This window comes from Bacillus sp. 5w2, from assembly GCF_054353775.1.
The window spans coordinates 57,672-105,703 of the sequence record NZ_JBTIWT010000018.1; the positions used below are offsets into that span (position 1 = coordinate 57,672).

The 48,032-nt window shown below is 35.6% G+C and carries 57 protein-coding genes, 6 tRNA genes and 4 riboswitches (1 of these 67 only partly in view); of the genes, 14 read left to right on the forward strand and 49 right to left on the reverse strand.

Annotation, left to right across the window (positions count from 1 at the left end; all coding sequences use genetic code 11):
* The 10 genes from ACXY7N_RS23780 to ACXY7N_RS23825 all read right to left on the reverse strand — a co-directional run.
* On the reverse strand, window positions 1-301 hold the 5' portion of the coding sequence (locus ACXY7N_RS23780; protein ID WP_016089223.1) for a DsrE/DsrF/DrsH-like family protein. The gene continues 179 nt to the left of window position 1, outside the view; the window shows 301 of its 480 coding nt (coding positions 1-301); its start codon is at window positions 299-301; its stop codon lies beyond the left edge, outside the window.
* A 72-nt stretch (window positions 302-373) separates the two neighbouring features.
* A complete protein-coding gene (locus tag ACXY7N_RS23785) occupies window positions 374-670 on the reverse strand; it encodes a rhodanese-like domain-containing protein (RefSeq protein ID WP_016089224.1) in 297 nt (98 codons plus the stop codon).
* 14 nt (window positions 671-684) lie between these two features.
* On the reverse strand, window positions 685-1,044 hold the full coding sequence (locus ACXY7N_RS23790; protein ID WP_016089225.1) for a rhodanese-like domain-containing protein: 360 nt from the start codon (window positions 1,042-1,044) through the stop codon (window positions 685-687).
* A 30-nt stretch (window positions 1,045-1,074) separates the two neighbouring features.
* Window positions 1,075-1,305 (reverse strand): sulfurtransferase TusA family protein, encoded by a 231-nt coding sequence (locus ACXY7N_RS23795; RefSeq protein ID WP_098560700.1) that lies wholly within the window; start codon window positions 1,303-1,305, stop codon window positions 1,075-1,077.
* A 28-nt stretch (window positions 1,306-1,333) separates the two neighbouring features.
* On the reverse strand, window positions 1,334-2,464 hold the full coding sequence (locus tag ACXY7N_RS23800; protein WP_098486473.1) for an MBL fold metallo-hydrolase: 1,131 nt from the start codon (window positions 2,462-2,464) through the stop codon (window positions 1,334-1,336).
* 38 nt (window positions 2,465-2,502) lie between these two features.
* Window positions 2,503-3,078 (reverse strand): sulfurtransferase TusA family protein, encoded by a 576-nt coding sequence (locus tag ACXY7N_RS23805; RefSeq protein WP_176539373.1) that lies wholly within the window; start codon window positions 3,076-3,078, stop codon window positions 2,503-2,505.
* Window positions 3,079-3,151: 73 nt separating this feature from the next.
* Complete coding sequence (locus ACXY7N_RS23810) at window positions 3,152-3,415, reverse strand: metal-sensitive transcriptional regulator (RefSeq protein ID WP_016089229.1); 264 nt, start codon at window positions 3,413-3,415, stop codon at window positions 3,152-3,154.
* Between the two features lie 185 nt (window positions 3,416-3,600).
* Entirely contained in the window at window positions 3,601-5,265 is a 1,665-nt protein-coding gene (gene cdr, locus ACXY7N_RS23815) for a CoA-disulfide reductase (protein ID WP_016133668.1), read from the reverse strand.
* A 200-nt stretch (window positions 5,266-5,465) separates the two neighbouring features.
* A complete protein-coding gene (locus ACXY7N_RS23820; RefSeq protein WP_016133667.1) occupies window positions 5,466-6,050 on the reverse strand; it encodes a DUF3238 domain-containing protein in 585 nt (194 codons plus the stop codon).
* A gap of 135 nt (window positions 6,051-6,185) precedes the next feature.
* A complete protein-coding gene (locus ACXY7N_RS23825) occupies window positions 6,186-6,770 on the reverse strand; it encodes a DUF3238 domain-containing protein (protein ID WP_016089231.1) in 585 nt (194 codons plus the stop codon).
* 145 nt (window positions 6,771-6,915) lie between these two features.
* Here ACXY7N_RS23825 and ACXY7N_RS23830 point away from each other — a divergent pair, with 145 nt between their 5' ends.
* Window positions 6,916-7,389, forward strand: coding sequence for a MarR family winged helix-turn-helix transcriptional regulator (locus tag ACXY7N_RS23830; protein ID WP_001016465.1), 474 nt, complete (start codon window positions 6,916-6,918; stop codon window positions 7,387-7,389).
* A 130-nt stretch (window positions 7,390-7,519) separates the two neighbouring features.
* Here ACXY7N_RS23830 and ACXY7N_RS23835 read toward each other — a convergent pair whose 3' ends face one another.
* The 3 genes from ACXY7N_RS23835 to ACXY7N_RS23845 all read right to left on the reverse strand — a co-directional run bounded on the left by ACXY7N_RS23835 (window position 7,520) and on the right by ACXY7N_RS23845 (window position 10,981).
* The gene (locus ACXY7N_RS23835; RefSeq protein WP_016133666.1) at window positions 7,520-8,782 is read right to left on the reverse strand and encodes a neutral/alkaline non-lysosomal ceramidase N-terminal domain-containing protein; all 1,263 of its coding nucleotides are present in this window, start codon (window positions 8,780-8,782) and stop codon (window positions 7,520-7,522) included.
* Between the two features lie 108 nt (window positions 8,783-8,890).
* Window positions 8,891-10,306, reverse strand: a complete 1,416-nt coding sequence (gene spoVR / locus ACXY7N_RS23840) for a stage V sporulation protein SpoVR (protein ID WP_016089234.1) — start codon at window positions 10,304-10,306, stop codon at window positions 8,891-8,893.
* 114 nt (window positions 10,307-10,420) lie between these two features.
* The gene (locus ACXY7N_RS23845) at window positions 10,421-10,981 is read right to left on the reverse strand and encodes a nitroreductase family protein (RefSeq protein WP_016089235.1); all 561 of its coding nucleotides are present in this window, start codon (window positions 10,979-10,981) and stop codon (window positions 10,421-10,423) included.
* Window positions 10,982-11,214: 233 nt separating this feature from the next.
* Between ACXY7N_RS23845 and ACXY7N_RS23850 the strand changes: the two genes are divergently transcribed.
* The 9 genes from ACXY7N_RS23850 to ACXY7N_RS23890 all read left to right on the forward strand — a co-directional run bounded on the left by ACXY7N_RS23850 (window position 11,215) and on the right by ACXY7N_RS23890 (window position 17,866).
* Complete coding sequence (locus tag ACXY7N_RS23850) at window positions 11,215-11,811, forward strand: hypothetical protein (protein WP_116349131.1); 597 nt, start codon at window positions 11,215-11,217, stop codon at window positions 11,809-11,811.
* Window positions 11,812-11,931: 120 nt separating this feature from the next.
* Window positions 11,932-13,437: a spore germination protein gene (locus ACXY7N_RS23855; protein ID WP_000489317.1), complete on the forward strand. Its 1,506-nt coding sequence runs from the start codon at window positions 11,932-11,934 to the stop codon at window positions 13,435-13,437.
* Window positions 13,434-14,516 (forward strand): spore germination protein GerYC, encoded by a 1,083-nt coding sequence (gene gerYC / locus ACXY7N_RS23860; RefSeq protein ID WP_488592640.1) that lies wholly within the window; start codon window positions 13,434-13,436, stop codon window positions 14,514-14,516. The genes ACXY7N_RS23855 and gerYC overlap by 4 nt, the downstream gene beginning before the upstream one ends.
* Window positions 14,517-14,528: 12 nt before the next feature.
* Window positions 14,529-15,638 (forward strand): GerAB/ArcD/ProY family transporter, encoded by a 1,110-nt coding sequence (locus ACXY7N_RS23865; RefSeq protein WP_098985940.1) that lies wholly within the window; start codon window positions 14,529-14,531, stop codon window positions 15,636-15,638.
* Window positions 15,639-15,683: 45 nt separating this feature from the next.
* Window positions 15,684-16,193 carry a PCYCGC domain-containing protein gene (locus tag ACXY7N_RS23870; RefSeq protein ID WP_098800166.1) on the forward strand — a complete coding sequence of 170 codons (510 nt, stop codon included), beginning with the start codon at window positions 15,684-15,686 and terminating at the stop codon, window positions 16,191-16,193.
* A 119-nt stretch (window positions 16,194-16,312) separates the two neighbouring features.
* The gene (locus tag ACXY7N_RS23875) at window positions 16,313-16,561 is read left to right on the forward strand and encodes a YhdB family protein (RefSeq protein ID WP_001195458.1); all 249 of its coding nucleotides are present in this window, start codon (window positions 16,313-16,315) and stop codon (window positions 16,559-16,561) included.
* A 165-nt stretch (window positions 16,562-16,726) separates the two neighbouring features.
* Window positions 16,727-17,146 (forward strand): disulfide formation protein C, encoded by a 420-nt coding sequence (locus tag ACXY7N_RS23880; RefSeq protein WP_000532269.1) that lies wholly within the window; start codon window positions 16,727-16,729, stop codon window positions 17,144-17,146.
* Window positions 17,147-17,158: 12 nt separating this feature from the next.
* Complete coding sequence (locus ACXY7N_RS23885; RefSeq protein ID WP_016089240.1) at window positions 17,159-17,578, forward strand: thioredoxin family protein; 420 nt, start codon at window positions 17,159-17,161, stop codon at window positions 17,576-17,578.
* Between the two features lie 72 nt (window positions 17,579-17,650).
* Window positions 17,651-17,866 carry a DUF1540 domain-containing protein gene (locus tag ACXY7N_RS23890; RefSeq protein WP_016133662.1) on the forward strand — a complete coding sequence of 72 codons (216 nt, stop codon included), beginning with the start codon at window positions 17,651-17,653 and terminating at the stop codon, window positions 17,864-17,866.
* A 35-nt stretch (window positions 17,867-17,901) separates the two neighbouring features.
* On the opposite strand, the gene ACXY7N_RS23895 is transcribed toward ACXY7N_RS23890, so the two are convergent.
* From ACXY7N_RS23895 to ACXY7N_RS23905, 3 genes are all read right to left on the reverse strand, one after another.
* A complete protein-coding gene (locus ACXY7N_RS23895; RefSeq protein ID WP_000834195.1) occupies window positions 17,902-18,153 on the reverse strand; it encodes a hypothetical protein in 252 nt (83 codons plus the stop codon).
* 103 nt (window positions 18,154-18,256) lie between these two features.
* Complete coding sequence (locus tag ACXY7N_RS23900) at window positions 18,257-19,018, reverse strand: L,D-transpeptidase (protein ID WP_016089242.1); 762 nt, start codon at window positions 19,016-19,018, stop codon at window positions 18,257-18,259.
* Window positions 19,019-19,084: 66 nt separating this feature from the next.
* Entirely contained in the window at window positions 19,085-19,951 is an 867-nt protein-coding gene (locus ACXY7N_RS23905) for an SDR family oxidoreductase (protein ID WP_016089243.1), read from the reverse strand.
* Window positions 19,952-20,152: 201 nt separating this feature from the next.
* Between ACXY7N_RS23905 and ACXY7N_RS23910 the strand changes: the two genes are divergently transcribed.
* Window positions 20,153-21,454 (forward strand): NCS2 family permease, encoded by a 1,302-nt coding sequence (locus ACXY7N_RS23910; RefSeq protein WP_016133661.1) that lies wholly within the window; start codon window positions 20,153-20,155, stop codon window positions 21,452-21,454.
* A gap of 95 nt (window positions 21,455-21,549) precedes the next feature.
* Here the strand turns inward: ACXY7N_RS23910 and ACXY7N_RS23915 are convergent, their stop codons facing one another.
* The 7 genes from ACXY7N_RS23915 to ACXY7N_RS23945 form a co-directional block, all read right to left on the reverse strand.
* Complete coding sequence (locus ACXY7N_RS23915; RefSeq protein WP_033659629.1) at window positions 21,550-21,753, reverse strand: hypothetical protein; 204 nt, start codon at window positions 21,751-21,753, stop codon at window positions 21,550-21,552.
* 36 nt (window positions 21,754-21,789) lie between these two features.
* Window positions 21,790-22,443 (reverse strand): ABC transporter ATP-binding protein, encoded by a 654-nt coding sequence (locus ACXY7N_RS23920; RefSeq protein WP_016133660.1) that lies wholly within the window; start codon window positions 22,441-22,443, stop codon window positions 21,790-21,792.
* Window positions 22,444-23,676, reverse strand: a complete 1,233-nt coding sequence (locus tag ACXY7N_RS23925) for an ABC transporter permease (protein WP_141533957.1) — start codon at window positions 23,674-23,676, stop codon at window positions 22,444-22,446.
* A 9-nt stretch (window positions 23,677-23,685) separates the two neighbouring features.
* Entirely contained in the window at window positions 23,686-24,759 is a 1,074-nt protein-coding gene (locus ACXY7N_RS23930; RefSeq protein WP_033659628.1) for an ABC transporter permease, read from the reverse strand.
* A gap of 89 nt (window positions 24,760-24,848) precedes the next feature.
* A complete protein-coding gene (locus tag ACXY7N_RS23935) occupies window positions 24,849-25,226 on the reverse strand; it encodes a hypothetical protein (protein ID WP_016133657.1) in 378 nt (125 codons plus the stop codon).
* 197 nt (window positions 25,227-25,423) lie between these two features.
* Window positions 25,424-26,278 (reverse strand): patatin-like phospholipase family protein, encoded by an 855-nt coding sequence (locus tag ACXY7N_RS23940; RefSeq protein ID WP_098413096.1) that lies wholly within the window; start codon window positions 26,276-26,278, stop codon window positions 25,424-25,426.
* A 128-nt stretch (window positions 26,279-26,406) separates the two neighbouring features.
* Window positions 26,407-26,868 (reverse strand): MarR family transcriptional regulator, encoded by a 462-nt coding sequence (locus ACXY7N_RS23945; RefSeq protein ID WP_016133655.1) that lies wholly within the window; start codon window positions 26,866-26,868, stop codon window positions 26,407-26,409.
* Window positions 26,869-27,008: 140 nt separating this feature from the next.
* Here ACXY7N_RS23945 and ACXY7N_RS23950 point away from each other — a divergent pair, with 140 nt between their 5' ends.
* Window positions 27,009-28,190, forward strand: a complete 1,182-nt coding sequence (locus tag ACXY7N_RS23950) for an MFS transporter (RefSeq protein ID WP_016133654.1) — start codon at window positions 27,009-27,011, stop codon at window positions 28,188-28,190.
* A gap of 22 nt (window positions 28,191-28,212) precedes the next feature.
* On the opposite strand, the gene kdpDN is transcribed toward ACXY7N_RS23950, so the two are convergent.
* From kdpDN to tenA, 18 genes are all read right to left on the reverse strand, one after another.
* A complete protein-coding gene (kdpDN, locus tag ACXY7N_RS23955) occupies window positions 28,213-29,367 on the reverse strand; it encodes a KdpD-like non-kinase potassium sensor (RefSeq protein WP_080118087.1) in 1,155 nt (384 codons plus the stop codon).
* A gap of 56 nt (window positions 29,368-29,423) precedes the next feature.
* A complete protein-coding gene (kdpC, locus tag ACXY7N_RS23960; RefSeq protein WP_016089250.1) occupies window positions 29,424-30,005 on the reverse strand; it encodes a K(+)-transporting ATPase subunit C in 582 nt (193 codons plus the stop codon).
* Between the two features lie 16 nt (window positions 30,006-30,021).
* Window positions 30,022-32,112 carry a potassium-transporting ATPase subunit KdpB gene (kdpB, locus tag ACXY7N_RS23965; RefSeq protein WP_454497426.1) on the reverse strand — a complete coding sequence of 697 codons (2,091 nt, stop codon included), beginning with the start codon at window positions 32,110-32,112 and terminating at the stop codon, window positions 30,022-30,024.
* 13 nt (window positions 32,113-32,125) lie between these two features.
* On the reverse strand, window positions 32,126-33,793 hold the full coding sequence (gene kdpA, locus ACXY7N_RS23970) for a potassium-transporting ATPase subunit KdpA (protein ID WP_454497425.1): 1,668 nt from the start codon (window positions 33,791-33,793) through the stop codon (window positions 32,126-32,128).
* A 19-nt stretch (window positions 33,794-33,812) separates the two neighbouring features.
* Window positions 33,813-33,893, reverse strand: a complete 81-nt coding sequence (kdpF, locus tag ACXY7N_RS23975; RefSeq protein WP_000972378.1) for a K(+)-transporting ATPase subunit F — start codon at window positions 33,891-33,893, stop codon at window positions 33,813-33,815.
* Window positions 33,890-33,994, reverse strand: a complete 105-nt coding sequence (locus ACXY7N_RS23980) for a SipW-dependent-type signal peptide-containing protein (RefSeq protein ID WP_000887889.1) — start codon at window positions 33,992-33,994, stop codon at window positions 33,890-33,892. The genes kdpF and ACXY7N_RS23980 overlap by 4 nt, the downstream gene beginning before the upstream one ends.
* Before the next feature lie 94 nt (window positions 33,995-34,088).
* A riboswitch (cyclic di-AMP (ydaO/yuaA leader) is annotated at window positions 34,089-34,234 on the reverse strand.
* Window positions 34,235-34,494: 260 nt separating this feature from the next.
* Entirely contained in the window at window positions 34,495-34,725 is a 231-nt protein-coding gene (locus tag ACXY7N_RS23985) for a hypothetical protein (RefSeq protein ID WP_000866307.1), read from the reverse strand.
* Window positions 34,726-34,741: 16 nt separating this feature from the next.
* On the reverse strand, window positions 34,742-35,128 hold the full coding sequence (locus ACXY7N_RS23990) for a hypothetical protein (RefSeq protein WP_016133651.1): 387 nt from the start codon (window positions 35,126-35,128) through the stop codon (window positions 34,742-34,744).
* A gap of 93 nt (window positions 35,129-35,221) precedes the next feature.
* A riboswitch (cyclic di-AMP (ydaO/yuaA leader) is annotated at window positions 35,222-35,369 on the reverse strand.
* Window positions 35,370-35,454: 85 nt separating this feature from the next.
* On the reverse strand, window positions 35,455-36,276 hold the full coding sequence (gene thiD, locus ACXY7N_RS23995) for a bifunctional hydroxymethylpyrimidine kinase/phosphomethylpyrimidine kinase (RefSeq protein ID WP_142291957.1): 822 nt from the start codon (window positions 36,274-36,276) through the stop codon (window positions 35,455-35,457).
* 6 nt (window positions 36,277-36,282) lie between these two features.
* Window positions 36,283-37,302 carry a thiazole biosynthesis adenylyltransferase ThiF gene (gene thiF / locus ACXY7N_RS24000; protein ID WP_488592641.1) on the reverse strand — a complete coding sequence of 340 codons (1,020 nt, stop codon included), beginning with the start codon at window positions 37,300-37,302 and terminating at the stop codon, window positions 36,283-36,285.
* Window positions 37,295-38,065, reverse strand: a complete 771-nt coding sequence (thiG, locus tag ACXY7N_RS24005) for a thiazole synthase (RefSeq protein ID WP_016089255.1) — start codon at window positions 38,063-38,065, stop codon at window positions 37,295-37,297. Before thiG ends, thiF begins: the two co-directional genes overlap by 8 nt.
* A gap of 2 nt (window positions 38,066-38,067) precedes the next feature.
* Window positions 38,068-38,271 carry a sulfur carrier protein ThiS gene (thiS, locus tag ACXY7N_RS24010; RefSeq protein WP_001049505.1) on the reverse strand — a complete coding sequence of 68 codons (204 nt, stop codon included), beginning with the start codon at window positions 38,269-38,271 and terminating at the stop codon, window positions 38,068-38,070.
* A gap of 15 nt (window positions 38,272-38,286) precedes the next feature.
* Window positions 38,287-39,396, reverse strand: coding sequence for a glycine oxidase ThiO (gene thiO / locus ACXY7N_RS24015; protein WP_016133648.1), 1,110 nt, complete (start codon window positions 39,394-39,396; stop codon window positions 38,287-38,289).
* A complete protein-coding gene (gene tenI, locus ACXY7N_RS24020; protein ID WP_016133647.1) occupies window positions 39,389-40,009 on the reverse strand; it encodes a thiazole tautomerase TenI in 621 nt (206 codons plus the stop codon). The genes thiO and tenI overlap by 8 nt, the downstream gene beginning before the upstream one ends.
* 10 nt (window positions 40,010-40,019) lie before the next feature.
* The gene (locus ACXY7N_RS24025; protein WP_016089259.1) at window positions 40,020-41,021 is read right to left on the reverse strand and encodes an ABC transporter substrate-binding protein; all 1,002 of its coding nucleotides are present in this window, start codon (window positions 41,019-41,021) and stop codon (window positions 40,020-40,022) included.
* Window positions 41,018-41,770 carry an ABC transporter permease gene (locus ACXY7N_RS24030; RefSeq protein ID WP_016133646.1) on the reverse strand — a complete coding sequence of 251 codons (753 nt, stop codon included), beginning with the start codon at window positions 41,768-41,770 and terminating at the stop codon, window positions 41,018-41,020. Before ACXY7N_RS24030 ends, ACXY7N_RS24025 begins: the two co-directional genes overlap by 4 nt.
* A complete protein-coding gene (locus tag ACXY7N_RS24035; protein WP_016133645.1) occupies window positions 41,770-42,519 on the reverse strand; it encodes an ABC transporter ATP-binding protein in 750 nt (249 codons plus the stop codon). The genes ACXY7N_RS24030 and ACXY7N_RS24035 overlap by 1 nt, the downstream gene beginning before the upstream one ends.
* Window positions 42,488-43,183 carry a thiaminase II gene (gene tenA / locus ACXY7N_RS24040; protein ID WP_000666832.1) on the reverse strand — a complete coding sequence of 232 codons (696 nt, stop codon included), beginning with the start codon at window positions 43,181-43,183 and terminating at the stop codon, window positions 42,488-42,490. The genes ACXY7N_RS24035 and tenA overlap by 32 nt, the downstream gene beginning before the upstream one ends.
* A gap of 82 nt (window positions 43,184-43,265) precedes the next feature.
* Window positions 43,266-43,368, reverse strand: a riboswitch (TPP riboswitch).
* A gap of 60 nt (window positions 43,369-43,428) precedes the next feature.
* A riboswitch (TPP riboswitch) is annotated at window positions 43,429-43,540 on the reverse strand.
* Between the two features lie 269 nt (window positions 43,541-43,809).
* Here tenA and ACXY7N_RS24045 point away from each other — a divergent pair.
* Window positions 43,810-44,976 (forward strand): SH3 domain-containing protein, encoded by a 1,167-nt coding sequence (locus tag ACXY7N_RS24045; RefSeq protein ID WP_016133644.1) that lies wholly within the window; start codon window positions 43,810-43,812, stop codon window positions 44,974-44,976.
* Between the two features lie 5 nt (window positions 44,977-44,981).
* The gene (locus ACXY7N_RS24050) at window positions 44,982-45,320 is read left to right on the forward strand and encodes a hypothetical protein (protein WP_016133643.1); all 339 of its coding nucleotides are present in this window, start codon (window positions 44,982-44,984) and stop codon (window positions 45,318-45,320) included.
* A gap of 229 nt (window positions 45,321-45,549) precedes the next feature.
* Here ACXY7N_RS24050 and ACXY7N_RS24055 read toward each other — a convergent pair whose 3' ends face one another.
* The 8 genes from ACXY7N_RS24055 to ACXY7N_RS24090 all read right to left on the reverse strand — a co-directional run bounded on the left by ACXY7N_RS24055 (window position 45,550) and on the right by ACXY7N_RS24090 (window position 48,027).
* Complete coding sequence (locus tag ACXY7N_RS24055; RefSeq protein ID WP_016133642.1) at window positions 45,550-46,701, reverse strand: DUF3965 domain-containing protein; 1,152 nt, start codon at window positions 46,699-46,701, stop codon at window positions 45,550-45,552.
* Between the two features lie 294 nt (window positions 46,702-46,995).
* Window positions 46,996-47,415: a CBS domain-containing protein gene (locus ACXY7N_RS24060; RefSeq protein ID WP_016089265.1), complete on the reverse strand. Its 420-nt coding sequence runs from the start codon at window positions 47,413-47,415 to the stop codon at window positions 46,996-46,998.
* 131 nt (window positions 47,416-47,546) lie between these two features.
* Window positions 47,547-47,618, reverse strand: a tRNA-Glu gene (locus ACXY7N_RS24065).
* A gap of 1 nt (window position 47,619) precedes the next feature.
* Window positions 47,620-47,694: transfer RNA gene (locus ACXY7N_RS24070), tRNA-Asn, on the reverse strand.
* Between the two features lie 10 nt (window positions 47,695-47,704).
* Window positions 47,705-47,781: transfer RNA gene (locus ACXY7N_RS24075), tRNA-Ile, on the reverse strand.
* 10 nt (window positions 47,782-47,791) lie between these two features.
* Window positions 47,792-47,862: transfer RNA gene (locus tag ACXY7N_RS24080), tRNA-Trp, on the reverse strand.
* A gap of 6 nt (window positions 47,863-47,868) precedes the next feature.
* Window positions 47,869-47,941 (reverse strand) — tRNA-Thr (locus ACXY7N_RS24085).
* Between the two features lie 10 nt (window positions 47,942-47,951).
* A tRNA-Phe gene (locus tag ACXY7N_RS24090) sits at window positions 47,952-48,027 on the reverse strand.
* Between the last annotated feature and the right edge of the window lie 5 nt (window positions 48,028-48,032).

A 48,032-nucleotide genomic window follows, 5' to 3' on the forward strand; every position in this document is an offset into this window, starting at 1 on the left:
TCGCATTATGTTTTTTCATAATACCTTTAATCATCTTTGGTCCTATACCTGCAAAATTCATTTTTGATAATCCCATCTTATCAGCTCCGCGCGGCATCATTTTTCCAAATACTTTTTCTATAAAAGTTTTCTTTACCTTCACATGTTCATCTTTCCTTAAAGCATTTAATCCCCAGAAAGTATGAAAAATAGTAACCTCTTGATCATACGCCGCTGCACCATTTGCAATAATATAAGCAGCCATCGCTTTATCATAATCTCCGCTAAATAAAACGATTGTTGTTTTCTTCTGTTGTTCCATGTTGTTCTCCCTCCAATTACCTATAGGGGTATTTGATTGTTTATAAAAAGGCTCAAATCATTTACCTCTGTACTATACGACTTTACCTTCCCAAGCTAACATACCACCTACCATATTGATTGCTTGAAAACCGTGGCTCTCTAAAAACTGAACTGCTCTTGCACTTCTTCCTCCTGAACGACAAACGATAATATATTCCTGTTTTTTATTTAGCTCATGCATACGAAATTCTAATAGTCCTAGTGGAATATTACATGCTTCTAGAATTTTCCCTTCAGCTACTTCTTCTACTTCACGTACATCTATAATATTTACTGCCTCTTTACGTAACAATTTTCCTTCTAATTCTTTTGCTGTCATTTCTTTCATTTTAAATTTCCTCCTCACAAACCATTCATCCCGCCTGAAACATTGATAACGTGCTGAAATCCTAATTTTTTTAATACTTTTGCAGCCTGCTTACTTCTCATCCCGCTCTGACAAATAACGATTACTTCCTTATTTTTATCTAACTGACTTGCTCTACTAGCTAACTCATTTAACGGGATGTTCCGAAATCCTTTCATATGATTTCCTCTATATTCACCTACTGTACGAACATCGATAAGTTGTTTCCCTTTTTTCCCCACTATATTCTGTAATTCTTTTCCATTTATATTTTGGACACCTTTCACTGGTAAAAAACGTGAAATAACAAACACTGCAGTAAATACAATGAAAAGCGTACTCAATATTATATTCATATAACCAACCCCTCCACATTTATAAAACTACTACGCCTTCTTAATCCAAAATTTCAGTACATCAGCTTCTTCTACATGCTTTACGATTTCATGACCACCTTTATTCGCCCACGCTGGAATATCCTTAACTGACCCTTTATCCGTTACATGTACTTCTAACACTTCTCCAGTTTGTAACATATCCATCGCTTTCTTCGTTCTTACAATCGGCATTGGACATGCTAAACCTGTCGCATCTAATACTTGTTTTACATTCATCATCTATTCCTCCAGTTTTTTATTTCTTTCATTATCCGTGCACTGCACAACGATTTGGACCAATCTCCATTTCACGCTCTTCATCCGCACTCGGATGAATCTTCCCCATATTCGTTTGACGAATTTCTTCGTAAGCATTCGGCTGAGGTGGTAAATTTTCTGTTACAACTTTACGAAACTCTCCCTCATCCTCAATATTTAGTCCTGCATTATACGCGAATAAATCTTTTAACTTTGCGCTCACAACACCATTCTCATCCATTTCACTTATTTTTGAATAATGAGCTGGTAACACGATTAATTGTTGAGATAATACTTTATATCGGTCATATAAAGTTTCTCGCAAATCACTCACCCAATCCTCAGCCTTTCCAGCAAGATCTGGACGCCCAATTGAATCTACAAATAAAATATCGCCTGATAATAAATAGAAATCATCTACAATAAATGATGTACTCCCAATCGTATGCCCCGGTGAGTATAATGCGTCAATTTCAATTTTGGTACCCCCCACTGTAATAACAGATCCTTCAACAAGCGGTTCATATGAGAAAACAACTTCCTCCGCATCTTTTGGCGGTAACCAATACGTACCACCTACTCTTTCAGCTAACTTACGTCCTCCAGAAATATGGTCTGCATGTAAATGTGTATCCATTACATTCGTAATCGTAACGCCCTGCTCTTTCGCAAACTCTTCATATGCTTCAACTGTTCTTACTGCATCAATAACTGCTGCCTCACCGTTTGAAACGACCATATAAGATAAACAGCCTTTCCCAAGGCGGTTAAATTGATATATGCTTCCTCCGTCCTGTACATCTCCTACTTTTAACGGCTTCACATATTCACTCCAAGCTTTCATACCTCCAGCTAAATAAAAAACATTATGGAAGCCAGCCCCCAACAATTGCTCTGCAACAAACTGCGAAGAACCTTCTTTTGCACATACGACTAAAATTTCTTTCTCCCTCGGCAATTCACTTGCAATATGATCTACACCATCTAACAAATCAAAATACGGTTTATTTATAGAAAAAATTTGTTTTCCTTCAATTTTCCAATCTTCATAATCCGTCTCATTACGAACATCTAAAATAAACAACTCTCCGAATAAAATTTTCTCTGCAACATCTTTTGCATATAACGGTTTAACGCTCATATAATTACCCCCATAGGTATATTTTTATTTAAAAAAATTTACTTCTCTATATTCCCTTGCCACTCTACCATACCTGGAATGACATTTTTCACATTTGAATTCCCTTTCTCTTTCAACATTTGACAAGCTACATCACTACGGTTACCTGTTCTGCAAACAACATAAATTTGCTTCTCCTTATCTAAGACAGCACTGTCTAACTCACCTAATGGCACCGAAATGGCGGATGGAATATGACCAAAAGCAAATTCTGCCGCTTCGCGAACATCTAATACGATGCACTCTTCACCACTTAATAATATATCTTGCAATTCCGCATTCATAATTGTATGAGGATATTTCACTACTTCATTCATTTCATGCTCGTGTGCTTTTCTAACGTAATGCATCAATAAATCACCTTCGTATTTCGTACCGATATATTGATGACCTACTTTATTCGCCCAACTTTGTATATCTATAGTAGACCCTTTATCCGTTGCCTGAACTTCAATCACTTGCCCTGATATCAAACCTTCCATCGCCTTCTTCGTCTTCACAATCGGCATCGGACAAGCCAAACCTTTACAATCTAAACTCACATCCACTTTTATACTCATAGTCGATTCCTCCACAATTCACATACATATACCTGTAGGGGTATATTAAAATGTTTTTGAAAATCTGTCAACACTTATGTTTGACAGATTATCGGCTTTTTACAAGTAATTGAACAGCTTCTTTAATTAAATCTTCATTTGAACCATTACCCTTTTCAAACTGCTCACGTAAACATTGCTCTAAATTTGTTCCCACAACGAGTCCAATTGTACGATCTAGCGCCGAACGGGATGCAGTTAACTGTGTAATAACATCTCGGCAATCTTTTCCCTCTTCCATCATGCGAAGCACACCACGAACTTGCCCTTCAATACGTTTCAATCTGTTTTTCATATCTTGATTATATTCCATTGTATAATCACCTCATTACCATTATGTCACCATTTATAACTTATGACAATATATTATACCCCTGCGGGTATTTTGTAAACCCCTATTTTAAATTTCCACTTTATATATCCGTAAAACATAAAGTGAAACCTTAATCTATAGGCTTTCATCTTCCACCAAATTTTGAAGTGGAAGATGAAAAAACATCAATATATAATACGGTCTGGTAATACTGTACCGTACAATTTAAAGCCACCATCTACATTCTTTACCTTATATCCTTTTTCCATTAACATGCGTGCTGCGACATACCCTCTCATACCAAGTTGACAAGTAATATATATTTCTTTATCCACTGGCACTTCTTCCAAACGATCACGTAATTCATCTAATGGAATATTAATAGAGCCTTTAATCATTCCTTGTTTTAGTTCATTAGGCTCTCGAACATCAATAAGATATCCACCGTTTTCAACAATACGATCTATCTCATGCCATTGTACTGTGTACACAAAACCATCTACTATATTACTTGCTGCATACCCTACCATGTTTACCGGGTCTTTTGCAGAAGAATATGGCGGGGCATATGATAATTCTAAATCTGGCAAATCAATTACAGTTAAATTTGTTTTTATTGCCGTTGCGATAACATCGATACGCTTATCTACACCGTCACGTCCTAACGCCTGCGCTCCATAAATTTTTCCACTATCTTTATTAAAAATCAATTTTATTAGCACTGGCGTAGCATTCGGATAGTATCCCGCATGCGAATTTGCCTGTACATGTACTACCTCATAGGGTATATTTAATCGTTTTAATATTTTCTCATTTACTCCCGTCGAAGCAACTGTTAAATCAAAAACTTTAGCTACAGAAGTTCCCATCGTACCTTTATATAAAGAATCCGTATAACCATGAATAATATCTGCTAACATACGACCTTGACGATTAGCCGGCCACGCTAAAGGAATCATCGTTTCTGTTTCAGTAACAAAATCTTTCACTTCAATCGCATCACCAATTGCATATATATGTGGATACGATGTTTGAAATTTTTCATTTACTTTTATCGTTCCTCTAACTCCTAACGCTAATCCAGCATCTTTCGCTAAACTACTCTCTGGTTGTACACCAATTGCTAAAATAATCATATCTGTCTCTATAATTGAACCACTTTTTAAACGTACAACAGTCCCGTCCTCTTCTAATGCATCTACACCATCTTCAAAAACAAGCTCAACATTGTGATTTTTCATATGCTCATGTACATATGCTGCCATTTCATAATCGATTGGCGGCATTACTTGATTTGCCATCTCTACAAGAGTAACATCAATTCCACGTTCTCTTAAATTTTCAACCATTTCCACTCCAATAAACCCGCCACCAATAACCGTCGCATGACGCGGTTTCTTCTCATCAATATACGCTTTAATACGATCTGTATCCGGGACATTTCGTAACGTAAACAACGCCTTTGCTTCTTCAAGACCTGGAATAGGTGGAACAATTGGTTTCGCCCCTGGTGAAAGAATTAAAATATCATATTTCTCGTTATATGTTTCATTTGTCGTTACATTCTTTATAGTAATTGTTTTCTCTTCTTTATTAATCTTTACTACTTCACTCAATACACGTATATCTAAATTAAAACGCTTCGACATTCTTTCAACAGTTTGTACTAATAATTTTTGTCTTTCTGTAATGACACCGCCAATATAGTATGGTAATCCACAATTTGCAAATGAAATATATTCACCACGCTCAACCATAATAATTTCATCTTCTTCACTTAAACGACGAAGCCTTGCAGCTACTGATGCGCCGCCGGCAACTCCGCCTACTACAACTATTTTTCTAGACATATTTCAAACCTCCATATTGTTTAATTTTCTCATGCATCACACACAAAAACCTATACCTGTATGGGTATATGATAGAGTATAAAAAATTTAATTTCAATCAATGTGTCTTTCTTTCACAAATTCGAAACAAATAAAAAAGAACTTAGACATTTCCAAGTTCTTTACGGATGAATCAATCCATCGTTCCATTGTCATACTTCCTATAATTTCTTTGTAAAACTATAATCCATTTCTCCACCTAGTGCTGCAGCTGTATCACCAGTTTCTCTAAAATCATGTGTATATATTTTTTCAAATGAACCGAAATCTACTTGCTTATAAAATTCAAAACAAGGGAATCCATCATGCTCTCCTTGAATATCAATACTACCATCCCTTTTCACACATACATGTAATACATAATCTACAGGAGGTGCATATATATTTAATGGATTACTTGCACTCGCACTCATTTTAAATTGCACACCATCAGGATTCCATACGATATTAGTACACACAATATTTTCAGCACTCGCTTTTCCTGTTCTTTTATTCACAGAACCGTCTGGATTCGTAACCTTCTCAGTCGTAATACCCGTGTTCGCATATGAAAACACTTCTTCTTTATAAAAATCCACTACTACCTCTTGCTCAACTCTAGAGCGCATAGTATTTACCGCATGTGGTGTAAATTCACGTGAATCACCTTCGAATTGAATTGTTTTTCCTGTCTCCATATCCTTCCTTGGTTCTGTCCAAGACATTGGAATAAATACGTTAGCTCTAATTTTTACGATATTAGTCATAAGAAACACCTCTATAATATTATTTTAAATACTGCATAATATTGAGCAAAACAAACCACAATTTCGCTCCCATAATCAATAGCTTTCTCTTTTACGCTTGCTACTTCCTTCTGAAAAATAGCGCTATATTTATATCTAGATTGTCGTTTTAAAGCTATATTCCATTTCTCCAGCTAGTGCTGCTGGGGTATCATCCGTTTCTCTGAAATCATGTGTATATATTTTTTCAAATGAACGAAAGTCTATTTGTTTATAAAATTCATAGCAAGGGAAACCATCATGTACACCTTCAACATGCACAGTACCACTTTCATTAACTCGTATAGTCAAAAAATAATCAGCTGCGGGTGCTGCCGCGTTTAACGGATTACTTGCACTTGCTCTCATTTCAAATGAAACTTCATCCTCGCCCCATACGATATTAGTACATACAATATTTTCTGTACTTGTTTCTCCTTTTTGATACTCAATTGAGCCATCTGAATTTGTAATTTTCACAGTAACGATGCAAGCATCTACATATGTGAAAATTTCTCTTTTATAAAAATCAACAATCACTTCTTGTTCTAATCTTGAACGCTTTGTATTTACAGCGAATGGTGTAAATTCACGTGCATCTCCAGCGTATTCAAAAACTCTTCCTGTTGCAGCATCCTTAATAGGCTTCAGCAACGCATACGGTGCAAATACACTCCCTCTAATTTTTACAATATTAACCATGTGAAACCTCCGTTGATTCTATTTATATAAATTATTATTTGTTCTACCAACATAATATAGTCAATTTGATTGACTATATTATGTATAGTACAATAGACCTTACCAATAGTCAACTTAATTGACTACAAGTGCGGAGGTTATATACATGAATCATCAAACATTTAACGAATTAGATCTCACTTCACTTTTATCATTATCTTTCAGCACATTAATTACTGAACTACATGACAGATTAAGTGAATTAGGATTTGAAGATATTAGGCCAGCACACGGTTTTATGTTCAAACGAATCCTTCCTAATGGAGCAACAGGTATAGAACTAGCTGAGTATTTAGGAGTTTCTAAACAAGCTGTAAGCAAAATGATCGATTCTCTTGAAAACAGTGGTTATGTCACGCGTAAAAAGCATCCTACTGATAAAAGAGGTAAAATCATTATTTTAACCGAACGTGGTTTAGCTGTAATGAAAGCGAAAGAAGAAATAGTAGCTGAAATAGAGCAACGATGGATTGAAAACATAGGTACTGAACGAATGCAAATGCTCAAGGAAGATTTAACAACATTCGTTACTAAAGAAAATACTGAGAAATTATCATCAAATATACGACCTGTTTGGTAAGCAAAAACTCCACATAAAAACGAATCCATTTTGATCAGTCCCTTTCAAAATGGATTCGTTTTCTACAGTTTTATTAATAATTATTGCTTCTTTTAAATTTCATATCAAATATGCAGCAAGAGTCTATATTTTACGCATTATATAATTCCATAGCTCTCTGCACGACTAATTCTGCCGTATTCTCCTCTGGCGGCATCAACAAGTTTGTAACTGGACCATACACAACAGGATTTAATTCCACTTCATATCCACCATATGCATACTCCTCTTTTGTCGGTAAATAACCAATATATCCATTCGTATATCCACCTAAAAAAGCTATTTCATTTTGAAGACGCTCTTTCACTTCTAAAGCTGTTTCTGAAAAAGGTTCCATCGGTATACCAAAGAACATACCATCATTCATTTGAAACAGTTGAACTTCTAAATCAATACTTAACTGCCGAATACCTTGCTTATATTTCTCTAAAATTATAGCAAGCCATTCATCCGTATTCACATCCCACTGCTTCTCAGCTAATTGAGCCATGCTTCGTATTTCATTCATTTCAGGAATATCTTTCAACTTCATTTGCATCGTGCTCGAAACTGTCCTTAAACTTACAATTGGGCTATATGTAACTATTGGCAACATCGTTAATACATGTCCACTAAGCGTGTAAGCCATTTGTGTTAATGCGTCCCCTGAACCGCGATACTTTGCATTTACATTGCCAGCAGCACCTTGCACAATAATAACAGGACAGTTTACGATTTTCTCAAGAATCTCTCTCGTCATTCCCGGATAATCCGCTGATAATACATCGCTATCACCTTTTAACACATTCGGATGTGCCGTACAAAATACTATAATCCCAGATAGCTCCTTCGTTTCAGCATTTCTTATTGCTAACATGCCAATTCGTTTATCTACAACACCCTCTATATTTGTTCCCATCTTCGCTCTTCCATCAGATGTTCTCTCTCTTCGGTTTACCCCAATATCACCTGTCGTAACACTCCAGCCAATTTCACATGGACTCAAGTTGTTATTCGCAGTAACAGCACCGTGCACTACATTATTTACTAAAATCGTTTTATACGACTTTACTAAAGGATGATCACCGACTGTTTCCGGACCAGAATGTGTATGTGTATAAACAACAGTTATTCGCTCAAATGGTATATGAAGCTCTCTCGCTATTTGTTCACGAATCATATTTGTATCTTCTACTAACATTCCAATATTATCAATACTTATAAACACAGTTTTCGTCTCATCTTTTTCAAATACAAAAACTGTCCCATACATACACTCTTCAATATTATTTATTCCTGTCTCTCTATGGTATCCGACAAAATCAATACCTACAGGCGGCGTAATATCAACCTTACATACCCCTATTTTGCTCACTTAAATCGCTCCATTTCTCTATGTAACTCCCTTTTTTCAAGAATAGCATATTTAACTTTGTTCCAAATAAAAAAGAACGGACATAGCATTCTATGTCCGTTCTTTTCATCACACATACTTCCGATGCACCATCTTCCCATCATAAGAAAACACAACGCCCTTACTCTCCACAATCGACTCCATATGCACCGTTCTTCCCCATAACTGATGAATGTATGGCAATACTTTTTCTAAGTATTTTAAATCGAGCTCGATTCCTTCGTAACTATGTTTAATGTACAATTCTCCGTTCTTTAAGTAATCTCCATCTTCTACTACTAAGTACGGGAAGCCACCGTTTGTACGCATATTTACGAGTTGATCACGCACATGTTCCCACTCTTTATCTATTACTTTATATTCTTTTCCTTGGCGCTGGAATAAGTACATATCTTCTCTCATTACGAGATCTTTGTTTAAGTAGTTTCTTAAGAATGATACATCCCATTCGATTTCGCGTACTTCAAAGATTTTGTCCCGACCAGATCCTGGCTTTACGCCGCGTCGTTTCATTTCTTCTGTCGGGTTATTGTAGCGTTCTTCAATATCTTCGAACATTTTAATACCAAGGTAGTATGGGTTAATACTTGTTTTAGATGGTTGAACTACACCTGCATTAAGCTTTGCGAATTCAATCGCTTCAGAAGATGTTAAGTCCATTTCACGGAGTATGCGTTGATGCCAGTACGATGCCCAGCCTTCGTTCATGATCTTCGTTTCAAGCTGCGGCCAGAAATATAACATTTCCTCGCGCATCATCGTTAATATATCGCGCTGCCAATCTTCTAGCTCACGGCTATATTCTTCAATAAAGAGTAGTAAATCTTTCTCTGGTTGCGGCGGAATTTTCTTCTTTTTATGCATATTAGGCCGTTCTCTCTTTTTGTTTCGATCATCTAAATTCCATAAATCATCGTACTGTGATATCTTTTTCTTTTCTACATCCTCTTCTAAATCTTCAATACTCCACGCAAGTTTTGGACGCATAAGCGATGGATCAATGTGCTCTTGAATGGCAAGTACGGCATCTAAAAATGTTTCTACCTCTGCCTTTCCATACTTATGCTCATATGCTTTCACACGGTCCGCTGTTGCCGCCATACTTTCTACCATATCTCGCTTCGTATTTGAAAAACGAATATTATTTTTAAAGAAGTCACAGTGTGCTAAAACGTGCGCTACAATTAATTTATTTTGAATTAAGGAGTTCGTATCTAGTAAAAAGGCATAACATGGATCAGAGTTAATAACGAGTTCGTATATTTTACTAAGACCTAAATCGTATTGTAATTTCATTCTGAAAAACTGTTTTCCAAAACTCCAATGTGAAAACCGCGTCGGCATCCCATACGCACCAAATGTATAAATAATTTCCGCTGGACATATTTCATAACGCATCGGATAAAAATCAAGCCCAAATCCAGTCGCAATTTCCGTAATTTCCGCAATTGCATATTGCAGTGCTTTATCGTCACTTACTCTCATTATTTTCCCTCCTTACACTTTCCCTTAAGAAAGTGTATGATGAGGAACAAGCTTTCATGAGGATTGATTGCATAATAAAAAGACATCCTCATAAAAACGAGAATGTCTCATCTATTAACCTTCAATAATCTCCATCTTCTCCGTAATCGGTGTACGAGCTTTTCCTTCTGGTGCTTTATCGAAATAGCCAAGGTGAAGAATTCCAACGATGCGTTGACCTCTTGTTAAACCAAGTCCTTCTATAAATAATGGATTGTAGTTTAATCCGCCTGATTTCCAAACACAACCTAATCCACGTTCCCAAGCAAGAAGTTGGAAGTTTTGCATAAATGCACATGTCGCAGCGTAATCTTCGTCTCGCTGAATTTGGCGTGGATCTTCATTCATATATACAACGATTTGTGCAGGCGTACTTAAGAAACGATCTGATAAAATTTTACCACGTTTCGCTCTTTCTTCTTCTGTGAAAGAGTTTAATACTGCATCTACTAATTTCTTTCGGCCTTCTCCCATGTATAGTTTACAATTCCATGGTTCACGGTGCTTATGATTCGGTGCCCACGTTGCGTCGTTTAATAGCTCAATTAATAATTCTTTGTCCACTGCTTTATCTGTAAATGTACGAACAGAACGTCTTTCTTTAATCACATTTGCGATGGAAGTATATGTAGTCATATTTTTCTCTCCCTTATTTTTATCTATATGTATAACGTTTGTTATTGATATTGATTTTCAATTTCGATTATAACCTAGTTTTTTACTATTAATCAATGTTTTATGTTGGAAAACTTTCAAAAACGTCATTTCATACTGTGAATAAAAAAACTTAACTTGTTCACAAGTATTTCACATTTTATGGAAATGATATGTATACAGTTTTCCACATTATCCATCTAGGAGGAGTCTATATGTACAAAAAAATCGCAATAAGTATGACTATGGCAGCACTATTATGCGGGATATCTATCTTCCCCGCTTCCGCCGCTACACCAAAAGCAGTAACATTGCACCATCATAAACCAATTTCAGAAGAAGAAATGCAGTCGCTCGAAAAACTCGGCTATAACAAACATGAAATTTGGAAAGCTGCTCATATTGCAAGAATCAGTAAAAAAGAAATAAAAGATGTTTTAGCTTACTATAAACAAAATAAATCTTGGGAGAAAACGGCCGAGCATTTCGGTGTAGATCCAAGTAAGCTAAAAAAGCATCATATGAATAAAGAAACGAAAAAAGCATTACTGCAAGAATTAGCAAATATGCAAAAATCTACACCAGACGGACTAAAACAAAAAATGAAAGAATATAATATCGGATTACGTCAGCTCACGGTATTAACAATCATCTCTCAAAAGAGTAATACCCCTCTTGATGATGTACTAAAAATGAAAAAAGACGGTATGGATATTAAACAAATCGCGGAAAAATTAAATGTTAAAAGAGAAGATATACGAGCAGAGATGATTAAATTAGTGAAGTCTATTAAAGAGAAGCAAACAAATTAACACGCAAAAAAGGAAGAGGTATTCACTGCTCTTCCTTTTCTTTATGAACTTTCAACTTTGAAGTATAAATTCCCGTATTTCCCAAAAACTAACATAAACAATGTAGTAAGGGGTGAGAAAATGTTTCGTTTATCGTCTAAAAAGAAGAAAAAAACAATCTGTTCCATTCCAGAGTTTGTCCTCACTATGAAAGAATCTAGTGATTTCGTTTCCTATAACATCGTAGAAGATGGGACACTATGTTTGTTTTATTATAAATCTACAGCTGAATCACTCCTCATTAATCGATTCATTTTAACACCTATAAAAAGAGAATTAGATCGCATTGAAAATATAAGTGACATAGCAAATATCGTTACACTCGAAGGGATCATCACCAATCCTTCTATTGATGATATTCGTGAAAAATTATTAGTTGGGTATGTACTCATACAGATAAAAAATGATTCTCAAGCAGCAGAATATGCACTTATTCGTGCTGAAAGTTCAGTTTTAGGTACACGATTATATAACGATACCGAAAATGAATATAGTGTAATCGGTCCAAAAGTCGGGTTTGTTGAAAATATTGATACAAATACACACTTACTTCGCCGAAATATAGTAACAGAGCAATTGGTTTTCAAAGAAGTTATAGTTGGCTCTATATCAAAAACAAAGGTGATAGTTGCTTACATCGAAGGCATTACAAATGAACAACACATCAATACTGCAATGCAGCGCTTACAAGATGTTGACTTTGATGTTCCTTTTGATGCAACTATGATTGAACAGTTTATTAGCGATAATAGTAACTCACCCTTCCCTGTTTTACTACCTACAGAGCGGTTAGACCGCTCTGTGTACGCATTACTGAATGGAGGCGTTGTTATTTTAACAGACGGTTCACCTTACGCATTAGCTGGACCAGCGACGTTACTTGATTTCTTCGTCTCGCCAGAAGATTATTATTTACCATGGATAGCAGGCTCATTTCTTCGAATGGTTCGCTTTTTCGGAGCAGCATTCTCGCTATTTTCATCAGCTATTTATACAGCTGTATTAACGTATCACTATCAAATGATTCCTGTGGATTTACTAGGTCCGATTATTTTTTCAAGAGCTAATGTACCCTTTCCGCCCATTTTAGAAGCACTTTTTTTAGAAATCACAATCGAATTGCTCCGTGAAGCTGGAGCACGATTACCTACAAAAGTTGGACAAACAATCGGCATCGTTGGCGGGATTGTAATTGGCCAAGCATCTGTTCAAGCTGCTTTAACGAGTAACATTTTATTAATTGCAGTTGCTTTATCAGCACTCGCTTCTTTTACAACACCAACTGTAAAAATGTCTTCTACTATCCGGATACTACGATTTCCACTTATTCTTTTAGCTGGTGCATTTGGGGGCTTAGGTCTTATTGTAGGATTCGTACTCATATTAGCTCATTTAATTCGCTTAAAATCACTTGGATCACCTTATTTATTACCTCTATATCCATTTCGCGGTTTAGGGACAGCAGAAGGACTCCTTCGCCTTCCATTTAGTCAAACTGCAGAACGCGCTTCTTTTCTAAGGCCCAAAAAGAAATGGCGCTATGACCCGAACAAAGCGAAAGAAAAACGCGACGGTGAGGAAAAATGAAAAATATTTTATTATGCTTTTCCATTATCATTTTAATTGTTCAATCTGGTTGTACAGAAGCATATATAGTTGATACACAGCGAATGATTCACGTAGGTGGATTCGATATAATAAAAGATAAAAAATTTCGCGGAACCATTTTATATCCCGATTACACAAAGGGCGTACAATCTAAACCAGAAACTCAATCAACTCATGCAGGTACAATTGAAACAATCTCTTCCCTTCTAAACGCCAAATCTCCACATACGATCGCTGTAGGTCAAATGCGTGTTGTCCTATTTGGAAAAGCATTTGGTGAACATGGACTTGGAGATGTTATTAACAACTTACAACGTGATCCTAACATTGGCCGTGATGTGCAGCTAGCACTTGTAGATGGTTCAGCAGAAGATTTACTGAAACATGTCAGAATAAATGGATCACTTTATTTATCTGATTTATTGGAGCAAAATATAAAAAACGAGACAATCCCGCGGACAGCTTTAAATATTTTTTTATATAACTTCTATTCATCTGGATGCGATCCATTTCTTCCTTACATTCAAGTATCAGAAGACAAATCTGCTTCCATTAAAGGGCTAGCTTTTTTAAAAAAGGATAAAGTGGTTATGTATACAGATAAGAAAAGGTCTTTTTTATTTAAATTACTCATTAATCCAACGAAAAATGGGCGTTACGAAGTCCCAATACGTCAAGGTAAACATAAAGGATTAATTGCTACTCAAAACTTATCCGGAAAAAGTGTATGTTCCCTTTCTCAAAACGGTGATATTCCAAGAGTTAACATACACTTAAAATTAAATGGACTCGTAAAAAATGCTCCCAGCTGGCTTGATTTATCGAAGAGCAAAAATGTAACTTACGTAAAAAGACATGTAGAAAAAGCGCTTGAGAAGGATTTAAACAAATTAATAAAACAATTCCAAGAAAATGAAATCGATCCAATTGGTATACGTGAAGAAATTCGTAGTCACTCAAGAAAATGGAGCATGAAACAAATTCAGAACATGTATCCTAACGTAGACGTTGCTGTCAATGTAAAGATTAATGTCGTACAATCTGGTATCGGAGAATAGTGAGGTGCTATCATGACTGAACAAGATAAAACACATACTGTTTCCCCTTATTTCACATTTCTTCTATTACACTCTCTTCAAATTGGAGTAGGTGTGTTAGGATACCAAAGGATTATTGCGCAATATGCTGGGTATGATTCTTGGATTTCCCTTATCGTTGCGGGCATTGCAACTCATATCGTACTATTTTGCATGCTTAAAATGTTAGAAAAAGATAATGATTTAATGAATATTCATACGACATGTTTCGGAAAGTGGATTGGAACATTTTTTTCTGTATGCTTTGCCGCATATCTTTTATTATTTTGCCTTACTGTTCTTCGTTCATATATTGAAGTGATTCAAGTTTGGGTCTTTCCTACAATTAAACCGTGGAAATTAACCTTACTATTTTTACTTGTAGCTTATTACATAATTAGAGGTGGCTTGCGGTCTGTAACAGGAATATGTTTTTGGGGAGTTATCATACCGATTTTCGTCCTATTTTTCTTAGTTTTCCCAATGAAATATGCACATGTCCGTAACATTTTCCCAATTCTTACTCATTCACCTTTAGAAATTCTAAATGCAACGAAAGCATCTGCATTAGAATTTCTTGGATTTGAAGCGATTCTTATTTTTTATCCGTTTATTAAAAAAGGAAAATCGATAAATAAATGGGCACATGGTGGTATTGCTTTTTCAACTGTTTTATACGTAGTACTGGCAATTGTTTCCCTTATGTACTATAGTCAAGGGCAGCTACACCATACCATTTGGCCAACATTAACGATGCTAAAAATCATTAAAGTTCCTTTTATCCAAAGGTTTGAGTACATTATTATTTTTCTATGGTATCTTATTATTTTACCTAATCTTTGTTTAACCATTTGGTCTTCTTGTTGCATTAGTAAAAAATCGTTTCACATACCATTTAAAATCACACTACCATTATTTATCGCAGTCATATTTATTTCATCCTTATTTTTCACAAACCGTGAAAGTATCAACACATTAAATACAGTACTATCTAAAGCTGGTTTATATATTGTATACGCCTATATCCCAATTTTATTTCTATTTCATTCACTACGATGGCGCTTCAAAAATCCGTCGAAAAAATCTTCAACCGATACACCATAATCTCTGATACAATTTGATTAATACATTTGTAAAGGGGACAAGCGTATGAAGAAATATGTATTTTCTTTACTTGCAGTACTGAGTTTAATTCTTGCTGGATGCGGAGCTACTAGTACAAATGAAAAAAAATCATCTGAATCAAAAGAAGAGCATGACCACGCCACGCACACTCAGCAAGCTGACATTCAAGAGAAAACAAAAGGAGTCGACACACTTCCTACCTTCCTAGACAAGCTTGATCCACAAATGAAAGACATTTACACTGTTGCTGGACAAAATGCAGAGCTATTAGATTGGATTCCATGTTACTGCGGTTGCGGTGAAAGTGTGGGACATAAAAATAATAAAAACTGCTTTATTCATGAAATGAAAAAGAATGGTGAAGTTGTTTGGGATTCCCATGCAACGACTTGCGTCAATTGCCTAGAAATCGCAGTTGAATCTGCTTCGATGAAACAAAAAGGAAAATCAACGCTTGAAATTCGTAACTATATCGATAATAAATACAAAGAAGGCTATGGCAAGCCAACACCTACGCCAATGCCAAAAGCTTAAAAACGAGGAAGCACCTCGTTTTTTTTTTCATTCACTTTTTTTCTTAACAAATTCTTTCAAGTGTATTTCTCCTTACTTGTCACACACTATATATAACTCCTCAGTAAGGAGGGTACACAGTGCAAACATATAACGACTATGATAAAGCTCTCTATTACACGTATTGCTGTAATTGGGATAAATTACTCGTTCTCATGGTTCAAACGAACGATCAACTATTTTCTAAGCGTATTGAACATTTTTTACACGCTTATCAATACAGTAAAGAACTACCAGAAGTTGATAAACAATTGCAGCTCCTATTTCAATATATTGACCACGCATCCCAAAAGTCACATATAGAAGAAGTAGAGCAAATTCAAATGTAAAATATAGCGCTATTCTCTTCTGGAGAATAGCGCTTTTTTAAAATGTTTATATCAATAAAAGTTTCCCCTTATAAAACTTTTATTGATAAACATATTTTTTCTTTCTTTTCTGTGCCACTTCATACTATAATTTAGTATGTAACTATTATAAGTGAGGTATAAAATATGGGACGAGAAAAAAAGCAAGAATATGCTTTACTTACCGCTTGGGGAGCTTCTTTTATCGCTACACTAGGAAGTTTATACTTTTCCGAAATCATGAAATTTGAGCCTTGTGTCCTTTGTTGGTATCAACGTATTTTTATGTATCCATTCGTTTTATGGCTCGGTATCGCTGTAGTAAAAAAAGACTATCGCATCGCAAGTTATTCTTTACCAATTGCAAGTATTGGTGCTTGTATTTCTTTATATCACTATGCGATTCAAAAAATCGCAGCATTTTCAGCTGCTGGGGCAGCTTGCGGTCGTGTACCATGTACGGGAGAATACATAAACTGGTTCGGCTTTGTGACAATCCCGTTTTTAGCACTTATCGGCTTTATTACAATCGCGGTTTGTAGCTTTATTGTCATCAAAAACAAATAAGGAGATGAAAGAATGAAAAAAATGCTTATATTTGGCGGTATTATTATCGTCTTATTTGCGGCAATCTTTGCTGTAACACAAATGGAAAAGAAAAACGCATCGACAGATGAAAAAGATTACTACTCAAATAAAATTTCTCTTGAGGATCTCAATAAAAATATAGAAGATAAAAAAGAACAAACGATTTACTTTTATCAAACCTCTTGCGTTCATTGTCAAAAGATCTCTCCTACTGTTGTACCTTTAGCGAAAGATTTAAATGTTGATATGAAAGTAATTGATATTGAAAATTTAAACGAACCTTGGGATAAGTACAATATCCAAGGAACACCGACAATTATTCATTTTAAAGATGGTAAAGAAGTAAGCCGTATTAGCGGAGAACAATCAAAAGAAAAGTTCAAAGAATGGTTTGAACAAACGAAGAAATAACGAGAAAAGGAAACTCCTTCTACACATGAAATGGGCGTAAAATCCCACACTAATGTATAAGGAGGGGGTTTTATGCCAGAAGTGAAATGCTCTGTTTCCAATTGCTCATTTTGGGGACAAGGTAACTTTTGTCAAGCAAATGCAATCGTTGTTCAACCAGATGCACAAGAAGCTGGTTCGAATGCAAATGATTCGTATACAGGCGCGGTTTTTACAAACGAGACGCTAGAAAGCTCTGTAACAACGAGTGTAGAAACTTGTTGTCATACATTTAAGCCAAAATATTAAACATAAAAAGCATACGATTACTCGTATGCTTTTTTTTACATCCCTCTCCAAAAATCATGCATGATAAAAAAGTACAAAATAACGAGAACAGCTGTACCGCATAGGGTAATGCGCCGATATATACTCTTCTCCCCTTCCCTTGCCTTAACAAACGCCCAAATGAATCCGAAGAATAATATTAAATCAACATATGGAACATAAAAAGAAAAGACGAGAAACGCATACAAATACACGATAAATAAACAGGTCGTTACTAAGAAAACTTTAAATGCAAATTCACTTTTCATAATATAACCGCCCCCTATCTGTACTGTATTATATTCCGCAAAATACAATAGTTGCAGTTAAACTCGAAGTAGAAATAAGCTACCGTCTATAATACGGTAGCCATTACGGAACATTATATTTCCGTTTATATATATTACTTAAAGTCGAAGAAGGAATTTGCTCATAACGAATTTTTTCTCCTGTTTCATCCACAATATACAAATTGTTTCCTATATAATATATTCCATCTTTTCGTTTTGAGTACACTGCATATCTTTCGTTTGGCAATACCGTTTTCACTTTTGTTAACTGCCCATTTGGTTCTTGCCAATATATATCGGCACGGTCTACTAACGTAAGTATGCCAATTTGTTCTTCTTCTATTTTACGACCACTCCAACTCACAACACGATAACCAAGCTTATTCGCTTCATATTCGGGGCTCGTATGAAAACGAGAAATGATTACTTTTGTCTGCAATTGTACTCGGTCATATAGCCACTGTATATCTCTGTCGTGCATACGGATACAACCATTTGATTCCTTACTTCCAATTGTCCATTCCCGATTTGTCCCGTGAATCGCATACTCTTTTTTATCTAATCCGAGCCACCTTGTACCGAGAGGATTGTTCGGTGCACCACCAGGTATTTTCTTTCGATGATATTCTTTATTTTTATATTTAGTTATAATACAAAAATTACCTTCAGGCGTTGGGGTACTATCCCTTCCAGTCGTTATTGGAAATGTTTTCATATAGTTTCCCTCTTCAAAAAAAGATAGCTGATTCGTCGTAAGGTTCACTAATATTAAATGATCTGTATCAGCAAAAGCACTAACCGGTAGGATGAAAAGTAATAGGATGACGAAACATAACTTTTTCATCTATATCCCCCCTAGCGCTCACTATAATAAGTGGAATTAACTTTACTTTGCTCTTATAAATGAAAACTATCCATTTACAATAACGCCCCCGTTTACATGTATCATTTGCCCGGTAACATAGGATGAATCGCCAGACGCTAAGTATACGTATGCTGGCGCTAGTTCATATGGTTGACCAGGTCGTTGCATCGGAACATTGCTTCCAAACTGTGAGACTTTCTTCTCATCGAAGCTAGATGGAATAAGCGGTGTCCAAATCGGCCCAGGAGCAACACCATTTACACGAATCCCTTTTTGCACTAACGATTGAGAAAGTGATCTTGTAAAAGCTACGATTGCCCCTTTCGTTGCGGAATAATCAATTAAAGTTTCATTTCCTTCATACGCAACGATAGATGCCGTGTTTATAATGACATCCCCTTGCTTTAAATGAGAAAGTGCTGCTTTCGCAACGTGAAAATAAGAAAAAATATTAATACGAAAAGTCTTTTCTAGCTGTTCTGCTGTAATATACTCTAGTCCTTGCTGCGGATATTGCTGCGCGACATTATTTACTAAAACATGTAAACTACCTAGCTGCCGAACGGTCTCTTGTACAATATCTTTACAATGCTGTTCATTGCTTAAATCACCCGGTAACAATACACACTTTACACCTTCTTGTTCTACACGTTGCTTCGTCTCATTTGCGTCTCCCTCCTCATCTAAATACGCAATCGCAATATTTGCTCCCTCTTTCGCAAAAGCGATGGAAACAGCTCGTCCAATTCCACTATCTCCGCCTGTAATTAGTACATTCTTTCCTTTTAACTTTTCGCTACCTTTATAATTTGGATCTTCAAACTGTGGTAGAGGATTCATTAATGATTCAATACCAGGCTGTTTATTTTGATGTTGCGCTGGCATTGTTACAAAGTTTTTTTGCTGCGGCATAGCTTCTTTCAACTCCTTCTTCTTATAATGTGCATAATAAAAACTGAAATTCACACATCGTTTTACGATTAATATTCGAATTTAAGACACAAAATATGAATTATTGTAAACTTTTTAAGCAAAACTATTGCAAAATAGTTAAAAAACGAATATTATATATAACTGTTGTGAAAATTATTCGTAAACAGAAAGGATGTTTATATGTTTAACCTTTCAAAACATAAAACTTCTATTAAAACTGAAATTATGGCAGGTATTATTACCTTCTTAACAATGGCATATATCATTGTGGTAAACCCTGTTATCCTTGGGGATGCAGGTGTTCCATTTGAACAAGCATTTACAGCAACCATTATCGCTGCTGTTGTCGGAACATTATTTATGGCGATTTTTACAAACTTACCAATCGCAATTGCACCAGGTATGGGATTAAATGCTTACTTCTCTTACTCTGTTGTAAAAGCTCATGAAGGCATGACTTTCGCAATTGCATTCTCTGCTGTATTCGTAGCAGGTATGATTTTAATTTTGTTATCATTCACATCTTTCCGTACAAAATTAATGGAAGCAATTCCTGAAAACTTAAAACATGCAATTACTGCTGGTATCGGTCTTTTCATTGCCTTTATCGGTTTGCGTTTAACAGGTATCGTTACAAAAAATGAAGCAAACTTAGTTGGACTTGGTGACCTTCACTCTGCTCCAGTACTACTAGCATTAGCTGGACTTGGAATTACAATTGTCCTTATGTCTTTAAATGTAAATGGTGCACTATTTATCGGAATGCTATTAACTGGTATTATCGCTTTCTTCACAGGACAATTAACATTCTCAAACGGTGTTACATCGATGCCTGGATTACCAGAAGGAATTATCGTTTCAAATCCAATTACTGCTGTATCTGATGTAATTAACTACGGATTGTACGGCGTTGTATTTTCATTCTTCCTTGTTACATTATTCGATACAACAGGTACATTACTTGGCGTTGCTCAACAAGGTGGATTTATGAAAGACGGAAAGCTTCCAAAAGCTGGACGAGCTCTTCTATCTGACTCATTCTCAGCAACAATCGGTTCTATGTTCGGAACAACACCATCAACAGCTTACATTGAATCATCTGCTGGTGTTGCAGCTGGTGGTCGTACTGGTTTAACAACAGTTACAGTAGCTGTTCTATTCGCACTAACAGCATTCTTCGGACCATTAGTAAGTGCCGTTTCTGGTGTATCAGCTATTACTGCACCATCATTAATTATCGTTGGTAGTCTTATGATGGGTTCAGTTCGCCACATCGATTGGGACGCATTTGATGAAGCATTCCCAGCATTCTTAGTAATCTTAAGCATGCCACTTACATCAAGTATCGCAACAGGTATCGCACTTGGATTTATTTCATACCCACTTATGAAAGTGGCAAAAGGTAAATTCCGTTCTGTTCACCCACTTGTATACGTATTTGGAATTTTGTTTGCTTATCAATTGATTTTCTTACCACATTAAAATCCCTCATAAAGAGGGATTTTTTATTTATAAAAAAGTAGAGCATCTAATTTCGATACTCTACTTTCCTTTTACAACAATCAAACGAATTACTTTTAACACTTCTCATTCACCTGTAATTCTTTACTATACTCTGGAATGAAAACTGATGAAATAACCATTACCATCCCTACACTACAACCAATAAGCTGATCCAGTAGCAGTTCATCATGAATGAACCAGCGCAGTAAAAATAAGCTACCAAAAATAAACATCATAGTAAACCCAGTATGTCTAAGCCCTTTATATACATTTTCTATATATATGTATCACCTCTCCACATACTTTTATCCATATTACACCACAATATTTCCATCAAGTAGTCGTATCGTGCTCTGGCAGTATGCAGCTACCTTTTGATCGTGTGTTACAACTAGTACCGTTTTCCCTTGTTTATTAATTTCTTTTAAAATGTTCATAATTTTTTCCCCATTTTCTTGATCAAGAGCACCAGTCGGTTCATCAGCAAGTATAATTTTTGTATCTTGTGCTAAAACCCTTGCTATCGCTGTCCTTTGCTGTTCTCCTCCTGATAACTCGTAAGGATATTTGTTAATATGCCTCTCAAGCCCTACCATTTTCAGCATTTCTTTTGATATTTGCATACGTTTCTTATGAGAAAATCTTCTATATACAAGCGGAAGCATTACATTTTCAACAACTGTATAATCATCTAGTAGCGAAAAGTTCTGAAACACAAATCCAACTTCCGTGTTTCTATACTTATGATAGTTTGACTTTAATGTACTCGTATCCATTCCATCTAAAAAATACTTTCCAGCAGAGGGGCTATCGATTAAGCCAATAATGTTAAGGAGAGTAGATTTCCCAGAACCAGAGGGCCCCATAATAGCTATCATTTCGCCTTTTTCTATTGTAAGATTAATATCCTTTAAAGCACTAAATTTATTCTTTCCAAAGCCCTTAGCCACATTTGCAAGCTGAATCATCTATAACACCTCTTTCATATATGTATTTTTTATTTTTAATACATTGAAATAAATGATTGCATATATAATGAAGATCATTACAATTGATAACATACTTATAACAATCAATGATTCTTTAGAGACTTGTAACGTTCCAAAAAAAGATACGGTGCTATTTTCTAACTCTTTTTGAATTTCAATCGCTCCGCTATTCTCCCATTGAAAATATATAATTCCTATACATATAGATAAAATGAATAACAACATATACTCAATAACAAACGGAAGACATAGTTGAAAAGTACTTGCTCCTAATGCTGATTTAATAGAAATATTTTTACGCTCCATATAAAGCGTGGCCATTGATGTTAATAAAATAGATATAAATGAAAAAGATAAGACTATACCGCTTAATAATAAGGGGTATGACATATTATCAATGCCTTGCTTTTCATTTTCTAACAATTTATTCGGATTTGTAACATAATACGAATACCCCTTGCCTTCTGTTACTTTTAATACTTTCTTTTGAAATTCATTTATATCCACTTTTCCATTTGTTTCTATAATTAGCCCATTGTATAAAAGGTCTACACTATAAAACTCTATTTCTTCTGTTCCAATTGGTAAAATAGCCATATCATCTAATAATGTAATACGATTATCCGATATTTCACCGCTTCGAGGATATGTAAATGGTGAATTTTTTTCTAAAAAACCAATTACTTTTAGCTTCATTTTTCCAGATTGTATAACATCACCAATAGATACCTTTTCTTTATAATTAGCCCCTAATATAACAGGTCTAATATCAAATACTGATTTATGAAATTCCGATTCCTCAAAATATCTTCCTTGTGAAATTCGTATATGAAAGTATTTATTAATATCTTTATCAACAATAAGAGTCTTTATCGTTCCATTTTCTTTTTTTAAACTAAGTGAATAGTTGCGGAACAAATAATTTGTTTTACTTGTTATTGGTATCGTATTAGATAACCCTTGAATGAAATGTTTATAATCACTTTTCGCTTTTTCTTCGCTAAACAATGTTATATCTTGCGTCGCATAGAGTTCATAGAAATTTTTATGAGTCGATAAATTATTTGCTACTGTCATCATTTTTCGATATCCCGAAAGATTACTAACAAATTCTATAGCTGAAGAAAATGCAATAATTAAAGAAATTACTATAATCAAACTTGGTAACAGCCGTTTTTTCACAGACCGTATAGAATCAAATATAAAAAACATGACGACCACCTACGTTCTTAAATGTTTTCCAGGATATATATTTATAATGTGCTTGATTGGAATTACAGTAACAAAAATTGTAAGAAAAATTATAAAAACAACATTACATATCAATACATATAGTGTTAACGGCTTTAATAAATATGTCTGAAAATACGTATGAATGGTTCCCGAAAACATTTCTAGCGCCATAAAAACCAACAACATCGCCACTAGAGAAATAAACAAAATTTGAATATATAGTTCACAGTAAATAGATATATTAGAAGCACCTACTGCTTTTTTTAATGAAATCTCTCTTTCTTTTTTATAAATCCAAAATAAAACCGCAGAAATGCCAGAAACAATTGCAACAAGAATGAATTTATAATAATACTTATTCGCTGGATCTATATATGTTACATTTAGTTCTTGAAGATCTCTTTCATTCAGTATTTGAACCTCACCCGAAATTACTTCTTTGCTCTTGCTCATAAATGTTTTTATTTCGTTATGGATAGATGATGTAGGGTTAACAACTGTTAATTGTAATTGTTTACTCGCGATAATACCTTTTTTAGATATAGTCGGTAAGTTTTGAAGTGGAACGTATATGCCTGCTACGCCGACGTCACTGTCTTTTCTCGATATAGTTCCTATTTTTTTATATGTATCATCAAATTCATATAATTCCTCTACATTCGTTTGATCACCAATAACCATATCATTTACATTTTCACGATGAAAATATTGCCCTTCAGAAATATATGGCATCCAATAATAATCATCTTTTAAGTTCACAGCTATGATCTTTGTTGCCCCTGAACTATTTAATATTTTTAAATGCTCTACGTAAATATCACTTTTCACAAAAGTATCTTGTATGAAAGGAATTATCGCTTCCAATTCAGTTGCATTCGCTATCGGAACAGTTAAAATTTGATTTTTTTCTGGGAAACCGATTTGAAAAGCAGATATAAAATTCCGTTTGGACTCTGTTAAAAGCGCAGCTACTGATATAGAAAGAAAAGAAATAAAAAATGCCATAAGAAGAATGACTGAAAATAGTTTGTTGTTTTTTATATTTTTAAAAGCTAAATACATGTCTCTGCTCCTTTTAGATAAGAAGGAGATGATGAACATCCACTCTCCTTATCCAAATATTTATAAAGACAACTATTTAATATTTTTTGTCACTGTAATCGTAAGTTTCCATTACTATCAAAATTACCTTTGCGAATCTCTTCTTGATAGTCATTATGCTCAGAGTATAGTCCTTTTGGACCAAATGCATTATATGCACCATTACTCACAGTAGCATTTAATGCTCTTCCAGATTCATGGGATCCTAATCTATCCGAAGCGCTTTCAATATATGAATTATTTCCATTTGAATTAATAAAAGAAATTGCTACTGAACAACGAGATGCATTTTGATTCGTAGTTGTTTGAGCTCTGTAAGATAGGAGATTACCGCTTTTGTGACCGCTTAGAGTTGGATAGAATGCACTTGTTGAGATTGATGTTGCTAATAATACTAAAGTCGTAATTGAAAAAACTTCTCCTTTCATTAACAATCACCTCATAAATTAAATAGTTTAGTAGCGCTACATCATCATACTATCCTTCAAATAAATTCTCCTCAATAAGAACCCCCTATGTTTTACAAACTCTTTAAACACTTAAACATTCATACATTTTTAAAAAGTAGCGTATAAGTAGCAATACAAAAAAGGCTGTGGATAAATTCTTCTCCACAGCCTAATACTTATTTTTGTAAAAACGCCTGCAAATCTGCAAACTGTCTCTTTGCATCTTCATAGCCTTGCTCATATAGATTTTGTAGTTTTGCTTTATCTTTTTCCATACGATCTACTTGAAGCTGTATTTCTGGACGAATAACAAATAAATTACCAGCTTGCTCTTCTTTTTCAATGTAGTGAAGTGTTTCATTATACACTTCATAACGATTTAGCATCGTGTTCACAAGGTTCGGATATTTTTTATACGCTTTCGCTGCCACCCATCCAAACTTTGATTTTTTCTTCGCATACCCTTGATTTCTTGTTAAAATTACGACTGATTTTTCAAATCCATCTTCCTGTGCTTTACGAACTGGAATTGGATCAGAAATCCCACCATCTAATAACTGCTTACCACGGTAATTTACTACCGGTGCAATGAAAGGTAATGAACTAGATGCTTGTAATAAATTTAGTGCATCATCATTCGTTCCCTCTTTTTCAAAATAAACAGATTGTCCTGTTTCACAATCCGTTGTTCCTACAAGAAAGCGTTCAGGACTATTAAAGTATGTTTCAAAATCAAACGGCACATGCTTTTCTGGAATTTCATGAAAAATGAAATCCATATCAAATAACTGACGCTTTTTCCATAAGTTTTTATACGATAAATATTGTGGGTGTGATGCATAATCAATATTTACTGTTTTATTTCTATTTCGTTGTCTGGAAAGATACGACGCTGCATGACAAGCACCAGCTGATACACCGATTACATATGGAAAATATAAATCTTGTTCCATAAAATATTCTAATATCCCACCCGTATATACACCACGCATACCGCCGCCTTCTAATACTAACCCCGTATTTTCAAGCATGTTATTCTCTCCTCTTTATATATTGACTCTTTAATTATTCACTATGTTAAGTATCTTTTTCTATTATATATGAGTTCTTTTAGAAATTATATTCAAAAGGCTTGAAATAAAGGAATTTTTTCTTCCAATTATATTTCTAAATGATCGGAGACATCCTTTATAAATCTTTGAATAAAATCTTGTTCTTCTTTCGTATATCTATCTAAAAGTAACAGCCACTTTTCTTCAGCTTGTTTATGCAATTTATCATGAGCTTTATATATTTCATTTCCGCTTTCCGTTAAGCGAAAGAAAATTTCTTTTTGATTGTCTAACATTTGCATCTTCTCAACGAATGTCTTTTGGAACAATTTTGTACAAATTTTAGAGATTGCACCCTTCGTCATTCCCATTTCTGTCGTAATTGCCGTTACATTCATCAAACCATTTTTCCCGATACACTCGATCACATGTAACTCAGATAAAGACATACCACTTATACCTGTCTCACGAAGAAATTTCTCATTTTGTCCTTTCAAATGTTCTTCTTTTTTATGCAAAAGTGTACGAATGTCCGAAAGTATTTCCATTTGTTTCGTTGCATAATCCAACCCGTTCGCCCCCTAAGTTTCCAAAGAAACAATTTAACTATATACCATTTTAAAATCATTTTTTCATATTTACAAGTGAGAAAAACATGTTAAAATAAATTTAGTTTCCTAGGAAACTAAATTACAAGGAGGTTACCACAATGAAAAAATCCAAACTAAATTTCATTTTATATATTATCTGTATTAGTGCCTTACTCGGTTCCTTCGCTCAAAATATTTACACGCCTATCTTGCCCGTGATTCAAGCTTCTTTTCACACTTCTCTTTATCTTGTAAATGTAACAGTTTCACTTTTCACATTCGTTCTTGCAATTATGCAGCTCGTATATGGGCCTTTCATTGATACAAAAGGAAGAAAATCTGTCCTTATCCCTAGTTTAATCATTAGTACAATTGGTTCAATCGGATGTGCTTTTTCGGCGAACATTTATTTATTTTTATTTTTTAGAGTTGTTCAAGCTATAGGAATAGCAGCTATACCTGTAGTCGCAGCAACGATTATCGGTGATTTGTTTGAAGGAAAAGAACGAGGGGAAGCAATGAGCCTATACCAAATGTTACTTGCTCTCGCACCTGCGATTGGCCCTCTCATAGGTGGTTACCTCGGTAGCATACATGGACACTTATCCGTATTTCTGTTTTTATCTATACTTGGCTTTCTCTTATTCATTATAAACATTTCACTACTTCCAGAAACAAAACCAACTGTAATTAAGCAACCGCAAGCAAAAAAAAATTACTGGTTTATCTTAAAAAATAAAACTGGATGTTCTATTACTCTTATTGGCTTTATTCAATTTTGTATTTATTTTTGCTTTCTCGTTTTTTTACCGAGTATTTTAACAAATTCATTTCACTTAACTGCAAGTGAAATTGGTCTTGTATTTGTACCGATGTCTCTTTCTATTATGTTAGGAAGTTATTGCTACAAGGTTTTGCAAAAGCACCTTACAACAAAGCAAGCTTTCTTCATTACTAGTTTCTTCAATATTATATGTGTCACTTTATTCTCTTTCACATATAGCATCAATATCCCATTCCTCATTATCGTTACATCTTTGTACGGTTTTAGTATGGGACTTTCTATGCCAACTCACACTACTTTATTAACGGAAGAATTCGTACAAGAACGCGCAACTGCTATCGGTATGTACAACTTCATCCGCTATCTCGGTATGAGCACAGGGCCACTTGTAGGTGGATTTCTTTTATTTAATCAAAATTACTTTTGGATTTTCTTCCTAGGTGCAATTATGTTTCTACTCATAATCTTATATGCGATGAAAATACTATGCTTCCCTGTCACACAAAAAGTAAAATAGAGACCTACAGATGGTCTCTATTTTAAGCTCTTTGATCCGCAACAATATGAATATCAATATACTTCGTTTGTCTCATAATTTCATTTACAATAGAACCTTTTCGTATTTCTTCCCACCTTGTTCTTGCCGATTGTCCGAGTAAAATTTGCGTTACTTGTAGTCTTTTCGCGACTTCAATAATAACATCAGCTGGCTTTCTTCCATTTGCTTCTTCTAATACAAAACTTGCATCAAATTGATTCGTTAGCGATTTCCACTCTTCAATTGTTTGCTTTTTCCCTGCTGAAAGTGAATCTATATTTTCCCGCTCTACGTTTAAGACATACAATTCAGCGTTTAACCGATCAGCCATACGCCAACCTCTCCGTATTAATTTCTCTGCTGTTGAACTGTATTGTACACAAACGAGAATTTTTTCTTTCACCCCAATCGGTTCTATAACTGTTTGGCTAATTTTCTCATCCATATCATCTGCAACTTCACGAAGCGATAATTCCCTTAGTGCTCCTAAATTATTAAGCGTGAAGAAGTTTTGTAAGCTTTGTTGAATTTTTTCTTCCTTATATATCTTTCCATCGATTAATCTCTTCCTTAATACCTCGGGTGTTGCATCAACAAGCTGAATTTCATTTGCTTTTTGCAAAATAAAATCTGGAATACGTTCTCGCACTTTAACATTCGTAATTTGAGCTACAATATCATGAACGCTTTCTAAATGTTGAATATTAAACGCTGATAATACAGATATACCAGCATCTAGCAATTCCTGTACATCCATATAACGTTTCTTATTTTTCGACCCGGGAATATTACTATGCGCAAGTTCATCCACAACAACAATTTGTGGTGCACGTTTTATAATTCCTTCCACATCGAGTTCATAAAATACTTTCCCTTTATAATCAATTTCTTTTAAAGGAACTTTTTCTAAATCAGCAATTGCGTCTTCCGTTTCTTTTCTCCCGTGTGTTTCAATTAAACCAATTACAATATCCATACCATCTTTTTGCATTTCTCTTGCATCAAATAGCATTTTATAACTTTTCCCTACTCCTGGAGCCGCTCCTACATATAGCTTTAACTTTCCTCGATTTTGCTGACGAATATATTCTAAATACTCTTCTGGTGTTCGCCTTTGAAAAGTTGGTTTATAGTCATCCGCATACAAAACACTCACAACCTTTCTTTCAAAACAACGCTACCTCAATCCATTAGATTGAGGTAGCACTGTTACTATTTCATTAGTTTCTGTAATTCTATATTTAACTTTAAGACGTTCACACGATCTTCTCCAAATAAACCAAGTGCCGCACCTTCCGTTTGATCTTTAATCAATTGATCTAGCGTTTCTTTCGGGATTTTCGTTAATTTCGAAATGCGCTCTACCTGTACGGAAGCTGCCTTCGGACTAATGTCAGGATCAAGCCCTGAACCTGAATTTGTCACTAAATCGATCGGCACTTCTGTAACTGGAACCGCCCGGTTTTGTTTCTTCCAGTCTTCCATACTTTTCTCTACTCGTTTCTCTAAATCTGGATTAGACGGTGCATAGTTATTTGAACCAGATGCTTCTGCTTTATATTCAATACTAGAGACACGCCCATGAAAATAACGTGGATCTGTGAAATTTTGGCCAATTAACTTAGAACCAATCACTTCATTTTTATCATTATATATTAGACTTCCATCCGCATTCTCCTTCATTACTGCTTGTGCAATACCAGTAACAATAAGCGGATATACAAGTCCGCACAACACTAAAAATGTAAAAGTAATACGGACAATCGGTGATAGTATACTTTGTTTCTTCGCCATCTTTTTCCCCTCTTCCTTATATAAACAAGCCGACAATTATATCGATTACTTTAATTCCAATGAATGGTACAATAACTCCGCCAAGCCCATAAATAAATAGGTTTCGGCCAAGTAGTGCATTCGAACTCATCGGTTTATATGCAATACCTTTCATCGCTAACGGAATGAGTAACGGAATAATAACAGCATTAAATATTAGTGCTGATAAAATCGCTGACAGTGGTGATGTTAGTTTCATAATGTTTAATGCTTCCATTTGCGGAATCGCAAGTGTAAACATCGCTGGAATGATTGCAAAATATTTTGCGATATCATTCGCAATACTAAACGTCGTTAACGCACCACGCGTCATTAACAATTGCTTACCGATTCCTACAACCTCAATAATTTTTGTCGGGTTCGAATCTAAATCAATCATATTCGCTGCTTCTTTCGCAGCTGTCGTACCACTATTCATTGCTAATCCAACGTCAGCCTGCGCTAGTGCCGGCGCATCATTTGTACCATCACCTGTCATCGCTACAAGTTTCCCTTTATCTTGCTCTGCTTTAATAACCGCAATTTTATCTTCTGGTTTACACTCAGCAACGAATTCATCTACCCCTGCTTCTTTTGCAATTGTCGCTGCTGTTAATGGGTTATCGCCTGTACACATAACTGTTTTAATCCCCATTTGACGCAATTGTTCAAAACGCTCACGCATACCAGGTTTTACTGTATCCTTTAAATAAATTAAACCGTAAATACGATTATCCACTGCAACTACAAGTGGTGTCCCGCCCTCTTTTGAAATGAAATCTGCTTTTTGATTTACATCTTTCGGAATCGTTCCACCTTGTGACTGAACCCATTCAATAACGCTACCTACAGCACCTTTCCTCACTTTCGTTCCGTCCTGTAAATCAACACCACTCATTCTCGTTTCTGCTTTAAATGGAACAAATTCACCTTGTTCTGCAAGTTCTCGATTATATGATATAGACTTCGTTTTTACATATTCTATAACTGATCGACCTTCTGGTGTTTCATCTAAAACTGAACTAATTGCAGCCCATTTCCCTACTTGCTCAATCGTTTCATTTCCTACAGGAAGTAATGTATGTGCCATTCGGTTCCCGAAAGTAATCGTACCTGTTTTATCTAAAATAATTGTATTAATATCACCTGCAGCTTCTACTGCTTTACCCGACATCGCTAACACATTGAACTTTGTCACCCGGTCCATCCCAGCAATACCAATCGCTGATAACAACCCACCAATTGTCGTTGGAATTAAACAAACTAACAATGCGACAAGTACAGCTGTATCAATTTGAAACCCTAAATAGTTTGTAAAGATCGGCAACGTCACAACAACGATTAAGAAAATAAGAGTTAAGCTCGTTAATACTGTATTTAAAGCAATTTCATTCGGCGTTTTTTGACGAGCAGCGCCTTCTACTAACGAAATCATTTTATCAATAAATGATTCACCAGGATTACTCGTAATGACAATTGTAATCTCATCACTGACGACCATCGTTCCACCTGTTACGGAACAAAAATCACCGCCCGCTTCTTTTATTACAGGAGCTGATTCACCTGTAATCGCAGATTCATCTACAGAAGCTAATCCTTTCATTACTTCACCATCACTTGGGATCATCTCACCTTGCTTTACAATAACAACGTCACCTTTTCTCAAATCAGTTGCTGAAACTTGAACAATCTCTCCATTTTCTTTCACCACATTTGCAAACACATCTTTCTTCGACTGTTTTAAAGAATCGGCTTGCGCTTTGCCCCGCCCTTCTGCTAACGCCTCTGCAAAGTTAGCAAATAAAACTGTAAATAAGAGAATGAGAGAAACTGTTATATTAAACCATCCTGGTACACTACTAGCACTACTTGGAAGAAACGATAAAATGAACGTAATGATAAATCCAATTTCCACAACGAACATAATCGGATTCTTTATCATGACTTTCGGATTCAATTTCGCAAAGGATTGTTTCATCGCATGTGTTACGATATCACGATCCATCGTTTTCGCTTGTCTAACCTCATCTTCTATAGCATGTATTTGTGACTGATTTACTTGTTTTTCTTTTACTACTACCGGTCTCATCATTTACCCTCCATTACTTCAATGTAAGAAATTCTGCAATTGGGCCAAGTACTAACATCGGGAAGAATGTTAACGCACCGACAATTACAATCGTTCCGATGAAGATGCCACCAAATAAACCATTATCTGTACGGAACGTTCCGACTGTTTCTGGTACTACCGTCTTCTCTTTCAACGAAGCTGCCACAGCTAACATCGTAATTAAACTGAAATAGCGTCCTAAAAACATAACTAAACCAGTTGTAATATTCCAAAACGGTGTATTATCTGCTAAACCTTCAAATCCAGATCCGTTATTCGCAGCTGACGATGTGTATTCATATACAACTTGCGTTAAACCGTGGAAACCGGAATGTGAGATAGCATCTGTTCCTAAACTTGTTGAAAGAGCTAATGCTGAAAATCCTAAAATAAGCAATGGATGGAATAAAATCGTTACCGCAATTAATTTCATTTCCTTACCTTCAATTTTCTTACCTAAAAACTCCGGTGTCCGTCCAACCATTAAACCAGATATAAATACTGCAATAACGGCATACATAATAATGTTTACAAAACCTGCTCCAACACCGCCATATACTGTGTTTAACATCATATTTACGAGTGGAACTAGACCGCCAATTGGTGTTAATGTATCATGCATCGTATTAACAGCCCCTGTTTCAGCAGCTGTCGTTACTGTTGCGTATAGTGAAGAAAATACAGTTCCGAATCGTACTTCTTTTCCTTCTGTACTTCCTTGTACATGTTCGATACCCATTCCATTTAACGCTGGATTTCCATGTAATTCCGATGTCGTAATCGTTATAAATCCAAGTAAAAACACCATAAATAGTGATACGAAAAGGATACGACCTTGTTTTTTATTCCCTATCATTCGTCCGTACGTAAATGGAAGTGCTGTTGGCAATAGCATCATAAGCATCATTTGCAAAATATTACTCATTTGTCCTGGATTTTCAAAAGGATGTGTAGAGTTTGCTCCGAAAAATCCACCGCCGTTATTCCCAAGTTCCTTAATGGAAACAAATGATGCAACTGGCCCGCGTAATATACTTTGCTTTGCCCCATCAATCGTTTGTGCCGTAACTGCACCGTCTAACGTTTGTGGTACACCGAGTGTGACAAAGACTAGCGCCGCAATAAATGCGATAGGAAGAAATACTCTCATTAGTGCTCTCGTAAAATCAACGAAAAAGTTACCGAGTTCTTTTCCAGCGAGCCCTCTTATAAATGCCATAACGAGTGCTAACGTCGTTGCCGGTGCTGCAAACATTAAAAATGTAATTCCGATTAATTGTGATAAATAAGATAAACCATTTTCACCGCTATAATGCTGTAAGTTTGTATCAGCCATAAAACTAATTGCTGTATTAAAGGCAAGCGTAGGCTCCATTCCTTCAATGTGTGCTGGATTTAATGGCAATACTCCTTGTAGTCTAAAAATGAAATATACGACAACAATCATAAATCCATTTAATAAAACTAATGACAATGCGTACTGTTTCCACGTTTGATTGTATTCTTTTACACCCGTAATTTTAAAAATAAGTTTTTCAAAAGGCCCGAATACTTTATCTAGCTTTTGACTACCTTGAAAGGCTTTCTCTAAATATATCCCCATTGGCTTTGCCACAAGAATAAACAACAGCATGGTAATAACAACTGCGACCCAAATCATAATGAATGATTCCCCCTAATTAAAACTTCTCTGGATTTAATAATGCATACACTAAGTACACCGTAATTGCTGCAACAATAACCGATAAGGCAATCATCATGATTGCTTCCCTTCTTTCACAACTTTATCTGACCAACTTGCAAGACTTGCCATCGATGCGACTAACACAACAAAAATCCCGATCATTACAACATCTAACATAACTACCCCTCACTTTTGTTAAAATTTACCATTAAGTTATCAAAAAAAGAACACTAAGCTCTACTTAGTGTTCGAAATGAACAACACAAAGTAAACCTCCTCTCTAAACGCTTACGAGGTTAGCTGTCGGATTCGGGCCTAAAGAGTAGCCCTACTTTCAAAACTGAAAGATTCACCCCAAGTGACGATGCACAAAATTGGTTCCCCCGCTCCATTTCTGGAACTCAGCGATTTTAGGTTTTTTTGGAAATTTTATGAATGATTTATGAGAGTAAATATACTCCTCTATATTTCACTTGTAAAGAGGCAAATTACTGAAAATAAGAAAATATCCGTCTATTTAAACGCTTACATTGAGTATTATTAATATTCTTTCATCTGTTTTCTCGTCTTTTCTTTCTTTTTCACATAAATGATCTTTTAAATACGAAATAAAAAGAGCGAATGACATGAAGTGCATAGCTTGTTGCACTTAGCATTCGCTCTTTTTTATTCACTATTTATTCTCCTCGTAAAAAAGCACGTAAATTTCTCCCGCGAATATAAACTTGTGACAATTCTGCATGTAGTTGCTCATATTCGATAACATCTGTTTTTAAATATAAAGCGTCTTTCGATGGCAATATAATATAGGGCCTTGGAAAAATAGGATCAAGCATCACCAATTCTTGAACTCGCTCTACCGATACCGCCCAACGATTCGCTATATCTCCTAATAACAACACCTTCATCTTCTTCTCCCCCGCCCTATTCAAAAAATAAAAAAGAAATATTATCACAATTTGTAAACACGACAAATGTAGCTCCAATTGTTTCATAGAGCCTCGCTGGATATCGTTTATTCCTTGTAACAACAGTAATAGGTGCTTGAAAAGAAAAGCGAATGTGTTCTGTAAAGAAACTAATAATTGGAAGCTCATCCCCTAGTAAAATCACCTTCTTAATACACTCACAAATACTAGTAAAATCCTGCTCCCTACTACAACTATACGTCCAATCAAACCCACAATTCCTCACTTCAGCCGCTATCTCTTCATTTGCTGTAAAAATAATTAACTCATGTTGAAATGCTACTAAATCTATTAAACTATTTACCTTGCTTTCTTCTCCAACACAAATAAGTGTTAGTTCCATGTACCTCATCCTCCTTAGCATAAAAGAACTCAAACATAGATTGATATTCCCCTATACTAATCAGATCGATGAAGTGATGTATCCATCATGGCACCGTCCTCTCTCAAGACGCTTACGAAGTTAGCTGTCGGATTCGGGCTTTGAGAGTAGCCCTACTTTCAAAATTGAAAGATTCACCCCTAGTGACACTGCACAAATTGGTTCCTCCGCTCCATACAATCGGACTCAGCGTTTACAAAAAAATATATTCTGGCTGATATATTACTCCTGTATTTGGAAAAAGTAAACAGAAAAAAAGCCAGTTATAAAACTGACTTTTTACTTACCTAAGCACGCGTTTTATTCAATTTATATGCAAAATGATTCGTCGGTCCATGACCACTACCAATATTCAATGGCTCTTCAATTGCTATACTAATAAATCGTTTTGCTTCTTGAACTGCCTCTTCAATCGAGTAGCCTTTCGCAAGTCCTGCTGTAACCGCTGAAGCAAATGTGCACCCGCTTCCGTGCGTTTGCTTTGAAGGAATCCGTTCGCTTCTAAATTCGATAAACTCTTCTCCATCAAAGAGTAAGTCAATTACTTCATTACCTTGATATTCTGCATGTCCACCCTTCATAAGCACATATTTCGCACCTAATTCATGCAGTACTTTCGCAGCTTCCTTACTATCTTCAACATCATGAATCTCCATCCCAGTTAACACTTCTGCCTCAGGAACATTCGGTGTTACAACCGTTGCTACTGGTAATAAATATTCTTTTAATGCTTGTACTGCTTCTTGTTGTAATAATGATGCACCACCCTTAGCAATCATAACAGGGTCTAGTACAATATTATTCCAGCCAAACTTCTTTATATGTTCTGCTACAATTTGAATAATTTCACTGCTAAATAACATTCCTAGTTTCACAGCATCTGGTGTTAAATCCGTACCAATTGAATTCAGCTGTTCGATAATCCCTTCTAATGGAACTGGATATACCCCTTGAACGCCAAGCGTGTTTTGAGCAGTAATTGCCGTAATTGCCGTCATTCCGTACACACCAAGCTCTTGGAATGTTTTTAAATCTGCTTGAATGCCGGCACCGCCTCCGCTATCAGATCCGGCAATTGTTAGAGCTTTATTTATTTTCATCCCACTCATCCTTTTCTATCCAAAATAACGATGATAAATTGTTTTTGCTTCGCTTATATCTTTCGTTCCATGTACAAGTACACGACCATCTTTAAAAGCAACTAATCTCTTTTCTTCCACAGAAAATGATAATAAATATGGATTTACATTTAAATCATTCACACGATCATTCAGCAGCTCTTTGTATCGTTCAAAATCCATTTCCTCTTTATGAGGTGGTCTAATTTGAACTGTATTTCTCCCGCATAAAACTGCTGTTTTCGATGTGTTTTCTTTATTTAAATACGGATATAATGCATTCTCTCCGCACGAAGGACAATTGTGTTTACGAAGCTTTTGCATATTCATACATGAATATTCATTCTTCCATACATCAAACGATACAAGTCCATCTCGAAGTGATTCGGAATCTTCCACTAACAGTTTAAGAGCTTCCGTTACTTGATGAGAAACGACGAGAGCTACAGCAGGTGATATAATGCCCGCTGTATCACATGTCGCCCCGCCAAGCGGAATTGATTGTAATAAACATGATAAACATGGCGTTTTACTAGGAAGAATTGTGTAAGAAAGACCGTAACTCCCTACACATGCTCCGTAAATCCATGGAATAGAATATTTTTGTGCTATATCATTTACAATGAAACGCGTTTCGAAATTATCAGTTGCATCAATGATTACATCAACGTTGGTAACAAGCTCTTCTAATTCCTCAGCTGTTACATCTTGAACGAGAGCTTCTACTCTTACTTCACTATTAATCTCTTCTAGACGCTTCTTTGCTGCTACAGCCTTCGGAAGATTATTTTCTACATCACTCTCTGCGTACAATTGCTGCCTTTGTAAATTACTCCAATCGACATAATCCCGGTCTACAATCGTTACTGTACCAACACCTGCTCTTACGAACATCTCTGCATTTGCACTACCTAATGCACCTGCGCCGATAATAAGCACATGCTTTTCTCTTATCTTTTGCTGGCCTTCTTCCCCAATCGGAGAAAATAATTCTTGGCGAGAATATCGATTATTCAACTACGCTCATTCCTTCTAAAGGACTACTTGCTGTTGCACAACGTTTACGTGCAATACGACCTGCTTCAAATCCTAAACGTCCTGCCTCAATACTTAATTTCATTGCAGATGCCATTTTAATAGGATCTTTTGCTCCTGAAACAGCCGTATTTAATAACACACCATCCGCTCCCAATTCCATCGCGAATGCCGCATCAGCTGGGCTACCGATACCAGCGTCAACGATAACTGGTACTGTCGCTTGTTCAATAATAAAGCTTAAATTTAACGGATTTACAATACCAAGCCCTGAACCGATTGGTGATGCTCCTGGCATAATTGCATGCACGCCTAGTTCTTGTAACTTACGTGCTAATACAACGTCATCAGATGTGTACGGAAGTACGATAAATCCTTCTTCTAGTAACATTTCAGATGCCTTTAACGTCTCTACCGGATCAGGTAATAACGTTCTATCATCACCAATAACTTCAACTTTGATCATGTCGCAAAGCCCTGAAGCTTTTGCTAATTTTGCAATACGAACAGCCTCTTCAGCATTTTTTGCTCCAGCTGTATTCGGTAATAACGTATATTTTTTTACATCAAGTTTCTCTAATAAATTAGGCTGCTGTGCATCGAATATATCCATACGACGTACTGCGAACGTTAAAACCTCAGCCTCAGATACATCAATTGCCTTTTGCTGCACATCAAAATCAGGGAATTTTCCTGTTCCTAATAAAAGTCTAGAATGAAATGAAAATGGTCCAATGTTTAACATAATCAACCGCCTCCTACGAAAGTTACAATCTCAATTTGGTCTCCATCAAAAACAGATGTATCTGTATGATCATCTTTTTGTAAAATATCTTTATTACGCTCTACTACAACAATTCTGTTATCTAACTCTAAATGTGTAAGTAACTCAGCTACTGTTTTTACACTCTCTGGCACTTCAATTTGATTACCATTAATTTTTAAATTCAAACTTCCATCTCCTTTCTAAACTGTTTTAGAAAGCAATGAATCTAGCAAGTGATTTTCCTGCTTTCCTTCTATTAAATCAGCCATATACTGACCAGAAACAGGACTTAATAAAATACCGTTTCGATAATGCCCCGTACAAGCATATAAACCTTTTATTTCTTCATGCTCTCCCATATAAGGAGCTTCGTGATTTGATTGTGGCCTTAATCCTGCCCATGTGCTTTCCCACTCTGCTTCTTTTAAAGCCGGCAATATTGTATAAGCACGCTCTAATATAGAAGTAATACTTTCTGGTTGCACAGTTTTATTAAACGTATGAGGCTTCATCGTTGCTCCAATTACGTAACGTCCACCGCGCTTTGGTGCAATGTAAAATCTTTCTTGGAAAATAGGTGCCTTTAAAAGTGGTTTTCTACTTCTTACCGCTACTACTTCTCCTTTAACTGGATATGTACCCCATTCTCGGTGAAAATGCGCTAGTAGCTTCGTGCTCCATGAACCACCCGCAATCACAACTTTTTCGCATGTGATAATACCTTCGCTCGTCATAATTCCAGTCACTTTATTATTTTCAATACGAATATCAAACACTTCTGTCTGTTCATATATATCAGCACCCGAAAATGATGCGGAATGTGCGAAGGCTTTCGTAAGCTCTGGTGCAATAACATGACCATCTTTTGGATAATATACAGCACCTATAATTGACTCAGATAGAAATGGCTCTTTCTCTCGTAAACGATCTCCTGTTAGAAAATAAGAATCTTCACCTGTTTTCTGCTGCCAATCCATAATGTGAAGAATTCTTTCCTTCTCATCTTCATTTTGGGCAATACGATAAATGCCTTTTTCTTCATACCCAATATCGATGCCTGTTTTTTCACGTAAAACTTCTGCAAGTTGTGGAAATATAGCACGGCTTTCTCTAGCAAGTTCAAATAGTGGGTCATATGCATCCCATTCTGCCTGAACCCCAAGTAAACCAGCAGCCGCTTTCGAGGCTTCAGATGCAATTCTTTTCTTCTCTACAATCGCTACTTTATGCCCTCGTTCTGCTAGAAAATGTGCAACTGAACTACCAATTACACCTCCGCCAATTATCGCTACATCATACTTCTTACACATGTTTTTCCGCCCACTTTCTTATTGATTCCTTATAAGATTTCGCTTTGCTATACGGGTTACTACTGCTTATAATCCCAGACATAACAGCAATACCACTGACACCTTTAGTAAGAACATCCCCTGTGTTTTCCGTGGTGATTCCTCCAATTGCTGTAATCGGTATGGATAAACACTTTGCAATGTCTGAAACTTCTTCAAGCCCTCTCGCTGGCACACCTTTTTTACAATCTGTCGGAAATACATGACCATAGACGAGTGAATCCGCTCCATTCTTAAATGCATCGATCGCCTCTTCTAAAGAATGCACAGAATAACCGACATGCAAATAAGAAAACTTTTCTTTCACTGACCTTACATCTGCGCTTCGATATCCTAGCTGCACGCGCGGAATGTTTAATAAAATAGCAATATCAATTCGATCATTTATTACTATCTTCGATGCCGGAAAGCCTTTCTTCAAAAGACCTTCCACACCTTCATACAATTCCTTCGTACTTTTCTCACGCTCACGAATATGCAAATAATCAATCTCACTCTCAATTTGCATTGCTACATTCACTAGCTCTTCGAATGACATGTGACCATTTGAGATTACATGAAGCTCATTTTTCATATTCATTCGCCTACTTTAAAATGTTTTCGAATAATTCCTCAGCCGGAACGATTTCTTTCGTCATTCCTTTATCTTTCAGCCATTTATTTTGTTTCTCCCATGACTCTTTTGAATCTGATAAGAATGGCTCATCTTTCGTTTCCATCTTCTCTAATAAAATTTTCATACTTTCTTTTTCAACTTCTGGTACAAGCGGGAAGTTTTCTTTTTCTTGATGATTTAATAAAATATTTAATGCTTCATCCGGATTTTTCTTCATGAAATCATAGCCTTTTTTCGTACCACGTAAGAAGGCTTGCAACGCTTCTTTATCTTTTTTCAACGTTTTATCACCTGTTACAAATACAAGCTCATGATAGTTTGGTACACCGTAATCAGCTGGATTAAAGTATGCTGGTTCATGACCTTCATGGCGCATAACAGGTACTTCATGGTTAATGTATGCCCCTGTTACCGCATCCACTTTTTTCGTAATTAGTGCCGGTACTAAATCAAAGCCAACATCGACTACTTTCACTGTATCTGGATTACCACCAGCTTCTTTTACCATCGTTTTTAAATACATCTCACTTAAAGGTGTTCCAGAATATCCAACTGTTTTCCCCTCTAAATCTTTTGGCGATTGAATGCCTGCTGATTTCAGCGATACAACATGATTTAATGGCGAACGTACGACAGCTCCAATTGATTTCACTGGAATTTGTTCATTTGCTTTTGCCATGACAACATCTGGCTGATAATATAAGCCAACCGTTACCTTTCCTGCAGCTGCTAAAGTTAATGGATCAGTCGGATTAGAAGGGAATTTAATATTCACCTTTACTCCTTCTTCTTTAAAGTAGCCTTTTTCAATCGCCGCATAAATAAAGCTATGTACCGCATTTGGGTACCAATCAAGCATGACCGTTATTTCTTTTTCTTTTTTATTCTTATCTGATGCCGAATTACTAGAACATCCAGCGATCATTGCAACTAATAATGTAAACACAAAGATGCGTTTTAAAAATTTCATGAATACTTCCTCCAACTAATAAATTTCTTTTCTAAAATCGAAATAAGGACAACAAAGAAAATAGCTAATAATGATAACAATACAATGGGGGCAAATACACCCGCTCCGTCTAATTGCGTCATCATTCTTTTACTGAAATATCCTAGCCCAGCTTGTGCACCGAGCCATTCACCAATTGCCGCCCCAATCACACTAAGCGGAACTGCAATTTTTAAAGCTGAGAAAAAATAAGGAAGAGCAGATGGTAACTTTAATTTAAGAAAAATATCTTTTTTCGTTGCTCCATACGTAACTAAGAGCTCCTCCCATTCTTTTTTTGTACTACGTAGTCCATCATACGTATTGACCGCAATTGGGAAAAACGTAATTAAAACCGTGACAACAACCTTACTCCAGATCGTATATCCAAACCATAAAACGAAGAGCGGAGCAAGCGCTGTAATCGGAATCGTTTGTGAGGCAACTAATAATGGATAAAATGCTCTCTCCATCCAATTACTCGCATTCATTAATATTGCTAGCCCTACCCCAAGTACGATAGAAATAGCTACCCCTATTAAAACGACGTATAATGTTGCCGGCAAATGAACTGTAAATAATATATCTTTTAGTTGCCATATCTTCATTACAATTGCAGACGGTGACGGTAAAATGTACATCTCATCTACAATTCTTGCGCCTATTTCCCACATGACAAGTAAAACACTAGAAAGTGTAAGGGCAGGTAATAGTTCCTTCAACCGGTTCATCATACGAGTACCTGCCTTTGTAACATACTAAGAAGCTCATCTTTAAGCGCTAACACTTCAGGCTTATACAAATCTTTTCTTGTCCGATTACGATCAAGCGGTACAATCCTCTCGGTTAAAGTAGTTATCGGTTGATTTTCTACAACGAAAATTCGATTAGAAAGAAACAATGCTTCTTCCACATCATGAGTGATAAATAAAATTGTTTTTTTCCACTCTTTCCATTGTTCAAACAGCCATTCTTGCAAAGATGCCTTCGTTAACGCATCCAACGCGCTAAACGGTTCATCTAACAGCAATATCTCCCCGCCTGTTAATAAAGTTCGAATAAAAGATACGCGTTGTCTCATACCACCAGATAAATCTTTCGGATATTTTGTCTCATACCCTTGTAAGCCAAATTTATGTAACAGTTCCTTTGCCTTTATTTGTGCTTCTTTCTTCTGTACACCTTGGCACTCTAGCGGCAGGGCAGCATTCTCAATAATCGTTCTCCATGGCAGGAGCATATCTTTTTGGGGCATATACCCTACAGGATGGCTCTTTGTTTCTGTCAGCTCTATCTGTCCCGTACTTGTTTCTTCTAAACCTGTAATAAGGCGAAATAAAGTACTTTTCCCGCATCCACTCGGTCCGATAATACTTACAAACTCTTTATCTTGTATAGAAGCATTTAATTCATTGATGATTGGTTTCTCATCATAATGAAAAGAAACATTATGAAACTGTAGTATGTTCTTGCTCCTCAAATCCCCACATCTCCTTACGATAGGACATATCCCAGAATAAATATTCAAATCGACTGGAATATAGGAAAATCTCCTCTAATCGATCTAGCTCTTTGTCAGACTTTCCAACTGCCATTTCATTTAATAAATCTATTAACCAAATACAAAGGCTACCGTATTCTTCCGAACTATATCCTTGAATCCACTCACCAAAGAACTCATGATCTCTTGCTCCAGGAATATCGTTTAAACGCTTTCCAATTTCCCAGTAGCTCCACATACATGGAAGAAGTGCTGCTATTAATTCCGCAAGCGTGCCATTTTGAGATACAGACATCATGTAATTTGTATAGGCTAAATTTTTAGCAGATGGTTTTGCAGATTCTATCTCCTCTATAGAAATACCAAGTCTTTTTGCATATTGTTTATGGATTGTCATTTCTCCATTTAATATGCCATCAATTTGTTCAGCAAATTTCCCCATTACTTGTGGATTCGTTGCTTTTACAACACCAATCGCATATAGCTTTGCATAATCTAACAAATATAAATAATCTTGAATAATATAATACTGAAACTTATCTTTTTCTAACGTGCCATCTCCCATACCTACTACAAACGGGTGATTATGACTCATCTCCCAAACTGGTTGTACAGTTTCTAATAATCTATCGCAAAATTTCATTTCTCTATCCCCTTTCAATTTATATATCTAAATAAAAAACCACTTCTAAATAAGAAGTGGTTACAGCAAATAAAATTATAATTTATTCGTTGCTCCACTTCCCTTCGCTAGTATTACCTAGATCAGGTCTGTAAGGGTTAAGGATTATTCCTCTCTCAGCACAACAAGCACCCCTAGTGGTTTCAATATGAAATTTTCAAATAAAAAAGCCCCGTTTCTATACGCAAAGAAACGGGGACTCATTATTAGTGTCCGAATTGCTTCCCTACGCTAGCATAATCTAGATCAGGTAATGAAAAGGATCAAAGGCTTACGGCCTACTCTCAGCTGGCAACACCAGCTCTCCTAGCAAACTATGAAATTATCACTGTCAGTATAACATCGTAATAAGACATCATCAACTATTTTAATTTTCTCAATTGTCAACAAAATAACAGAACTATATAATACTTATATTCTATCTTAGAAATTATTATCCTAATTAATTGGATAAAAAGGAATCATTATCCTCAAAAAATTTATTTTTATATTGATTTCATATTACATTTATGTGAATACACCCACTATATTATATCTTTATACTATAATAAAATTACAACTATACAACTAGAGGAGGTCTCTATTATATGAATATGAAAGCTACTGCTTTAACAGCAACTACTGTCGCAATTGCCTCTTTACTTCCTTCTATGGGAGAAACAAATGTACAAACAGCCAACGCTGAACAATTATCTAATGTGAAAACTGGATATGTAAAAGTCGATCAAGTAGCCTTACATACAAAAGATAACGCAAATAGCTCATCAATTGATACAATCCGCTTTAATACGAAAGTGAACATACTTGAAACAACTAATGGCTGGTATAAAGTATCTGTTAATAATAAAGTAGGTTACGTACAAAAAGATGCTATTCTACTAAAAAACAAACTTCAATCTAATAATCAATACATCGTTAATGCCAATGCATTAAACGTTCGTTCTGAACCTAATTTAGAATCTTCAATTTTAGATGTATTACCAAATGGGAAATTCGTTACCATTCAAGAAGAACAAGGTGATTGGTATAAAATTTTACATAATGGCAAAACAGGTTACGTACAAAAGGCATTCGTGTCTAATGGTTCACAGCCTTTAGTAAAAGGCATCACAGTTCAAAATAATACGAAATACACAGTTGCAACACCTAAACTTAATGTACGTAGCAACGCTAGTACAAGTAGCGCACTACTTGGCTCATTACAAAATGGTACACAAATACAAGTAGTGGAAACTGTAGGAACTTGGTATAAAATTCGTTTTGGCACAGGATACGGATATGTGGCAAAACATTATGTGGTGCAAAATCAAACGCAAACGCAATCACAAGCTCAAACAGCTCAACCTACTTCAATTCCAGCAGTTTTTAAATTCCCTACTCAAGGAAGAGTTAGCTCAACCTTTGATATGCGCTGGGAACAAATGCATTATGGTATAGATATTGCAGCTCAGGGTAATGTCTCTATCCAGGCGGCGGCTGCAGGTAAAGTTGTGAAATCATATTATTCAGCTAGCTATGGCAATGTTGTGTTCATCGCCCATCAAATAAACGGGAAATTATATACGACAGTCTATGCTCACATGAAAGATCGCACTGTACAAGCTGGTGATCAAGTACAAGCTGGACAATTAGTAGGTCATATGGGAAACACAGGTCATTCATACGGGCAACATCTTCATTTTGAATTACACAATGGAGAGTGGAATTTTGAAAAAACAAATGCAGTAAACCCACTGCCATATTTAGTTAGGTAAATTGTATGCCACGCAATATCAATATATCTCTCTTAATTGAATACTTAGCCTTTTTAGGTTTAATTTTTTGTTTAATCATTTACAATACAAATACTGTATTTTTATCTATTATCATTGCTTTTGTTACTTTAGAAATTATGATGGAAGCCTTTCAAGTACAACTAAAACAAAAAATTGCCCATATTTATAATGCCGTCTTTCTATTAAGTGCCCTAATAACAAATATTATTAGTAATGGTTTTTATTTAACTACCGTATTTCCCGTATGCTTTATGGCTGTTTTATTATTCATAGCTAGGTACATTCATGTCCCTAATAACAAAAAACACGAACAAGAAGCTTAGAAAGAGGAGACACTGTGTACCAATCTTTCAAAGATAATCCGCTAAAATATATATTGAATTTATATAAAAAAACAAATACTTTTTTTGGTATACAAGGAAGCTATACGGCACAATTTCTCCTTTATGGAATGTTATTTCTCGTCTTAATTGCGTTCTCCTTACTTTACTAACAAAAAAAGGATCTCACATAAACTTGAGATCCTTTTTAATTTATATAGAAAATGCTCTTTTATCCGCAAGCATATTTTTCATAAATAAAACTAAGATTATATTTTTTCTCTAAGCTCATTCTTTGTTCATCATCGCACCAATAGAACAGAATATCATGAATTGTTGCATAACGCTTATTTTTAAGAAATAGTTTAAAGAATGATGGTAAACAATCATGTAATTGTATAAATATATAATTGCGTAATATTTCTTCTTTATATTCAATTCCCTTGCAAATATACAATAATTCTTCACAATAATATGCATGTTGTGGAACTTGAATCATTTCGAAAAATGGCACATATGATAATAACTTTCCGATAAAATGATCATATCGATCCATTATTCCTATCGTCATATGCTCCATCATTTCTTTCATTACATATAAATAATCATCTACATGAGTAGTTTTCAATGGGTCTAATCGATCTGAAATTTGAGAAAGTACAGCTCTTTGACAAGCTAACACCGCTTGACTAGGTCCATAATATGATAAGAAGTCTGTACACTTACGATATTTTCGTAATAAGTCATGTGTATATAAATCATACACGAAAGTATTACAATACATAGCTAGACTCATCATATCACTATTTAATTGCTCTTTTGATAGGAACTTAGCTCTCTTACACATATAAAAGAATGTAAATTCTAATACTTCTTTATGGGATAATAGATGTTTACAGTCTGTTATACATTTCTCATTAAATTTAACTCTATCCCAGATTTCTACATCCCCATCAGTTAATTCACCAATACGATATTTGATAATTAAATAGTTTAAAGCAACCGCTTGCGTCAAAAGATCCCATGTTTCATATTCCAATGAAGTGTGAACAAACTCAGCTAATCCTTGAGTTATCATAAAAGTATTTGCTTCTTCATACCAACCAATCTCTTGGCATAAGCGAAGAATACGTACTAAAGTTGGAATTTCATCTTTATGAAACTGCGGTAAATTCTTTGTTTTATTCATTCCATATACGATAAATGCCGCTAAATTTTCTTCTTTATAAAATTCTTTTTCTTTCCACACTAATATAGTTCGTTCTTTCCCTTCACCTTTTGGATGACAAGGTACAAGCAAAGAAAATAATTCAGCGAAATTATTTGGTTCTATATATGTATCTGTAACCAAATTCCAATTTGGATCGCGCTGTACAGCCCTCATATAATTCCCCCTCCCTTTTGTCTACATAGGAAATATTAATCCATTATTACATCACTAACAATGAATATTGTTATATTCAAAATCTTTCATAATACTTATATCTATCAGTATATCATTTTTTCTCTTATTTAAAATTAGGAATGACAAATTTAAATAAACTGTCGAAATTACTAACTGTATACTTATTATATAATGTCTCAGATACATCATGCTAACATATTAGTTTAATTCTATATACTAGAATAATGCATCTGATTTTTATACGTAACTTACCCCACTAATTAAAATCTTTCTTCATTCCGTATGCTCCGAGATTTCACTTAAAGCAAATCCAGCTTGATCATCTGCCGATTCTCTTATAGCTAAATCACCTAGTGCTAGCATCCCAACGAGTTGACCACTCTCAACTACTGGTAATCGTCTAATTTGATACTGTGCCATTAACTCTGTGGCTTTTTCAATAGAATCATCTGGAGAAACTGAAACAATGTTTGTTGTCATTACATTTGTAATTTTATTAGATCCAGGATGTTTCTCAGCAATCCCTCGAACAACTAAATCTCGGTCCGTAACAAGCCCAACAACTTGCTCATTTTCAACAACCGGAATCAATCCAATCGATTCTTCTTTCATCTTTACAGCAGCCTCATATACATTGTCTAGCGGTGTACAATGTACAATATGAGTACTCATACAGTCTCTCACTCGTGTCATTTTTGTCTCCTCCTTTTTATACATACCATAGCTTTTCCTAAATTCCTTTATTTATTTCAGGAAAATCAGTTGATAAAGGAGGATTAACGCACAATAAAAAAGAGTCAGCATATTGCTGACTCTTTTTTTTATGACCCGTACGGGATTCGAACCCGTGTTACCGCCGTGAAAGGGCGGTGTCTTAACCACTTGACCAACGGGCCATGGCTCCGCAGGTAGGACTCGAACCTACGACCGATCGGTTAACAGCCGATAGCTCTACCACTGAGCTACTGCGGAATAATATATATGGTGGGCCTAAATGGACTCGAACCATCGACCTCACGCTTATCAGGCGTGCGCTCTAACCAGCTGAGCTATAGGCCCATATACTTTACAGGGGCAGTAGGAATCGAACCCACACTGGAGGTTTTGGAGACCTCAGTTCTACCTTTAAACTATGCCCCTAAAGGATGCCGGCTAGAGGACTTGAACCCCCAACCTACTGATTACAAGTCAGTTGCTCTACCAATTGAGCTAAGCCGGCATAAAAAAAATGGTGGCTCGGGACGGAATCGAACCGCCGACACGAGGATTTTCAGTCCTCTGCTCTACCGACTGAGCTACCGAGCCAACAT

What these genes read in the sequence shown, in the direction of transcription:
- ACXY7N_RS24055 (WP_016133642.1), bottom strand. Translation starts at nt 46,701, where the DNA reads ATGAGGGCTGTACAGCGCGATCCAAATTGGAATTTGGTTACAGATACA.
- ACXY7N_RS23925 (WP_141533957.1), bottom strand. Translation starts at nt 23,676, where the DNA reads ATGTTTTTTATATTTGATTCTATACGGTCTGTGAAAAAACGGCTGTTA.
- ACXY7N_RS23885 (WP_016089240.1), top strand. Translation starts at nt 17,159, where the DNA reads ATGAAAAAAATGCTTATATTTGGCGGTATTATTATCGTCTTATTTGCG.
- ACXY7N_RS23935 (WP_016133657.1), bottom strand. Translation starts at nt 25,226, where the DNA reads ATGAAAGGAGAAGTTTTTTCAATTACGACTTTAGTATTATTAGCAACA.
- ACXY7N_RS23820 (WP_016133667.1), bottom strand. Translation starts at nt 6,050, where the DNA reads ATGACTAATATCGTAAAAATTAGAGCTAACGTATTTATTCCAATGTCT.
- ACXY7N_RS23795 (WP_098560700.1), bottom strand. Translation starts at nt 1,305, where the DNA reads ATGATGAATGTAAAACAAGTATTAGATGCGACAGGTTTAGCATGTCCA.
- kdpC (WP_016089250.1), bottom strand. Translation starts at nt 30,005, where the DNA reads ATGGCGAAGAAACAAAGTATACTATCACCGATTGTCCGTATTACTTTT.
- tenA (WP_000666832.1), bottom strand. Translation starts at nt 43,183, where the DNA reads ATGAAATTTTGCGATAGATTATTAGAAACTGTACAACCAGTTTGGGAG.
- ACXY7N_RS23905 (WP_016089243.1), bottom strand. Translation starts at nt 19,951, where the DNA reads ATGCCGCAGCAAAAAAACTTTGTAACAATGCCAGCGCAACATCAAAAT.
- ACXY7N_RS24030 (WP_016133646.1), bottom strand. Translation starts at nt 41,770, where the DNA reads ATGAACCGGTTGAAGGAACTATTACCTGCCCTTACACTTTCTAGTGTT.
- cdr (WP_016133668.1), bottom strand. Translation starts at nt 5,265, where the DNA reads ATGTCTAGAAAAATAGTTGTAGTAGGCGGAGTTGCCGGCGGCGCATCA.
- ACXY7N_RS23920 (WP_016133660.1), bottom strand. Translation starts at nt 22,443, where the DNA reads ATGATTCAGCTTGCAAATGTGGCTAAGGGCTTTGGAAAGAATAAATTT.
- ACXY7N_RS23825 (WP_016089231.1), bottom strand. Translation starts at nt 6,770, where the DNA reads ATGGTTAATATTGTAAAAATTAGAGGGAGTGTATTTGCACCGTATGCG.
- ACXY7N_RS24060 (WP_016089265.1), bottom strand. Translation starts at nt 47,415, where the DNA reads ATGACACGAGTGAGAGACTGTATGAGTACTCATATTGTACATTGTACA.
- ACXY7N_RS24045 (WP_016133644.1), top strand. Translation starts at nt 43,810, where the DNA reads ATGAATATGAAAGCTACTGCTTTAACAGCAACTACTGTCGCAATTGCC.
- ACXY7N_RS23880 (WP_000532269.1), top strand. Translation starts at nt 16,727, where the DNA reads ATGGGACGAGAAAAAAAGCAAGAATATGCTTTACTTACCGCTTGGGGA.
- ACXY7N_RS23940 (WP_098413096.1), bottom strand. Translation starts at nt 26,278, where the DNA reads ATGCTTGAAAATACGGGGTTAGTATTAGAAGGCGGCGGTATGCGTGGT.
- ACXY7N_RS23870 (WP_098800166.1), top strand. Translation starts at nt 15,684, where the DNA reads ATGAAGAAATATGTATTTTCTTTACTTGCAGTACTGAGTTTAATTCTT.
- kdpA (WP_454497425.1), bottom strand. Translation starts at nt 33,793, where the DNA reads ATGATTTGGGTCGCAGTTGTTATTACCATGCTGTTGTTTATTCTTGTG.
- kdpB (WP_454497426.1), bottom strand. Translation starts at nt 32,112, where the DNA reads ATGAGACCGGTAGTAGTAAAAGAAAAACAAGTAAATCAGTCACAAATA.
- ACXY7N_RS23930 (WP_033659628.1), bottom strand. Translation starts at nt 24,759, where the DNA reads ATGTATTTAGCTTTTAAAAATATAAAAAACAACAAACTATTTTCAGTC.
- gerYC (WP_488592640.1), top strand. Translation starts at nt 13,434, where the DNA reads ATGAAAAATATTTTATTATGCTTTTCCATTATCATTTTAATTGTTCAA.
- ACXY7N_RS23895 (WP_000834195.1), bottom strand. Translation starts at nt 18,153, where the DNA reads ATGAAAAGTGAATTTGCATTTAAAGTTTTCTTAGTAACGACCTGTTTA.
- spoVR (WP_016089234.1), bottom strand. Translation starts at nt 10,306, where the DNA reads ATGAGAGTAAGTGACGATAAAGCACTGCAATATGCAATTGCGGAAATT.
- thiG (WP_016089255.1), bottom strand. Translation starts at nt 38,065, where the DNA reads ATGTTAAACATTGGACCATTTTCATTTCATTCTAGACTTTTATTAGGA.
- ACXY7N_RS23990 (WP_016133651.1), bottom strand. Translation starts at nt 35,128, where the DNA reads ATGGAACTAACACTTATTTGTGTTGGAGAAGAAAGCAAGGTAAATAGT.
- ACXY7N_RS24050 (WP_016133643.1), top strand. Translation starts at nt 44,982, where the DNA reads ATGCCACGCAATATCAATATATCTCTCTTAATTGAATACTTAGCCTTT.
- ACXY7N_RS23950 (WP_016133654.1), top strand. Translation starts at nt 27,009, where the DNA reads ATGAAAAAATCCAAACTAAATTTCATTTTATATATTATCTGTATTAGT.
- ACXY7N_RS23790 (WP_016089225.1), bottom strand. Translation starts at nt 1,044, where the DNA reads ATGAATATAATATTGAGTACGCTTTTCATTGTATTTACTGCAGTGTTT.
- ACXY7N_RS23900 (WP_016089242.1), bottom strand. Translation starts at nt 19,018, where the DNA reads ATGAAAAAGTTATGTTTCGTCATCCTATTACTTTTCATCCTACCGGTT.
- tenI (WP_016133647.1), bottom strand. Translation starts at nt 40,009, where the DNA reads ATGAAAAATGAGCTTCATGTAATCTCAAATGGTCACATGTCATTCGAA.
- ACXY7N_RS24025 (WP_016089259.1), bottom strand. Translation starts at nt 41,021, where the DNA reads ATGAAATTTTTAAAACGCATCTTTGTGTTTACATTATTAGTTGCAATG.
- ACXY7N_RS23810 (WP_016089229.1), bottom strand. Translation starts at nt 3,415, where the DNA reads ATGGAATATAATCAAGATATGAAAAACAGATTGAAACGTATTGAAGGG.
- ACXY7N_RS23830 (WP_001016465.1), top strand. Translation starts at nt 6,916, where the DNA reads ATGAATCATCAAACATTTAACGAATTAGATCTCACTTCACTTTTATCA.
- ACXY7N_RS23785 (WP_016089224.1), bottom strand. Translation starts at nt 670, where the DNA reads ATGAAAGAAATGACAGCAAAAGAATTAGAAGGAAAATTGTTACGTAAA.
- ACXY7N_RS23850 (WP_116349131.1), top strand. Translation starts at nt 11,215, where the DNA reads ATGTACAAAAAAATCGCAATAAGTATGACTATGGCAGCACTATTATGC.
- thiO (WP_016133648.1), bottom strand. Translation starts at nt 39,396, where the DNA reads ATGTGTAAGAAGTATGATGTAGCGATAATTGGCGGAGGTGTAATTGGT.
- kdpF (WP_000972378.1), bottom strand. Translation starts at nt 33,893, where the DNA reads ATGATGATTGCCTTATCGGTTATTGTTGCAGCAATTACGGTGTACTTA.
- ACXY7N_RS23985 (WP_000866307.1), bottom strand. Translation starts at nt 34,725, where the DNA reads ATGAAGGTGTTGTTATTAGGAGATATAGCGAATCGTTGGGCGGTATCG.
- ACXY7N_RS23845 (WP_016089235.1), bottom strand. Translation starts at nt 10,981, where the DNA reads ATGACTACATATACTTCCATCGCAAATGTGATTAAAGAAAGACGTTCT.
- thiD (WP_142291957.1), bottom strand. Translation starts at nt 36,276, where the DNA reads ATGAGTGGGATGAAAATAAATAAAGCTCTAACAATTGCCGGATCTGAT.
- ACXY7N_RS23910 (WP_016133661.1), top strand. Translation starts at nt 20,153, where the DNA reads ATGTTTAACCTTTCAAAACATAAAACTTCTATTAAAACTGAAATTATG.
- ACXY7N_RS23890 (WP_016133662.1), top strand. Translation starts at nt 17,651, where the DNA reads ATGCCAGAAGTGAAATGCTCTGTTTCCAATTGCTCATTTTGGGGACAA.
- ACXY7N_RS23800 (WP_098486473.1), bottom strand. Translation starts at nt 2,464, where the DNA reads ATGAGCGTTAAACCGTTATATGCAAAAGATGTTGCAGAGAAAATTTTA.
- ACXY7N_RS23865 (WP_098985940.1), top strand. Translation starts at nt 14,529, where the DNA reads ATGACTGAACAAGATAAAACACATACTGTTTCCCCTTATTTCACATTT.
- ACXY7N_RS23980 (WP_000887889.1), bottom strand. Translation starts at nt 33,994, where the DNA reads ATGTTAGATGTTGTAATGATCGGGATTTTTGTTGTGTTAGTCGCATCG.
- ACXY7N_RS23855 (WP_000489317.1), top strand. Translation starts at nt 11,932, where the DNA reads ATGTTTCGTTTATCGTCTAAAAAGAAGAAAAAAACAATCTGTTCCATT.